This window comes from Gracilibacillus marinus (assembly GCF_042651725.1).
Lineage (GTDB): Bacteria > Bacillota > Bacilli > Bacillales > Amphibacillaceae > Gracilibacillus > Gracilibacillus marinus.
The window spans coordinates 1-57,671 of record NZ_JBHSDV010000005.1 but is presented as its reverse complement, the minus strand read 5'-3'; the positions used below and the strand labels follow the sequence as shown (position 1 = coordinate 57,671).

At 34.1% G+C, this 57,671-nt stretch carries 58 protein-coding genes (1 of these 58 running past the window's edge); 38 read left to right on the top strand and 20 right to left on the bottom strand.

What is annotated here, in order from left to right; all coding sequences use genetic code 11:
* Nucleotides 1–283, bottom strand: the 5' end (the start) of a protein-coding gene (locus tag ACFOZ1_RS13845; protein WP_390200227.1) for a PFL family protein. It extends 1,079 nt beyond the left edge of the window; only the first 283 of its 1,362 coding nucleotides appear in the window; its start codon is at nt 281–283; its stop codon lies beyond the left edge, outside the window.
* 15 nt (nt 284–298) lie between these two features.
* The gene (locus ACFOZ1_RS13840; protein WP_390200225.1) at nt 299–565 is read right to left on the bottom strand and encodes an ACT domain-containing protein; all 267 of its coding nucleotides are present in this window, start codon (nt 563–565) and stop codon (nt 299–301) included.
* A 196-nt stretch (nt 566–761) separates the two neighbouring features.
* On the opposite strand from ACFOZ1_RS13840, the gene ACFOZ1_RS13835 reads away from it, so the two are divergent.
* Nucleotides 762–1,493, top strand: a complete 732-nt coding sequence (locus ACFOZ1_RS13835; RefSeq protein ID WP_390200223.1) for a Cof-type HAD-IIB family hydrolase — start codon at nt 762–764, stop codon at nt 1,491–1,493.
* Nucleotides 1,494–1,669: 176 nt separating this feature from the next.
* The gene (gndA, locus tag ACFOZ1_RS13830) at nt 1,670–3,091 is read left to right on the top strand and encodes an NADP-dependent phosphogluconate dehydrogenase (protein WP_390200221.1); all 1,422 of its coding nucleotides are present in this window, start codon (nt 1,670–1,672) and stop codon (nt 3,089–3,091) included.
* A gap of 147 nt (nt 3,092–3,238) precedes the next feature.
* On the opposite strand, the gene ACFOZ1_RS13825 is transcribed toward gndA, so the two are convergent.
* Both ACFOZ1_RS13825 and zwf read right to left on the bottom strand, forming a co-directional pair.
* Nucleotides 3,239–3,859, bottom strand: a complete 621-nt coding sequence (locus ACFOZ1_RS13825) for a cyclase family protein (protein WP_390200219.1) — start codon at nt 3,857–3,859, stop codon at nt 3,239–3,241.
* A 76-nt stretch (nt 3,860–3,935) separates the two neighbouring features.
* Nucleotides 3,936–5,417, bottom strand: coding sequence for a glucose-6-phosphate dehydrogenase (gene zwf, locus ACFOZ1_RS13820; protein ID WP_390200218.1), 1,482 nt, complete (start codon nt 5,415–5,417; stop codon nt 3,936–3,938).
* A gap of 300 nt (nt 5,418–5,717) precedes the next feature.
* On the opposite strand from zwf, the gene ACFOZ1_RS13815 reads away from it, so the two are divergent.
* Nucleotides 5,718–6,488, top strand: a complete 771-nt coding sequence (locus ACFOZ1_RS13815; RefSeq protein ID WP_390200216.1) for a TIGR01457 family HAD-type hydrolase — start codon at nt 5,718–5,720, stop codon at nt 6,486–6,488.
* Nucleotides 6,489–7,015: 527 nt separating this feature from the next.
* Here ACFOZ1_RS13815 and mreBH read toward each other — a convergent pair.
* Nucleotides 7,016–8,023 carry a rod-share determining protein MreBH gene (gene mreBH, locus ACFOZ1_RS13810; RefSeq protein ID WP_390200214.1) on the bottom strand — a complete coding sequence of 336 codons (1,008 nt, stop codon included), beginning with the start codon at nt 8,021–8,023 and terminating at the stop codon, nt 7,016–7,018.
* A 206-nt stretch (nt 8,024–8,229) separates the two neighbouring features.
* Here mreBH and ACFOZ1_RS13805 point away from each other — a divergent pair, with 206 nt between their 5' ends.
* The 5 genes from ACFOZ1_RS13805 (at nt 8,230) to ACFOZ1_RS13785 (ending at nt 12,423) form a co-directional block, all read left to right on the top strand.
* Nucleotides 8,230–8,877, top strand: coding sequence for an MOSC domain-containing protein (locus ACFOZ1_RS13805; protein ID WP_390200212.1), 648 nt, complete (start codon nt 8,230–8,232; stop codon nt 8,875–8,877).
* Between the two features lie 110 nt (nt 8,878–8,987).
* On the top strand, nt 8,988–10,763 hold the full coding sequence (locus tag ACFOZ1_RS13800; RefSeq protein WP_390200210.1) for a putative bifunctional diguanylate cyclase/phosphodiesterase: 1,776 nt from the start codon (nt 8,988–8,990) through the stop codon (nt 10,761–10,763).
* 52 nt (nt 10,764–10,815) lie between these two features.
* Nucleotides 10,816–11,286, top strand: a complete 471-nt coding sequence (locus tag ACFOZ1_RS13795; protein WP_390200209.1) for a low molecular weight protein-tyrosine-phosphatase — start codon at nt 10,816–10,818, stop codon at nt 11,284–11,286.
* A gap of 20 nt (nt 11,287–11,306) precedes the next feature.
* Nucleotides 11,307–11,600 (top strand): hypothetical protein, encoded by a 294-nt coding sequence (locus ACFOZ1_RS13790; RefSeq protein ID WP_390200208.1) that lies wholly within the window; start codon nt 11,307–11,309, stop codon nt 11,598–11,600.
* Nucleotides 11,578–12,423: a YihY/virulence factor BrkB family protein gene (locus tag ACFOZ1_RS13785; protein ID WP_390200207.1), complete on the top strand. Its 846-nt coding sequence runs from the start codon at nt 11,578–11,580 to the stop codon at nt 12,421–12,423. Before ACFOZ1_RS13790 ends, ACFOZ1_RS13785 begins: the two co-directional genes overlap by 23 nt.
* A gap of 211 nt (nt 12,424–12,634) precedes the next feature.
* Here the strand turns inward: ACFOZ1_RS13785 and ACFOZ1_RS13780 are convergent, their stop codons facing one another.
* Nucleotides 12,635–14,575 carry a heavy metal translocating P-type ATPase gene (locus ACFOZ1_RS13780; RefSeq protein WP_390200205.1) on the bottom strand — a complete coding sequence of 647 codons (1,941 nt, stop codon included), beginning with the start codon at nt 14,573–14,575 and terminating at the stop codon, nt 12,635–12,637.
* Nucleotides 14,576–14,839: 264 nt separating this feature from the next.
* Here ACFOZ1_RS13780 and ACFOZ1_RS13775 point away from each other — a divergent pair, with 264 nt between their 5' ends.
* From ACFOZ1_RS13775 to pdaA, 7 genes are all read left to right on the top strand, one after another.
* Entirely contained in the window at nt 14,840–15,706 is an 867-nt protein-coding gene (locus tag ACFOZ1_RS13775; RefSeq protein WP_390200204.1) for a transporter substrate-binding domain-containing protein, read from the top strand.
* A 13-nt stretch (nt 15,707–15,719) separates the two neighbouring features.
* A complete protein-coding gene (locus ACFOZ1_RS13770; RefSeq protein WP_390200203.1) occupies nt 15,720–16,391 on the top strand; it encodes an amino acid ABC transporter permease in 672 nt (223 codons plus the stop codon).
* 174 nt (nt 16,392–16,565) lie between these two features.
* Nucleotides 16,566–16,958 (top strand): OsmC family protein, encoded by a 393-nt coding sequence (locus tag ACFOZ1_RS13765; protein ID WP_390200201.1) that lies wholly within the window; start codon nt 16,566–16,568, stop codon nt 16,956–16,958.
* 66 nt (nt 16,959–17,024) lie between these two features.
* Nucleotides 17,025–17,792 carry a YfkD family protein gene (locus ACFOZ1_RS13760; RefSeq protein WP_390200199.1) on the top strand — a complete coding sequence of 256 codons (768 nt, stop codon included), beginning with the start codon at nt 17,025–17,027 and terminating at the stop codon, nt 17,790–17,792.
* 169 nt (nt 17,793–17,961) lie between these two features.
* Nucleotides 17,962–18,114 carry an SE1561 family protein gene (locus ACFOZ1_RS13755; protein WP_390200197.1) on the top strand — a complete coding sequence of 51 codons (153 nt, stop codon included), beginning with the start codon at nt 17,962–17,964 and terminating at the stop codon, nt 18,112–18,114.
* A gap of 19 nt (nt 18,115–18,133) precedes the next feature.
* Complete coding sequence (locus ACFOZ1_RS13750; RefSeq protein ID WP_390200196.1) at nt 18,134–19,435, top strand: Na+/H+ antiporter family protein; 1,302 nt, start codon at nt 18,134–18,136, stop codon at nt 19,433–19,435.
* 80 nt (nt 19,436–19,515) lie between these two features.
* Nucleotides 19,516–20,301: a delta-lactam-biosynthetic de-N-acetylase gene (gene pdaA, locus ACFOZ1_RS13745; protein ID WP_390200194.1), complete on the top strand. Its 786-nt coding sequence runs from the start codon at nt 19,516–19,518 to the stop codon at nt 20,299–20,301.
* A gap of 193 nt (nt 20,302–20,494) precedes the next feature.
* Here the strand turns inward: pdaA and ACFOZ1_RS13740 are convergent, their stop codons facing one another.
* Nucleotides 20,495–22,588, bottom strand: coding sequence for an RNA degradosome polyphosphate kinase (locus ACFOZ1_RS13740; RefSeq protein WP_390200192.1), 2,094 nt, complete (start codon nt 22,586–22,588; stop codon nt 20,495–20,497).
* 192 nt (nt 22,589–22,780) lie between these two features.
* Nucleotides 22,781–24,313, bottom strand: a complete 1,533-nt coding sequence (locus ACFOZ1_RS13735; protein WP_390200190.1) for a Ppx/GppA phosphatase family protein — start codon at nt 24,311–24,313, stop codon at nt 22,781–22,783.
* A 130-nt stretch (nt 24,314–24,443) separates the two neighbouring features.
* On the opposite strand from ACFOZ1_RS13735, the gene ACFOZ1_RS13730 reads away from it, so the two are divergent.
* Nucleotides 24,444–25,316 carry a DNA-3-methyladenine glycosylase family protein gene (locus ACFOZ1_RS13730; protein ID WP_390200188.1) on the top strand — a complete coding sequence of 291 codons (873 nt, stop codon included), beginning with the start codon at nt 24,444–24,446 and terminating at the stop codon, nt 25,314–25,316.
* A 3-nt stretch (nt 25,317–25,319) separates the two neighbouring features.
* On the opposite strand, the gene ACFOZ1_RS13725 is transcribed toward ACFOZ1_RS13730, so the two are convergent.
* A complete protein-coding gene (locus tag ACFOZ1_RS13725) occupies nt 25,320–26,684 on the bottom strand; it encodes a hypothetical protein (protein WP_390200186.1) in 1,365 nt (454 codons plus the stop codon).
* A gap of 422 nt (nt 26,685–27,106) precedes the next feature.
* Here ACFOZ1_RS13725 and ACFOZ1_RS13720 point away from each other — a divergent pair, with 422 nt between their 5' ends.
* The 7 genes from ACFOZ1_RS13720 to ald all read left to right on the top strand — a co-directional run bounded on the left by ACFOZ1_RS13720 (nt 27,107) and on the right by ald (nt 34,309).
* Complete coding sequence (locus ACFOZ1_RS13720; RefSeq protein ID WP_390200185.1) at nt 27,107–29,227, top strand: ATP-dependent Clp protease ATP-binding subunit; 2,121 nt, start codon at nt 27,107–27,109, stop codon at nt 29,225–29,227.
* A gap of 362 nt (nt 29,228–29,589) precedes the next feature.
* Nucleotides 29,590–30,417 (top strand): dimethylarginine dimethylaminohydrolase family protein, encoded by an 828-nt coding sequence (locus tag ACFOZ1_RS13715; protein ID WP_390200183.1) that lies wholly within the window; start codon nt 29,590–29,592, stop codon nt 30,415–30,417.
* Between the two features lie 149 nt (nt 30,418–30,566).
* Nucleotides 30,567–31,100: a helix-turn-helix domain-containing protein gene (locus ACFOZ1_RS13710; protein WP_390200181.1), complete on the top strand. Its 534-nt coding sequence runs from the start codon at nt 30,567–30,569 to the stop codon at nt 31,098–31,100.
* A 34-nt stretch (nt 31,101–31,134) separates the two neighbouring features.
* Nucleotides 31,135–31,344 (top strand): PLD nuclease N-terminal domain-containing protein, encoded by a 210-nt coding sequence (locus ACFOZ1_RS13705; RefSeq protein ID WP_390200179.1) that lies wholly within the window; start codon nt 31,135–31,137, stop codon nt 31,342–31,344.
* Nucleotides 31,345–32,250: an ABC transporter ATP-binding protein gene (locus ACFOZ1_RS13700; protein ID WP_390200177.1), complete on the top strand. Its 906-nt coding sequence runs from the start codon at nt 31,345–31,347 to the stop codon at nt 32,248–32,250.
* Complete coding sequence (locus ACFOZ1_RS13695) at nt 32,250–33,026, top strand: ABC transporter permease (RefSeq protein WP_390200175.1); 777 nt, start codon at nt 32,250–32,252, stop codon at nt 33,024–33,026. Before ACFOZ1_RS13700 ends, ACFOZ1_RS13695 begins: the two co-directional genes overlap by 1 nt.
* 167 nt (nt 33,027–33,193) lie before the next feature.
* Complete coding sequence (gene ald / locus ACFOZ1_RS13690) at nt 33,194–34,309, top strand: alanine dehydrogenase (RefSeq protein WP_390200174.1); 1,116 nt, start codon at nt 33,194–33,196, stop codon at nt 34,307–34,309.
* Nucleotides 34,310–34,359: 50 nt separating this feature from the next.
* On the opposite strand, the gene ACFOZ1_RS13685 is transcribed toward ald, so the two are convergent.
* The gene (locus tag ACFOZ1_RS13685; protein ID WP_390200173.1) at nt 34,360–34,608 is read right to left on the bottom strand and encodes a YuzB family protein; all 249 of its coding nucleotides are present in this window, start codon (nt 34,606–34,608) and stop codon (nt 34,360–34,362) included.
* Nucleotides 34,609–34,797: 189 nt separating this feature from the next.
* On the opposite strand from ACFOZ1_RS13685, the gene ACFOZ1_RS13680 reads away from it, so the two are divergent.
* Nucleotides 34,798–35,424: a helix-turn-helix transcriptional regulator gene (locus ACFOZ1_RS13680; RefSeq protein WP_390200171.1), complete on the top strand. Its 627-nt coding sequence runs from the start codon at nt 34,798–34,800 to the stop codon at nt 35,422–35,424.
* Between the two features lie 14 nt (nt 35,425–35,438).
* On the opposite strand, the gene ACFOZ1_RS13675 is transcribed toward ACFOZ1_RS13680, so the two are convergent.
* From ACFOZ1_RS13675 to ACFOZ1_RS13660, 4 genes are all read right to left on the bottom strand, one after another.
* On the bottom strand, nt 35,439–36,128 hold the full coding sequence (locus tag ACFOZ1_RS13675; protein WP_390200169.1) for an LrgB family protein: 690 nt from the start codon (nt 36,126–36,128) through the stop codon (nt 35,439–35,441).
* Nucleotides 36,129–36,132: 4 nt separating this feature from the next.
* Nucleotides 36,133–36,492, bottom strand: coding sequence for a CidA/LrgA family protein (locus tag ACFOZ1_RS13670; RefSeq protein ID WP_390200167.1), 360 nt, complete (start codon nt 36,490–36,492; stop codon nt 36,133–36,135).
* A gap of 116 nt (nt 36,493–36,608) precedes the next feature.
* Nucleotides 36,609–37,157, bottom strand: a complete 549-nt coding sequence (locus tag ACFOZ1_RS13665; RefSeq protein ID WP_390200166.1) for a GNAT family N-acetyltransferase — start codon at nt 37,155–37,157, stop codon at nt 36,609–36,611.
* Between the two features lie 409 nt (nt 37,158–37,566).
* A complete protein-coding gene (locus ACFOZ1_RS13660; protein WP_390200164.1) occupies nt 37,567–38,463 on the bottom strand; it encodes a TIGR01777 family oxidoreductase in 897 nt (298 codons plus the stop codon).
* Between the two features lie 67 nt (nt 38,464–38,530).
* On the opposite strand from ACFOZ1_RS13660, the gene recX reads away from it, so the two are divergent.
* On the top strand, nt 38,531–39,355 hold the full coding sequence (gene recX / locus ACFOZ1_RS13655) for a recombination regulator RecX (protein WP_390200163.1): 825 nt from the start codon (nt 38,531–38,533) through the stop codon (nt 39,353–39,355).
* Between the two features lie 98 nt (nt 39,356–39,453).
* Here recX and ACFOZ1_RS13650 read toward each other — a convergent pair whose 3' ends face one another.
* Nucleotides 39,454–40,245, bottom strand: coding sequence for an HAD family hydrolase (locus ACFOZ1_RS13650; RefSeq protein WP_390200162.1), 792 nt, complete (start codon nt 40,243–40,245; stop codon nt 39,454–39,456).
* A 152-nt stretch (nt 40,246–40,397) separates the two neighbouring features.
* Between ACFOZ1_RS13650 and ACFOZ1_RS13645 the strand changes: the two genes are divergently transcribed.
* Together ACFOZ1_RS13645 and ACFOZ1_RS13640 are read left to right on the top strand one after the other, a co-directional pair.
* Nucleotides 40,398–40,739 (top strand): YfhH family protein, encoded by a 342-nt coding sequence (locus tag ACFOZ1_RS13645; protein ID WP_390200160.1) that lies wholly within the window; start codon nt 40,398–40,400, stop codon nt 40,737–40,739.
* On the top strand, nt 40,740–41,009 hold the full coding sequence (locus tag ACFOZ1_RS13640; protein ID WP_390200158.1) for a YfhJ family protein: 270 nt from the start codon (nt 40,740–40,742) through the stop codon (nt 41,007–41,009).
* 512 nt (nt 41,010–41,521) lie between these two features.
* Here ACFOZ1_RS13640 and ACFOZ1_RS13635 read toward each other — a convergent pair.
* Complete coding sequence (locus tag ACFOZ1_RS13635; RefSeq protein ID WP_390200156.1) at nt 41,522–42,511, bottom strand: metal-dependent hydrolase; 990 nt, start codon at nt 42,509–42,511, stop codon at nt 41,522–41,524.
* A gap of 62 nt (nt 42,512–42,573) precedes the next feature.
* Between ACFOZ1_RS13635 and mutY the strand changes: the two genes are divergently transcribed.
* From mutY to ACFOZ1_RS13615, 4 genes are all read left to right on the top strand, one after another.
* Complete coding sequence (gene mutY, locus ACFOZ1_RS13630) at nt 42,574–43,674, top strand: A/G-specific adenine glycosylase (RefSeq protein WP_390200155.1); 1,101 nt, start codon at nt 42,574–42,576, stop codon at nt 43,672–43,674.
* 71 nt (nt 43,675–43,745) lie between these two features.
* Nucleotides 43,746–43,919 carry a gamma-type small acid-soluble spore protein gene (locus tag ACFOZ1_RS13625; protein ID WP_390200153.1) on the top strand — a complete coding sequence of 58 codons (174 nt, stop codon included), beginning with the start codon at nt 43,746–43,748 and terminating at the stop codon, nt 43,917–43,919.
* Between the two features lie 150 nt (nt 43,920–44,069).
* Nucleotides 44,070–44,600: a nucleoside tri-diphosphate phosphatase gene (gene ntdP / locus ACFOZ1_RS13620; protein WP_390200151.1), complete on the top strand. Its 531-nt coding sequence runs from the start codon at nt 44,070–44,072 to the stop codon at nt 44,598–44,600.
* 51 nt (nt 44,601–44,651) lie between these two features.
* Entirely contained in the window at nt 44,652–46,406 is a 1,755-nt protein-coding gene (locus tag ACFOZ1_RS13615) for an ABC transporter ATP-binding protein (RefSeq protein ID WP_390200150.1), read from the top strand.
* A gap of 223 nt (nt 46,407–46,629) precedes the next feature.
* On the opposite strand, the gene ACFOZ1_RS13610 is transcribed toward ACFOZ1_RS13615, so the two are convergent.
* Entirely contained in the window at nt 46,630–47,676 is a 1,047-nt protein-coding gene (locus ACFOZ1_RS13610; RefSeq protein ID WP_390200148.1) for an FUSC family protein, read from the bottom strand.
* 104 nt (nt 47,677–47,780) lie between these two features.
* Between ACFOZ1_RS13610 and ACFOZ1_RS13605 the strand changes: the two genes are divergently transcribed.
* Nucleotides 47,781–49,784: an ATP-binding protein gene (locus ACFOZ1_RS13605; RefSeq protein ID WP_390200147.1), complete on the top strand. Its 2,004-nt coding sequence runs from the start codon at nt 47,781–47,783 to the stop codon at nt 49,782–49,784.
* Here ACFOZ1_RS13605 and ACFOZ1_RS13600 read toward each other — a convergent pair.
* The gene (locus tag ACFOZ1_RS13600) at nt 49,778–50,443 is read right to left on the bottom strand and encodes a response regulator transcription factor (RefSeq protein ID WP_390200145.1); all 666 of its coding nucleotides are present in this window, start codon (nt 50,441–50,443) and stop codon (nt 49,778–49,780) included. The genes ACFOZ1_RS13605 and ACFOZ1_RS13600 overlap by 7 nt on opposite strands.
* Nucleotides 50,444–50,699: 256 nt before the next feature.
* Between ACFOZ1_RS13600 and ACFOZ1_RS13595 the strand changes: the two genes are divergently transcribed.
* Complete coding sequence (locus tag ACFOZ1_RS13595; RefSeq protein WP_390200144.1) at nt 50,700–51,929, top strand: MFS transporter; 1,230 nt, start codon at nt 50,700–50,702, stop codon at nt 51,927–51,929.
* A 97-nt stretch (nt 51,930–52,026) separates the two neighbouring features.
* Here the strand turns inward: ACFOZ1_RS13595 and ACFOZ1_RS13590 are convergent, their stop codons facing one another.
* Nucleotides 52,027–53,322, bottom strand: coding sequence for a glutamate-1-semialdehyde 2,1-aminomutase (locus ACFOZ1_RS13590; RefSeq protein ID WP_390200142.1), 1,296 nt, complete (start codon nt 53,320–53,322; stop codon nt 52,027–52,029).
* Nucleotides 53,323–53,467: 145 nt separating this feature from the next.
* On the opposite strand from ACFOZ1_RS13590, the gene ACFOZ1_RS13585 reads away from it, so the two are divergent.
* The 4 genes from ACFOZ1_RS13585 (at nt 53,468) to perR (ending at nt 55,655) form a co-directional block, all read left to right on the top strand.
* Nucleotides 53,468–53,884 carry an ion channel gene (locus tag ACFOZ1_RS13585; protein WP_390200140.1) on the top strand — a complete coding sequence of 139 codons (417 nt, stop codon included), beginning with the start codon at nt 53,468–53,470 and terminating at the stop codon, nt 53,882–53,884.
* Nucleotides 53,885–53,949: 65 nt separating this feature from the next.
* Nucleotides 53,950–54,423, top strand: a complete 474-nt coding sequence (gene bcp, locus ACFOZ1_RS13580) for a thioredoxin-dependent thiol peroxidase (RefSeq protein WP_390200139.1) — start codon at nt 53,950–53,952, stop codon at nt 54,421–54,423.
* A gap of 68 nt (nt 54,424–54,491) precedes the next feature.
* Nucleotides 54,492–55,052, top strand: coding sequence for a cob(I)yrinic acid a,c-diamide adenosyltransferase (locus ACFOZ1_RS13575; RefSeq protein WP_390200138.1), 561 nt, complete (start codon nt 54,492–54,494; stop codon nt 55,050–55,052).
* Nucleotides 55,053–55,205: 153 nt separating this feature from the next.
* On the top strand, nt 55,206–55,655 hold the full coding sequence (perR, locus tag ACFOZ1_RS13570) for a peroxide-responsive transcriptional repressor PerR (RefSeq protein WP_390200136.1): 450 nt from the start codon (nt 55,206–55,208) through the stop codon (nt 55,653–55,655).
* Between the two features lie 58 nt (nt 55,656–55,713).
* Here the strand turns inward: perR and ACFOZ1_RS13565 are convergent, their stop codons facing one another.
* A complete protein-coding gene (locus ACFOZ1_RS13565; protein ID WP_390200135.1) occupies nt 55,714–56,082 on the bottom strand; it encodes a YgzB family protein in 369 nt (122 codons plus the stop codon).
* A gap of 206 nt (nt 56,083–56,288) precedes the next feature.
* Here ACFOZ1_RS13565 and ACFOZ1_RS13560 point away from each other — a divergent pair, with 206 nt between their 5' ends.
* Nucleotides 56,289–57,158, top strand: a complete 870-nt coding sequence (locus ACFOZ1_RS13560) for a nucleotidyltransferase-like protein (RefSeq protein WP_390200133.1) — start codon at nt 56,289–56,291, stop codon at nt 57,156–57,158.
* The last annotated feature ends 513 nt before the right edge of the window (nt 57,159–57,671 follow it).

Genomic DNA, 57,671 nt, shown 5'->3' with positions numbered 1-57,671 from the left:
CTGCTTGTTCTACAGTAGCATTGCCTAATAGTTCTGCAACAGGGGAGATTGCCACACGTTTATTAATAATTGGTACACCATATTCTTCTGCAACTTGTTCTGCAACAGTCACTAAATTTTTTGCATATGTTGTAACTTTATGGAATACATTTGTTTTTAACGTATCAAAATCACTGTCGATGCAATCTCTTAAGCTTATCCCCATTGTGACTGTTCGAACATCTAAGTGCTCCATTTGTACCATTCGAATCGTTTCTTGTATTTCTGTATATGCAATTGGCACGATTACTTCACTCCTTTATACACGGTGCATTGCTTGGAAGATTTCTTCGCGTTGAATACTGATCTTAAGTCCAAGTTCTTTTTCGACAGGCTCGAATGCTTGTTTTAGCTGTGCAAGTTTCTTTATATCATCAATGTCAATTAACATCATCATCGTAAAAAAATCTTGCAAAATCGTTTGGCTAATATCCGAAATATTCACATGATTCTCTGAAAGAACTGTTGTTACCTTTGCAATAATTCCGACTTGGTCTTTTCCAATAACACTTACAACTGCTCTCATGTTTCATCACCTCATATCTATTGTGTATCATTTCCCGTAAAAATTAATAGTCTTAGTATCGTATTCTTTCTGTACGTCATACATTGTTTTATTTTAGTGGGATTATTTCTTTACTTTAGTATAACTCATTTCAGTATTTTTGCTAAACAATTGCGAATCACTTACAATATAGTAGAAGAGAAAGGAGCGAATTACTATGAAGGATATTCGCCTAATTGCGCTAGATATGGATGGGACATTACTTTCGTCAGACCATACTGTGTCAGAGCAGAATAAAGAAGCAATTAAGAAAGCAAGAGAAAAAGGTGTCGAAGTTATTATTTCGACAGGAAGGCATTTCCGAACAAGTGCGCATATCGCGAAAGAATTAGATATTCATTATATTATTAACGTGAATGGCAGCGAAATATGGACAATGGAGGAAGAATTAATCGCAAGAGAAATAGTAGATGCCTCTATTATAAAAAAATTGATTGAACTGAAAAATAAACATAAGACTTGGGCATGGTCAGCTTCTACTGATCAAATTTGGCGAGATGAATTCCCGGATAATGTCGAGGATTATACATGGCTGAAATTTGGCTTTGATACAGATAATGACGAAACCAAACAATTACTAATGGCAACACTTGAAGAATGGAAAGAGATTGAGTTAAGCAATTCTAGTTTGACTAATATTGAAGTAAATGCTGTTGGTGTCAATAAAGCGAAGGCTGTGGAAGTTGTTTGTGAACGTCTTGGCATTACAATGGATCAAGTAATGGCATGTGGGGACAGTTTGAATGATATCAAAATGATTGAGCAAGCAGGTATTGGTGTGGCAATGGGGAATGCCCAAGACAAAGTGAAAGAAGCGAGTGATTGGATTACAACATCTAATGACGAAGCAGGAGTTGCGCAGGCAATCAACAAATTTGTGTTAAAATAAGCAGAAATTTCAGAAAATAAGGTACAATTACTTGCAGAGAACGACAGGATATAATAAGTTATTAGATGGAATGTTTTTTTCTAATGATGTTACGCATTATTCTATTTCGTGCTAAAATAGTAGTGTAGAATAATACATATGCACATATTTAGTTTAAAAAAGGAGCGAATGAGAGAATGGCAAAACAGCAATTTGGTGTGGTAGGTTTAGCTGTAATGGGGAAAAACCTTGCGTTAAACGTAGAAAGTAGAGGTTATTCTGTAGCAGTATACAATAGAACTTATCAAAAAACAGAAGATTTCTTAAATGAAGAAGCAAAAGGGAAAAATTTCGTTGGTGCAAAAACAATCGAAGAATTTGTTGATTCATTAGAAAAACCAAGAAAAATCATGTTAATGGTCCAAGCAGGTCCAGCAACAGATGCTACGATTGCTTCATTGAAACCATTACTTGATAAAGGTGACATCTTAATTGATGGTGGTAATACATTCTTTAAAGACACAATGCGTCGTAATGCAGAATTGGATGAATCAGGTATTCACTTCATCGGTACAGGTGTATCTGGTGGGGAAGAAGGAGCGCTTAAAGGACCTTCTATTATGCCTGGTGGTCAACAAGAAGCTTACGAATTAGTTGCACCTATTTTTGAAGCAATTTCTGCAAAAGTAGAAGGAGAACCATGTGTGACATACATTGGACCAAATGGTGCAGGACACTATGTGAAAATGGTACACAATGGTATCGAATATGGTGACATGCAATTAATCTGTGAAGCATACTTCATTATGAAGAATGTGCTTGGACTATCAGCAGAAGAATTACATGAAGTATTCGGTGAATGGAACAAAGGGGAATTAGATAGTTACTTAATCGAAATTACTACAGATATCTTTAAGAAGAAAGATAAAGAAACTGGTAAGCCAATGGTTGATGTGATTCTTGATACTGCAGGCCAAAAAGGTACTGGTAAATGGACAAGCCAAAGCTCACTAGACTTAGGTGTACCACTTCCTGTTATTACAGAATCTGTTTTTGCTCGTTTCATTTCTGCTATGAAAGAGGAACGTGTAGAAGCAAGCAAAGTATTAAGCGGGCCTTCAGTAGCTGATAAGCCATATGAAGGGGATAAAGACGAGTTAATCGAAGCAATTCGTAAAGCATTATACATGAGTAAAATTGTTTCTTATGCTCAAGGATTTGCGCAAATGCGCGCAGCATCTGAAGAGAATGATTGGAACTTACGTTATGGTGATATCGCAATGATCTTCCGTGGTGGTTGTATCATCCGTGCGCAGTTCTTACAAAAAATCAAAGAAGCGTATGACAATGAACCAGCACTTAAAAACCTATTGCTTGATCCATACTTCAAAGGTATCGTAGAAAGCTACCAAGATTCATTACGTAAAGTATTAGCAATTGCGATGGAACGTGGTATTCCAGTACCAGGATTCGCAAGTGCATTAGCATACTTTGATAGCTATCGTACAGCTACATTACCTGCTAACTTATTACAAGCACAACGCGATTACTTCGGTGCGCACACATATCAACGTATCGATAAAGAAGGCGTGTTCCACACAGAGTGGTTAGAAGATTAATATTTAAAGATTGGAACAAAAGAATTCTTTCATTACAAAAATCCAAACGATTCGAAGACTGTTTATCGAATCGCTTGGATTTTTTTTGCGTATTAAAAAACTCTATTTGGTATTGTTGAGATTTTAAATATTATACAAATATTGGTCTTATTCCATATCAAATAAGATTACTCTTGCTGGTGCAGCTTCTGTTCCTATTAACTTCAACGGTGCTGCTACCATAAAATATTCACCAGGGACAATCTCTTTTAATCGTAATCCCTCTACTATGACAATATCAGATTGTAGTAATTTCACATGTGTTGGGTAGCCTTCTTGACTCCGTTCTATTCCTAAAGTATCGATACCTACACCTGCAATTTTCTTGTTTATTAAATACTCAGCACCGTCTTCAGTCAAATAAATAAAATTGAAATCAAAGGAATGACTTTCATAAAAGGAGTTTTTTGTTTTAAATAAAATAAAATCGTTCTTATTGATAGTATGCGCTTTCAAATCATTTGACGAAATGCCATCTGTAACATGCATTAAATCAATCACTTTCACTTGTCTAATTAATTTGTTTAATGGTATGTTCTCGAATGTATCTGCATGATTAATCATGTGCAAAGGAGAATCGATATGGGTACCTGTATGTGCGTTTAATTGCATATTGGTATCTGTTACTGTGTCAAAAGTTCGTGTATCGAAAGCTGGTTTTTTGCTATCCATGTTCTCCCATACTTGCATATTTGGATGAATCTCCATCGAAATATCATAAAATTTCATTGTATTTCCTCCTCTTGTTATAGTATAAAAAAGCAATCAAAATAAATTGATTGCTTTTTTAACATTCAAATACTGATTATTCAGGTTTAATGTCCCACCATTTAAAGCCATCTTTTTCTAGTAATTCATCTGCTGCTTTAGGTCCGTTTGATCCTGATTCGTAGTTAGGGAAATCAGCTTTTTTATTAGACCATGCATTTGCGACAACATCCGTAAACTTCCAAGAAAGAGCAACCTCATCCCAGTGAGTGAAGTTTGTGGAGTCACCACGCATACAGTCGTGTAACAATGTTTCGTAAGCTTCAGGTGTATTCATCTTATCACCAGAATTATTATCGTAACTTAATGTGATTGGTGTAGAAGATGTATTGTAATCACCTTTTTTCGCATTCACATGTAATGTAATACCTTCATCTGGTTGCACATGAATAACGAGAAGATTTGATTTTGTCTCATGTTCCTCACCATAATATAAATTCATTGGTAAATCTTTAAATTCCACAACAATCTCTGTTGATTTCTTCTCCATACGCTTACCTGTACGAAGATAGAATGGTACACCAGCCCAACGGAAATTATCAATTAGTAGTTTAGCTGCGACAAACGTATCTGTATTGGATTCTGGATCAACACCATTACCTTCACGATAGGCAGGTAATTCTTCACCATTTACAATACCACGATCATATTGGCCACGTACGAAGTATTTATCTACATTTTCTTCATTCAATACACGAAGTGCGCGCAATACTTTTACTTTTTCGCTACGGATTTCTTCTGGAGTTAAGCGAATTGGTGGATCCATTGCAATAAGTGCAAGCATTTGTAGCATATGATTTTGCATCATGTCTTTTAAAGCACCAGCACTGTCATAATAGCGGCCACGTTCCTCTACTCCGAGTACTTCACTTGAAGTAATTTGGATATTGGAGATATATTTATTGTTCCATAAAGGTTCGAATAGTGCATTTGCAAATCGAATGACTTCAATATTCTGAACCATTTCTTTACCTAAATAGTGATCAATACGATAAATTTGGTCTTCTGTAAATGCTTCACGAATTTGGTTATTTAATTTTTCAGCTGATTCATAATCATGGCCAAATGGTTTTTCAATAACTAAACGTGTCCATCCTTTTGTTTGTGTTAATCTTTCTGATTTTAAGTTAGCAGCTAACGTACCAAAGAAATTCGGTGCCATTGAGAAGTAGAATAAGCGATTGCCTTCTGTTTCGTGCTTCTCATCAAGTTCATTAATTAATTGCTCTAACTTTGTATAATGTTCTAAGTCTTGGATGTCGAATGGGTTATAATGAAAATGACTTGCAAATTCATCAGGATCAATTGTCGGATCATTCAACCCATTGATGGATTTCTTTACATTCTCACGAAAATCTTCATTTGTAAGTGGTCGTCTTGCTACACCAATTACAGCAAAATTATCTGACAGCTTCCCATTACGATATAGTCTGTAAATGGAAGGATACAATTTCCTATTTGCAAGGTCGCCAGTAGCGCCAAAAATAACAATAACAGCTTTCGGGGTATTCGATGTCATATTACTTTAACTACCTTTCTTCATATAAAATTTGTGAACTAGCGGATTCTTCGTACATGTGTCACGATATACTAGAATCATAAATGAAACACATATATGGATGTGTTTCTTTCGTTTATACTACTTTAATTATTATATAGTATAAATTATTTGGCAAAATAAGAGATGTTTTCTTTAATAATTATACATGATAACATATAAATAGTCACAATGACGAAATTGTCATAAATATATACTATCATTTATTCAAAAAATGACAAATAAAATACATAGAATTTTCAAAAAATTTAGGAGGAAAATATGAAAAAATATCGCGGATTCTTAATTGATCTTGATGGAACAATGTATAAAGGAACAGAAAAAATTGAAGAAGCAATTGATTTTGTAAAAGAATTGGATCAGAAAGGTTTACCTTATTTATTTTTGACAAATAATTCGACAAAACATCCGAAAGACGTAGCAAATAAATTAGTAGAAATGGGAGTACCGTGTACGGAAGACCATGTATTTACTACAAGTATGGCTACAGCGAAGTACATACGTGACTTAAAAGCGAATGCGACTGTGTATGCAATAGGAGAAGATGGTCTACATCTTGCGTTAGAAGAAGCAGGATTCTCGTTTGCAGAAGACAACGCAGATTATGTTGTAATGGGATTAGATCGTGACATTACTTACGAAAAACTAACAAAAGGTGCGTTGAATATAAGAAATGGTGCGACATTTATTGCAACAAATGGGGATGTAGCATTACCGACAGAACGAGGCTTTTTACCTGGAGCGGGGTCTTTAATTTCGGTCTTATCTGTTACAACAGGAGTAAAGCCTATATTTATTGGTAAGCCTGAATCTATTATTGTGGAACAAGCTTTAGAAGTATTAGGTACAAATAAAGAAGAGACTGTCATGATTGGCGATAATTATTATACGGATATTTTGGCAGGGATTCATGCAGGAATTGACTCCATACTTGTCCATACTGGTGTGACAACAAAAGAAGAAGTACAAACACTCGAAACAAAACCAACTTTTGCTATTGATAGTTTAGTGGAATGGACGTTTGGGGAATAATTAAAAAATTTAGAATGTAAATATTGTTCTTTAAATAAAAAGCGAATGATACCAATTATTGTGTGCGGATATCCCGCTGCGGCTTGCACACTCCCCTTTCCATGGACTTTTTCCTTCAGCTAACTTTTTCAAGCAAAAATCGCTTGAAAAAGTGGATTTTCAGGAAAAAGGGTCCCATAGGAGTGGGAGTGTGCGCCTTCGCTTAGTGAAGTTCTACCATGTTTGTGAGTATTGGCATTTTGGTTTGTGACGGATAGAAGCTTATTTTGATATATAATCTAGAGACAAAATAATAATCAATATGGGATTTTTATGATTACATTAATTGTAGAGTTTAAACCCACGGAAAGGGAAACGGACAAGCCGGAGCGGGTGCCAAGCACATATAAATGCTCAACATAACCAAGCAGAGTTTATCTCATTTCCCTTCTAATACGCACAAAATCCAAACGATTCGTTAAATAACTTTCGAATCGTTTGGATTTTTTTAGGTGAAAGAATTCTTTTGTCCTAATCTTTTTTACTATTTATTTCACTGCTTTTTGTAATTTTTGAATCATTTTTAATGAACGGCCTGTTCCAATTGCTACAGATTCTAATGGATTAGGTGCCATGTGTACTGGTACTAGAATTTCTTCAGATAACCACTCTTGCATGTTGTGAAGCAATGATCCACCACCCGAAATGGTAATTCCTTGATCCACAATATCCCCACTTAATTCTGGTGGACAATTTTCCAATGTATCATGAATTGCTTGAAGAATGGTTTCTAAGACTTCCTTAATTGCTTGTTGAATTTCTGTTGATTTAACTGTAATGACTTTCGGTAGTCCTGTAACTAAGTCTCGTCCTCTTACTTCCATTGATTGTTCAGTGTGTGGAACAAGTGCGTGTCCAATTTCCATTTTGATTTTTTCGGCAGTACTTTCTCCAATTAATACATTATATTGTTTCTTAATATATTGGATTATTTCCTCATCCATGTGGTCACCACCAACACGGACAGATCTACTTGTTACGACACCACCAAATGAGATAATGCCGACTTCACTTGTACCACCGCCAATGTCTACAATCATACTTGCTTGTGGTTCTGCAACTGGTAAATCAGCACCAATCGCAGCAGCAATAGGCTCTTCAATTAAATGTACTTCTTTCGCACCAAAACTTTTTATTGCATTATCAATTGCTCTTCTTTCAACAGCGGTACTTCCAGATGGTGTACACACAACCACACTCGGTTTACGCATAGAAATCCCTGATTTTTTGCTTACTTTTTTCAAAAAAGCTGTTAACATTTGTGTTGTTGCATCAAAATCAGCAATCACGCCATTTTTTAATGGGCGAACAGGAACAATATTTTGTGGGGTTTTTCCAATCATACTCTTGGCTTCCTCACCAACTGCAATTACATCACCAGTTCTAGTATCTAATGCAACAACTGCTGGTTCATTTAAAATAATTCCTTTTGACTTTGTATATATCAAGATATTTGCTGTTCCTAAATCAATTCCTATTTCGGTATTTGAAAACATAATGTGAGACCTCCAACGTTGCTATTATTATTCCTTATTTACATAAAATAATCCTACTAATGACAGTATTCATACTATAATTATTCAACATTTTTTATCGAATTATGACGGTTGATTATACATCTTATAAACTTTATATGAATATAATGTTAAAAATTCCTTCATAATTAGGTATAATGAAATAGAAAAGTGAGAGGAGCGTATGAATGAAATATGAAATAGCTTCTTTAAATATGGGCAAACCATCTACATATCTTTTTGGAGATAAAGAAGTGCATACAGGTATTATAAAAACGCCAACAAATGAGCCATGCGTCTTAAAATATGATGGCTTTACATTAGACGGGCAAGCAGATTTAAAGAATCATGGTGGAAAAGAAAAAGCCTTATTACTCTATTCTGCTAACCATTATCCATACTGGGAAAATACGTATCATCGAACATTTACGTACCCATCTTTTGGCGAAAATATAACAATCGATACATTGACAGAAAAAGACGTATACATTGGCGATGTTTTTCAATTAGGAACTGCGATTATTCAAGTATCTCAACCTAGACAACCGTGCTACAAAATAGCGGCATATCAGCAATTAAAAGACTTACCTGCACGAGTAACCTTAACTGGGTTTAGTGGAGTTTATTTCCGGGTGTTACAAGAGGGTGTAGTATCCAATACAGATGTATTAGAAAAGATAGAAGAAGCAAAGCATAAAATAACATCATATGATATATTCAACTGTTTATTTCATGATAAAGCGAATATCGAAAGAATGAAAGTATACATACATATTGATTCATTGTCTGAAAATGTAAAACGAACATTCCAAAAAAGAATCATGAAACAAAGTTGATACACATCTTATGATCATTACACCAAGTAAATCTAACGAGTAATACAATACCAATGGAACAAGACATCTCCGACAATATATAGACAGATGAGAGATTGTAGGAGAAATATATGCGACAGGTGAAGAACATGCAGATAAAAAAAGTAGACACAGGTGTAAATGAATCTATTGTTATGGACCGAATAAAAAAACTAATCGCATCAAGTACAGACAATCATGCCATTTCAGAACTAGAAGAAATAAACAAACTAATTGAAGAACATTTTACGAATTGTCGTACATCTCTTCGGCAAATGACGAATATATTATTTAAAATAAAGCGAATGAATGATGAGATTGTATTTACAATGTTAGAAGGTAAGTTAGTGAATCAATTAGGATTGCAATTAGGTGTCAACAAGATGGATTTTGATCAAGAGATTATTACTGATTTGTGTAACAAATTAGAGCTCGCATTCAAAGGATATGATCAATCGTTTCATCATGAATTAAAAGGTGTGCATTTATATACAATGCTATCACCAATTTATGAAGAAGATACGATTGTAGAAGTAATTGGTTCATCTATTGATGTGACAGCATTTGAATTTACAGAGAAACATGTCGAGCATATTGTTACACACGATACCTTAACACATTTACCAAACCGTCATAAACTAATGAAAGATATGGAAGGATATATACATAACAAATATGAAAAGCGCCCGTATGCGGTACTTTTATGCGATTTAGACCGGCTAAAAGCAATTAATGATTCTTTAGGTCAATTGTCAGGAGATACAGTCATTCAAATCATTACAGAGCGAATTACAAGCCTCTTAGATGACGATATGATTCTTTATCGATTAGGTGGCGATGAATTTATTTTAATATTAAAAGAGGAAAGAGATTTACACACATTTGCTGAAGAGATATTGTTTCATATTAGACAACCAATTATTCTTGCTAATCATGATTTTAGTATTACTGCAACAATTGGTGTCAGTTATTTTGATGAGCCTGCAAATAAAGCGGAAGAATATATTAACAGAGCGAGTATTGCACTCCATTATGGGAAAGTAAATGGTGGAGATAAAATATTAGAATACAATAGTGAATTGCGCGAAACATATGACGAACTTTTGTTATTAGAATCAGATATCCGAAAAGCATTTAAATTAAATGAATTTAAATTAGCATATCAACCAAAAGTAGATGTAGAAACAAATGAAATTATAGGTGTAGAAGCGCTTATCAGATGGGAACATGGCAAAAAAGGAAAAATATCTCCAGCTACATTTATTCCTATTGCTGAAGAAATCGGTTTGATCCATCAAATAGGGGAATGGGTGTTACAAGAAGCTTGTATGCAGTTTGTAAGATGGCGAGAGCAAGGGGCAGAACCTGTCATTATTGCAGTGAATGTATCCGCACTTGAAATCCAACAACAAGGCTTTTTGGAAAAGGTCGAGCGAATTGTTGAAGAGACTGGAATGGATCCAAACTATTTAGAAATAGAAATAACAGAGAATAGCGTCATGCAGAACACGAAAGACTGCATCGAGACAATGAGAGCTTTACGAAGAATGGGAATATCTTTATCAATTGATGATTTCGGTACAGGCTATTCATCAATGGGATATTTGCAGAAATTCCCGATAAACTATTTGAAAATTGACCAGTCCTTCTTGAAAGATCTGTTTATCGAGGCAGGAAGTGCTGAAATAATTAAAGCAATGATCCAACTTGGTCATACATTTGGTTTAAAAGTAGTGGCTGAAGGGGTAGAAGGAGAGAACATGCTACAATTCATTCGTGAGGAAGCATGTGATTACTATCAAGGGTACTTATACAGCAAGCCAGTAGCTGCAGAAGAAATAAGTGAAAAATTAACAAAAGTACATTAATGAGCTAATTTATTCAAAAACAGGATTAAGAGAAAAGGTTAGGTGGTATTATATGATTAAAGTATTATTTATTTGTTTAGGAAATATATGTCGTTCACCAATGGCAGAAGCGGTATTTCGTAAGATGGTAAAGGATAATGGACAGGAAGAATTATTCCAGATTGATTCTGCTGGAATGGGAGATTGGCATATTGGCAAACAACCACACCACGGTACAAGAGCTAAATTAGATGAGATGAGCATTTCTTATGAAGGACAAAAAGCACGACAAATTGCGAAAGAAGATTTAGAAACATTTGATTATATTATTGCAATGGATGAGCAAAATATGAATGACTTAGCTAGCTTAGGCAAAAAAGGTGAAAAAACAGTTGTAAAGAAATTAATGGATTTCGTGGAGCAGCCGAGAGAGCAAAATGTACCGGATCCATATTTCACGAAAAACTTTGATTATACGTATGAGTTAGTAACAGAAGGTTGTGAACATCTCTATGCGTATATCAAAGAACAACATCAGATATAACTAGAGAAAGGTGATGGCAAATGGGAAAAAAATTATTAATAAGAGGAATGGTAATCGGAGCATTAGCAGGAGGCGCACTTAGTCTTTTGGATAAAGATACGAGAAACTACGTGAATATTAAGTGTAAACAAACACAAGTAAATGTAAAATATTATGCAAAACATCCTTCGCAATTTGTTCAAATGATTCAATCAAATTATGAGAAATGCTCAGAGCAATTAACAACAGGTCTAGCTCAAACTACTGAAGTGTTAAAACAGTTGGAGAATGTCACAGGGAAAGTTAAAGGAAATGAAAACAACAAGCGTATCTAATCGCCCTGTTGTAACATTCTTTAAAGATCTATTTAAGCGCATCGGTGATGATGATGTGTCAGGCCTTGCTGCTCAATTATCCTATTTCTTCTTGCTTTCGTTATTTCCTTTTATGATTTTTTTAGTTACGTTGGTCGCTTATTTGCCATTTAGTGATTTAGATATGATTAATTTCATTTCTCGCTATGCACCTGAAGAAATTGTGACAATGATAGATGAGAATATAAGCCAAATAATGGATGGACGGAATGGTGGCTTACTTTCAATTGGTATTATCGGTACATTATGGTCTGCGTCAAACGGAATTAATGCATTGATGCGTGCATTTAACCATGCGTACAATATTGATGAAAAACGTTCTTTCGTTGTTGCAAGAGGAATCTCTATTTTATTAACGATTGCAATGGTATTTGTCATTATTATTGCATTATTACTACCTGTATTCGGAAGAGCAATTGGAGAATATCTTTTCTCATTTATCGGATTGTCAGAAGATTTTATTTCTGTGTGGGGTACATTAAGATGGGTGATTTCATCAGTAATATTCTTTATTGTTCTATCAGCACTATATTTATTAGCGCCAAGTAAGCGGGTATATTTCAAACATGTGTATATCGGTGCGATTTTTGCCACAGTGTTTTGGCAATTAACATCACTTGCGTTCTCTTTTTATGTTTCTTCGTTCAGCAATTATTCTGCTACATATGGTAGTTTAGGTGGGGTTATTATTTTAATGTTATGGTTCTACCTTTCTGCGATGATTATCATAATTGGTGGAGAAATTAATGCACTTGTAGAGAAAAGAAGACGAAAAGTTACCTAAATGCATGCAAATAAAATATAACAAACCCAAAGTTGCCTTTTAGAAACGTGGTGGCTCTGGGTTTGTTTTGTTTGTGGGGAAAAATTTATATAGCTGGAATGGGTGTCGTCTAGCTTTAGTCGTACTTATGATGATGAGTATAATCTCATCATCGGTTCGTACCTCACCGTGATTCCTTTATTTCTGTTGATTCACACCAGCCACTACGTTTCTAAACGGGCGTTTCCGCTTTAGATAATAGTCTTAATCCGTTTAAAATAACGAGTATGGTACTGCCTTCGTGTCCGATAACTCCTAATGGTAAATCGAGCATTTGTACAAAGTTTGCTAAAATTAGCGTGAGTATTACTGCAATCGAGAAGATAATGTTTTGTTTGATGATTCGATTCATTTTTTTCGAAAGATGTATTGTTCGAATAATTTTTGAAAGTTCATTTTTTATTAAGATGACATCAGCGGTTTCGATGGCTACTTCACTACCCGTTCCCATTGCGATGCCGACATTTGCAGTGGCTAGAGCGGGTGCATCATTCATACCATCTCCTGTCATCGCAATGTTCTTGTATTTTTGTTTCAGTTTGTTTATTTCATTTACCTTATCTGTCGGTAAGCAATTTGCTTTATAATGATCTATTCCAAGTTGATTAGCAATCGCTCTAGCTGTATTTTCGTTATCTCCTGTTAACATAATTGGTTCAATACCTAACGCTTTTAATTCATGAATGGCGTTACGTGAATCTTCTCTGATGGTGTCTTGTAATGTAAACATTGCTATAATTTGCTCATCCTTAGCGACAAAGACATGAGAGCAAGCTGCTATATTTTGTAAATGTTGACAGAAATCTTCCGCTTTTTCTTTTCCGACAAAAATAGCATTACCAATTCGCCATTCTTCCCCATCTACCATTGTTTTAACACCTAAACCATCCACATGTGTCACGTTGTTAAGGGAAAGAGTCTCTACATTGTATTCTTGTTCACACCAAGTGATTAATGCTTTTGCTAAAGGATGATTAGAATGCTTTTCCATTGTGTATACCATTTGAATGATTCTTGTTTTATTAACATGCTCAGCAAATAATTGATTCGTTACAATAGGTGTCCCATTTGTTAGTGTACCTGTTTTATCAAAAACAATTGCTTGAATGGATGCAAGATTCTCCAAATGGACCCCGCCTTTAGCTAAGATTCCATTTTTTGCACTATTGCTAATAGCTGATAATGTAGCTGGCATAACGGATGCAACTAGTGCACAAGGAGAAGCGACAACTAATAAAATCATTGCTCGATAAAAAGTATCTTGCCATGACCATCCGAATAGAAAAGGTGGTAACACCATCATCATTCCTACAATAAGAAAAACAATTTTTACATAGCTGCTCTCAAATTTCTCGATAAAAGCTTGTGAAGGAGACTTTGACTGTTGTGCTTCTTGTACTAAATGAACAATTTTTTGAAAAAGTGTCTCTGTTGGTAATTTATCTACTACAACTGTTATACTTCCGTTCAAATTGATTGTACTAGCAAATACCGCGTCATCTTTTCCTTTTGTAACAGGAATGGATTCTCCGGTTAAATAACTTTCATCGATTGCTGTGGATCCGTGAATGATGGTTCCATCTACTGGCACTTTTTCTCCTGCTTTGACAAAGATATGGTCACCAACATTCAATGCAGCTATTTCTACAAGCTGTGTACCTTGTTGTGTCACCAAAAGAGCTGTCTCTGGTTGCAAATTCATTAAGCTTTTCAATTCTTTCTTACTTTTATTCTCTGTATATGTTTCTAATGCTCCACTTAAGGAGAAAATAAAAATTAGTATGGCACCTTCTAACCAGTATCCAATAATGCATGCTCCAATTGCTGCAAAGATCATTAATAACTCGACATTTAATTTCTTGTCAGATACAGTTTCTTGAATACCTTCTTTAGCTTTGTGAAACCCTCCGACAACAAAAGCGGAAATCATGAGTGTATAGAAAAGAAAAGTAGGCAAGTGTTCTTTGGACAAAAAAACAACTAAGATAAGTAGACCACTAATCAATGCTGAGATGAGCTCGCTATGCTTTAGTAAAATGGCAACAAATGTGGAATGATGGCGTTCGTGATTTGATGTTACAGTACTGAAAAACGTTTTTATGTGACTACTCATAAAGCAACACCTCCATTTTGTAATTGAGAATAGGTTCATTTGATAATAATAATCATTCTCTTTTATTTATAATTATTTTAAATTAATAATTAATCTAATTATAAAATAATAATTTTGAATGTCAATAGGCCAATATTTAGATTTGAATATATAACAGTTTTATACAATTAAGAGAACAGAATAATAAAACGTTGAATTATCAGAATTAAACTGTTATATTTTATTAAGGGAAAAATATATAACAATACAAAAGGGGTGGCGATTTTGAAAAAAATAGTTACATTATTCATGTTAAGTTTTGTATTATTCTTAGCTGCATGTGGCACAGGGGATAATAATGCCTCATCTGCTGAAGAACAAAATGAAGCGAAAGCGCTTTGGGAGAAGATTGAAGAGCGAGGTACATTAATTGTAGGTACTTCAGGTACATTAATTGGAGCTTCTACATATGAAGAGGGATCAGATCAATTAACAGGATATGATGTAGAAGTAATGCGTGAAGTAGCAAAAAGATTAGGTTTGGAAGTTAAATTCGAGATAATGGGAATTGATAGTATGTTGCCAGCAATAACAAGCGGTAGAATTGATGTGGCAGCAAATGATATAGAAGCAACAGAGAAACGAAAAAAGAAGTTTGCATTTACAGAACCATATAAATATTCATACACAACAATGGTTGTAAGAAAAGATGACTATTCAGGCATTCATAAACTAGAAGATTTAAAAGGGAAAAAAGCAGGTGGAGGAGCAACAACGATTTACAGTCAAATTGCTGAGCATTTTGGTGCGGAAGTAGTTACTTATGGAAATGCACCAAATGAAGCATATTTACGTGACGTCGACAACGGAAATACGGATGTGATTGTGAATGATTATTATTTATCAAAATTTGGAGTGGGAGCATTTCCAGAATTCGATATTATGTTACATCCAGAATTGAAGTTCCATCCGACAGAACAAGCAGCAGCAATGGATATAAAGTCTACAGTATTACAAGAAAAGATGAATACTGTATTAAAAGAAATGCGAGAAGACGGAACATTGTCTGAATTAGCAATTAAATTTTACAAAGAAGATGCCTCTGTGAAACCAGATGAAGAGATTGAAGTACTTGAAGGAATCGAACTTTAAGGTGTGAGATTAATTGTTAGAAAATTTCTTTGATGTATCATTAGCAATCGAAAATTTACCGTTTATATTGAGTGGGTTACCAATGACGATTGCGGTATCGTTTGTCTCAATGGGAATCGGTCTAATGTTAGGGTTATTTATTTCTTTAGCAAGGAGTTCAGACCGTGTCTTATTAAGGTATCCTGCGAGGGTGTATATTTCATTTATGAGAGGAACACCTATCCTAGTATTTTTATTTATTTTGTATTATGGATTACCAATGGTGGAGATTACACTTTCTGCATATTTTGCTGCAATCATAGGTTTTGGTCTTAATAGTGCTGCATATATCGCTGAGGTCATTCGTTCATCCATTAATAGTGTACCAAAAGGGCAATGGGAATCAGCGAAAGCATTAGGCTTTACGTATTGGCATACATTGACGAAAATAATCTTGCCACAGGCTACTCGTATTGCGATGCCGCCATTAACGAACGTGTTCTTAGATTTAGTAAAAGCAACATCTCTTGCGGCTGTTATAACTGTTCCAGAGCTTTTTCAAAAAGCACAAATTGCAGGTGGTAGAGAATTTGATTCTTTAACGATGTATATATTAGTTGCACTCATTTATTGGCCACTATGTATTATAATTGCATTCATTCAAGAAAGAATGGAATTGCGTTTTAGCAGGTATGTCAAAGAATAATCCTATGAATGATAATTTAAACTCCTTATCTAGCCGAGAATGATGGTTAGATAAGGAGTTTTTTTTATCAATGAATGATGCACTAGTATGAAATATTGTAAGGATTTTTGATTGACTTTTTAGCATAGTAAGGCAAAATAAGGGTAACGTTAAACAACAAAAGGAGGCATTCAAATGGATTTTTATTTAAAAGAAGGCGGCGTTAGAACAAAGTTGGCATATGGAGAACTAGATATTTCAGGTAATGAAGACTATGGGTATCGTCCATTTCAATTAATGGTTGCATCCATCGTAGGTTGTAGTGCTTCAGTTTTTCGAAAAATACTAGAGAAGAAACGAATCAAGATTGATGATTTAAAAATTGAAGTAGAGGTAAATAGAAACCCTGATCAAGCAAACAGAATCGAATCCCTACATTTGAACTATATTGTGAAAGGGTATCAGTTAAATAACGAAAGATTAGAAAAAAGCTTAGAAATTGCCAGAAAGAATTGCTCCATGATTCGAACGATAGAAGATTCAGTGAAGATTACAGAATCTTTAGATATTATTCCATTAAATAAGTAATTACGAATAAAATTGATTACTTTTCTCAAACTATAAACAAAAGACTTTATAGGAAGGTTGAATGTGATGAGAAAAGTAATCAGTTTTGCCGTAATTATTTTTTGTATATGCACATTACCGTTATTAGCAAAAGATGAAAGTAAAATTCCGAACCATGTCGTTTCGATTGAGTTACAGAACACGTCAAAACAATTAAAAGAAGAACAAAGTACGATGGAGCCAAGTGAGCAAACAAAGGAATTAATGGAATCAATAGATATGAAGTTAGATAATGAAGAATTGATTAAGATGTTGAATGAAACCACAATCAAACCATCACCTATTGCACTTGGCTATCGTGGAAATATATTTTTGGGACATTGGCCACTACATTACAAGTCAGTTGAATCAAAAGTAAACTGGGAATTTCAATTAATTAATGTGAATGAAGTGAACAATTATGGTGGAGACAAGCCTGTCAGTGTTCACTATGATCAAAAAGAAGAGAAGCATGTAAAAGGTGGACTTACTGTTAAAGCACAGAAAGTAGACCAGATTATGAAGATGATTATTAGTGAAGCTGAGAAAAAACACTCGTTTCCGCTCACCTTCCATGCAACATATGGTAAAGGAACGAAACTAAGCCAAACATATGATGTAGCAGTAAACAAAGTAGGAGCATTAAAGGCATATGCGCCCGTCTTACAAGAAAAAGGTCATGTAACATTTGGTGAAGTTTATTTAGAACTGAAAGGCTCTAAAAAAAACTTAGTAATTAAAAATGTTACAAAACAAGAAGTAGGAGCATTTATACCAATTGAAAATCATGTAGCATTTTCATACAAATCAAGTTAATAATGAAATGGATATTTTTAAATAGAACCTTCTTTATTTATTCTTTCATGAGAATAGATAGAGAAGGTTTGTTTATTGCATTGCTTTATTATGGTAGAGTAGACAATCGAATAAAAATCCATTACTATTGTCAATGGAATAGTAAATAGCATAAAGGGGCCTTTGCATAATGGAAAACAACAAAATCACCGTATTAAGAGAACAATTAGAACGATTTCTAGAGCAATTAGATCAATTGAAACCGGAAGAAACTTCTGTGGAAGATGTAGATAAGTTAATTGAGCTGATTGAAAAAATCGAAAAAAACTTAGATAAAAACTAAAGAGAGAGGATTACATCAAATGGAATGGGTTGTCGTCGTAGCCGTAATTGTCATGCTCGCATTAAGTTTATTAAAAGTACATGTGATTTTTGCGATTATTATTGCAGGAATTATAGCTGGCTTAATGTCAGGGGAAAGTCTGATTAGGTCAGTAGAGTTATTAATTGAAGGTATGGGTGGTCAAGCAAATACAGCACTAAGTTATATTCTATTAGGTGTTTTTGCCGCAATGATTAGCTATACAGGAATTACATCATTATTAGTGAAAAATTTAATCAACAAATTAACTGGAAAAAGAACGATGTTAGTATTATCCATCGCTGTCATCGCATCGCTTTCGCAAAATTTAATTCCAGTTCATATTGCATTTATTCCTATCCTGATTCCGCCATTATTAAAGATATTTGATCAAATGAAATTAGATCGTCGAGCAGTAGCTTCTGCTTTGACATTTGGATTAAAAGCACCATACGTGATGTTGCCAGTCGGATTTGGTTTAATTTTTCACCAAACCATTCAAGAAGGAATGCAGAATAATGGTATTGGCATCACTATAAGTGAAACAACAAAAGCTTTATTACTTCCTGGTATCGGGATGATTGTTGGCCTTTTGATTGCTGTCTTTATTACATATCGTAAAGACCGTGTGGCACCACAATATTTACCGAACAATTATGTGGAAGATAAAATAGAGAACGTTCAATTTAATCGCAAACATCTATTTACCATTATCGCCATTCTTATCGCATTAACATCACAAATTATTACAGAAAGTCTGGTTGTAGGTGCGTTAGCGGGGATTATTAGTATGGTGGCATTATTCTGTACACCATTATCAGAAGGTGATGCATTTGTTCAAAAAGGTGTAACGATGATGGGAACAATTGCATTCGTCATGTTAGTTGCATCAGGATTTGGCCATATTCTTACAGAGACTGGTTCCATCCAAGCACTAGTGGAATCTTCCTCTGCGTTACTTAAGTCAAATCATTTATTGATTGCATTTATCTTATTACTTGTTGGATTATTAATTACAATTGGAATAGGATCGTCCTTTGGTACAATCCCAATCATTGCGGCACTTTATGTACCAATTTGTCTAGAAGCAGGATTTTCTCCAATAGCGACAGCAACACTAATTGGAACTGCAGCAGCATTAGGAGATGCAGGATCTCCAGCTTCTGATAGTACATTAGGGCCTACATCTGGCTTAAGTGTAGATGGAAAGCATCATCATATATGGGATACATGTGTACCGACATTTTTACATTACAATATTCCATTGTTTATCTTTGGTTTAATTGCCAGTATTATTTTTTAAGGAATCAGCATAATATCTTCTTTTTAAGTGAAAATAGAAATAAGACATGTGCGTCTTAAAATACTTAAAAAGGTGATTGTATGAAAAAGCGGCTATTCTTATTTCTAACACTTCTGCTACTAGTATCAAGTCCAATGGAAATCTCAGGCGTAACTTATGGATGGGGATACAAGAAGGCAGAGAATCATGAACAGCCAGATGTAGGGAAGTACAGAACTATTTTAGAAAAATATAATAGTTTTTACTTAGATCCATCTGGAGATAAACACGTCTATCTAACTTTTGATAATGGCTATGAAGCGGGTTATACGGAGCAGATCTTAGCTACGTTAAAAGAAAAGAATGTTCCTGCAACGTTTTTTTTAACAGGACACTACGTGGATGACCAGCCAGATTTAGTAAAGAAAATGATGCGTGAAGGTCATATTATTGGAAATCACTCTGATGGGCATCGCGATTTCACCAAAATTTCCAAAGAGGCTTTTACAAAAGACGTGGAAGATTTAACAAGCAAAATGGAGAAATTAGCTAATAATGTATCTGTCCAATATATCAGACCGCCAAAAGGGACATTTAATGAGCAATCATTACAATGGGCAAATGAATTAGGTTATACACACATCTTTTGGTCATTGGCTTTTGTTGATTGGAATGAAGGACAAGAACAAGGTTGGAAATATGCATATGACCAAGTAATTAATCAAATTCATCCTGGCGCCATTGTCTTAATGCATACAGTATCTAAAGATAACGCAGATGCGCTAGGTCCAATCATTGATGAATTAAAAAAACAAGGCTATCAATTTAAAAGCCTGGATGATTTAATGTTAAAACAATTACTACCTAAAGGTATTATCGGCTTGTAAGATAGAAGTAAAAAAATGTGGAATAACAAAAGTAGTTCAGTTTTGGCTTACAAGATTGCGATTTGTAAGCTTGACTGAACTACTTTTTATATAGTGCAAATACCTAAAGTAAGAATGTTCCATGAAATTAAATGCGATTATTTGTACGATATTTTTGTTTGAAGTAATCAACAAGAATGTATACTTACCTCACTCATTCCTCATCTTCCAATAAGTGATACGCCATATCAAATAGGACGAGTTGAGAGTCGATTAATGGATATTTTGTTTCATTTTTAATATGTCGATACTTTCCATCTGACTGTTGTATGCGAGTTTTCGCAGTATCTTCTAACATGATTTGTAATATGTCCATAATTCTTGCTTTGATTCGGCCTTCAAAGATAGGAAACATTAACTCTACTCGCTTTACCATATTTCTTGTCATCAAATCAGCAGAAGATAAATAGATTTTCTCTTCACCATTATGATGAAAACAATAGATTCGACTATGTTCTAGAAAACGTCCAACAATGCTTCTTACAGTAATATTTTCACTAATTTTCTCGATTCCAGGCTTTAGACAACAAATGCCACGAATAATTAATTCGATTTGTACACCAGCTTGAGAGGCTTCATAAAGCTTTTGGATAAGTGGTTTGTCTGTTAATGAATTCATTTTGGCAATAATTCGACCATTACCAAATCGTTTATGATAATGAATTTCTGTATCAATATAATGAAGAATATCATTACGTATATCAAATGGAGCCATAGATAAATGATGGAAATCTGGTTTTTCTGTATAGCCACTTAAATAATTAAAGAAATTGGTCGCATCAATTCCGAACTTGCGCTTTGTCGTTACATAGGACATATCTGTGTAAAATTTAGCTGTTTGATCATTATAATTGCCTGTTCCTAAATGAACAACTCGTTCAATTTTGCCATGTGTACGTCTAACGATGAGAGTAATTTTGCTATGTGTTTTTAATGAAATCATGCCATATATTACATGACACCCTGCTTTTTCTAACATCTTAGCCCACTGAACATTATTCTCTTCATCAAATCTCGCTTTTAATTCGACTAACACAGTGACTTGCTTGCCGTTCTCTGCTGCTTTCTTAAGTCCTTCTATTATCGGAGAATCACCACTGACACGATATAATGTTTGCTTGATTGCAAGTACATCAGGGTCATCTGCAGCTTCACTGATTAAATCAACAATTGGTTCAAATGATTCGTATGGATGATGGAGAAAGACATCTCTATTTCTGACTGCATCATATATGGTTTCTCCTTCATAAATATCTTGAGCTGGCTGTGGAATTAATGTTTGGTACACTAAGTGCTCGTAATCTTTACGTAATGTACTATAGAAGTCTGATAAGAAAGTTAAATCAAGTGGACCATCAATCATATATACATCTTTATGGTGGATTTCGAGTTCGTGCAACAAATAATCAATCATTTGCTCATTTTGATGATGGCTTTCTACCTCTAGTCGGACAGCGGATCCCCATTTTCTTTTCTTTAATTCTTTTTCAATCTCTTTAAGTAAATCACGAGCACCTTCTTCATGTATTGTCATGTCAGCATTTCTTGTAATTCGAAATGTAATAATGGATGTTACTTTATAGCCTGTAAAAAATTTAGCTATGAAATAACGAATAACATCTTCTAACAAAATATACTGATGATTACTCACACAAATAAATCGGTCAAGTAATGCAGGAACTTGTACAATAGCTGTTTTTAGTTGGTCGGAATCTAAATCATATAAGTCCTCTAACTGCACAGCTAAATTAATCGATTTATTCAATAGCATTGGAAAAGCACGGTATGCATCAATCGCCATTGGTGTAAGCACTGGAAAAATATGCTCATCAAAATAAGTTTCTAATTCATTTAATTGTTGGTTAGATAATTCTTTTACAGATAATAGCTTAATCTTGTTGTCATGAAGTTCTGCTTGCAAAAAATTATAAATCGTATATTGTTCCTCGACTAATTGATGATTGAATACAGAGATTTGTGATAATTGTTCTTTTGGCGTAAGGCCCGATTTATTATCACGACGATTAAACCCTGCTTTTACTTGGTCTTTTAATCCTGCCACTCTTACCATGAAGAACTCGTCCAGGTTCGATGAGAAAATTGCTAAAAAACGTAACCTTTCCAATAATGGATTGCTTTCATCGTCCGCTTCACCTAGCACTCTTCTATTAAAAGACAACCAACTTAATTCACGGTTATTATAATTAGTGGGACGCCCCAATTCTCTTTCTAATTCAACTGTTGTCATGACAAATCATCCTTTACTTGCAATATATGAAAAAAAATTTACGAAATGAAAAAATAATTACTTTATTACTATTACTATCATAACGCTAGAGAAAGGAGTTATTGTTAAGTGTATGTAAATTTATTGTAAAAATAACTAAACAAATTTACATACACTTGTCTGACATTGGATATAAGAAAAAAAGAAAAGCTACTACTTCTTCATTGATACAAAATGAAGATCGACATCCATTTTTATGATTTTTTCTAAATGATTTTTTTGTTTTTCTGCCTGGTATTCTTCAGGGGTATAATCACCACTACAATATAGTGTAATGACAAGCTTACGCTGCTTTTTTGTTATGTCTAACTCTTTAACAATTTGCCTTTTCGTCGCATCCAAACAATAGGTGAACTTAAGCAATGCACCAAGATGCCTTAATTTTTTTCGTTCTTCTTTTAAAAACCAGTCCTTATATGGTCCGATAAATTGTTTGAAGACTGTTTTATTTTTATAAGAAGCAATAAGTGCAAGCATGAGCCTCTCTTTATGCATTAGACCATCAATGGTTCTATTCGCTAATAAATAGAAGGTGTGTTGTGCACTAGATTCTGCATCAATGTATTCACCTAAATGGCATAAGTAACTAGCACGTTTGACTAATTCCCAGTCTGTTTTCATTAGATTCATTACGCCGTTGTCTTTTAAATAGTTAAAGACAATTCTTGTTAAGTATTGGACATGCAATATTTGCTTAGGATTCAAGTTGTAGTCATTCATTAATTCTTGAATACTATCTTCTAACACATTGGGAAAAAGGGTTGTACCGATGTCTTTTGAAAGTTGCTCAAAAAATACGCCATCTCTTAATCCTTTTCTACTTAAAATGAAGCTGTCTGCTTGGATGACTTGATATAATGTATGGAAAACTTGGATTGCTGGGATAATAATATCTGCTCGATCTTTTGATAATCCTTCGACTTTTGGTAAGTCTTCTGTCTTTAAATCTGTTAAATAATTACTAATTGATTGAATATCTGTGTCATACATTTTGTATTGATGAAGCCCTGCGAGTGGATATCTCTTGATATTTTGATCGATTTGGGCAAGATTTCGTGCACTACCCCCAATAGCGACTAAAGGTACATCTTTATTTATTAGCCATGGTAAAGAGCGGAACTGTTCTGTTAAGAATTGTTTTAATTCTACTAATTCTTGTTCTGTAGGAATAGATTCACTTAAGAATTCCTTTAATGTTAACGCACCGAATGGAAAGCTGTGAGAGGCAATTAATTCACGATTTTCGAAATAGGTTACTTCAGTACTGCCACCACCAATATCCACAGTAATACCTGTAGTAATAGAAGTAGAGTTCACAACAGCAAGATAGCCGTAATACGCTTCTTCCTCTTCAGACAATATCCGAATATCTAAACCTGTTTCTATTTCAATTTTTTCTTTTATTTGTTGGTTATTTTTAGCCTGTCTAATTGTTGCTGTTGCGACACAAATGATAGAATTGACATCATATGCAGCTAACACATCTTGAAAACTTTTCAATGTGGAGATTAATTTTGAAATACCTGCATTGGATAATTTTTGATTATTGTCTAGATATGTCCGCAATCTTGCTACTGCTTTTACATTCTCTACTTCTTTTAATCTGCCGCCTTTTTCTTGCATGTAAATAACTAAACGCATTGTATTTGATCCAATATCGATAATTGCATAGAATTGCTTCTCCATTATTTATCACCTATTTTCTAGAAGGATGTATAGTGCTATTATTTATATATATTATTTTCAAAAAGTGTTTGATAAGTCTCGTTTTATTATACCACAGATATGTGCTAAAAATAGTGAATGGAGGGGTTGTATGTTACTTGAAAAGATAAGAATAAAGGATCATTATGCTATTGATTATGTATTAATGCGAATGTCATTTGACCCATTAAATATGGTGAATTTGGAAGAACGAGTGGTAAAGCTTCCTTATAGAAATGAAAAAATTAATAAAGTAGTCACAGTTCAAATCAGTAAAGAAGATGGAGAGCTCATTTTTACTATTGAAGCAGATGTAGAAGAGGATAAGGAGCAAATTGTAGCATTTGTACAAGATATATTTCAATTACAGGAAGACCTGGAAAAAGTACAACTTCATTTTGCGCAAACGAATTTAACTACATTGTTTAAGCAGTATCCTTTTACACCTGTTGTAAAGGAAGTAGGATTATATCCATGTTTAATTAAAACAATCATACATCAACAATTGAATCTCACTTTTTCTCATATATTAACGGAAAGATTTGTGCATACATACGGAAAACAAATAGATGGTGTTTGGTTCTATCCAACGCCCGAGGATGTTGCTGTTTTATCTTATGAAGATTTACGTGCGCTCCAGTTTAGTTCGAGAAAAGCAGAATATATTATCGATACATCTAGAGCGATTGCCGAGGGGGAGTTAGATTTAAATCAATTAAAAGAAGAAAGCGATGAAGCTATTATAAGAGAATTAATAACTTATCGAGGAATTGGAAAATGGACAGCACAAAATTGGTTGTTGTTTGGTCTTGGTCGAAAGAACTTATTTCCTATGGCAGATATAGGGATACAGAATGCATTAAAAAAGTATTTGCAGCTAGAGAAGAAGCCTACAATAGAACAAATGGTTACATTCTCAAAAGATTGGGAGCCGTATTTAACCTATGCGACAATGACATTATGGCGAAGCATTGAGACAAGTTAATGATTAACGTGTCCCAATGCTTACTAATATATCTTGGTAATTTTTAGCGTTCGTTTGGTCATTTAATGCTAGATAACATTTCTCCAAATATTGAATTGCTGCTATGTTATCTGGATATAGCTCCATTTCCCATTCAAAGCATGGAATAGCTTTGTCGTATTGCTTCAAATTATAGTATTTCTCACCAAGCTGGTATTGTTGATCAGGATTATTTTCCATTGTTTGCATATCTTTTAATTGCTGAACAATCGGCAGTTTTAGCTCAATGGATGATGTCAGATCTAGCAATTCGTCTAATGTACAACTTTTTAATAATTTCCATGTAATATGTTCAGTCCATTTAGTTAACTGCTCTTTGTTATTACCATAATGTTGAATTAAGAAAGGAAATACTTTGTCCTTTTCAACAAGTAACACATTTGTGTCTAGCTTAGGCAATATGGTATCTAATATTGCTTGGTTAGCTAGGGATGGGTGTTCCATATAGGCTAGGAATACATTGGAATAAGCATGATAATCATATAGTTTAGCGATGATTGCCTCATGGAAGATGTTGTTATCTAATAAGGATTGCCAAAATTCAACAGCAATCTGTTTTGTTGTGATGTTTTGTAATAAAACATCAATAAGGTCAAATGTATTTCGATTAATAGGAGAGCTATTCGCCTGGATGAGTTGGTATTGTAAGGCAAGTTCATCAAATAGACGTCCTTCATCATGGAATAACTTTGTCATGTATGTGACGACTTTTTTGTTATCGTTATTCCAGGCTCTGGCCTCGATATAGAGGGGATCATTTAATTCATCAAGATGTTGTTCATAATGTGTATATTTATTTTGATACTTTTGGAAATCTAAATGTTGAATCATATCTGAAGCAAAGGAATGCGATGGATCTGCTTGTAATATACTGATGAGTACCTTGTAGGATTTATATAATTGTCCATTTCTACGATAGTGGTAAAATGTTTTTTTACATAGATCATGAAGTAGTTTAGGTTCATAAAAATTATTAAATAATGTGAGTATAAAGAGAGTTTCTGTTTCGTTGTATTTATCTTTAAGATGTTGGAACATTTGTTTAGATGAAGAGCTACGCAAATTGGTCTGTTGTGAAAGAAAAACTTTTGTAAGAGGATGTGTAGATGAATAACTATTCCCTTCTGTAAGTGCATAGTATAAGAAGGAGTTACGCTTAATATCTGTGACTCTTTTGATATTAATAAAATCATTTTTGTAAAAAAGTGCGATATAATATTGACCTTTACGATCTGTTGCTTCAATTAATTTTGCTTGTTTATAGAGTACCATTTTCTCAATGGTCATTGTTATAGTCTTTTTGTTATGGAGAAAAGAAATAGTTGTCATAAAAAATTCATCTCCCTTTTGTCTTAGTATCTTTATCATATCATAATAAAAATTCGTGTGGAAGAAATTGCCCATGTTAAATATATGTAAAGTTTGTCAGGAAGATGTGTGTGGAAACAAGATCATGTGATACACTGCAATAAAAAACCTTAGGGGGATTTTTTTCATGAGAGAATTATTATGGTCCATTCTTGTTGCTATTATTATCTTGTTCATTCCTTTTAGTGTTGTAATATAAATAAGTGCAGCTTATCTTATCGATTCAAATGAAACCAAGCACAATCTGTTGCTTGGTTTTTTTCATACAAAAAAATTTTGAGCATAAGTATTGAAAGTCAAAAAAGGTCAGAGTATAATAAAAACATAAGGTCAAAGATAGTCAAAGTCAAATTGACCAGTACAAATTGAAGGAGGAATAATATATGAAATGTCAACAATGTGGAACACGTCAAGCAACAATCAATGTTAGCCTTCGATTTAATGAACACCAAAAAACGTTACATGTATGTGATACATGTTTTCAAGACATTAAAAATGAAATGAAACAACCAACAAACTTCTTTGGAGAGCATGAGTCTGATGCGTTTTTTGATTCATTTAATCATTCAAGCAATCAACCACATGCAAAAACATATACAAAAAATCGTAAAGGTAAAAATGGTTTGTTAGACCAATTAGGCAAGAATCTAACAGATGCAGCAAGAGCGGGGTTAATTGATCCTGTAATCGGCCGTGATGTCGAAGTGAAGCGAGTGATTGAGACACTAAACAGACGTAACAAAAACAATCCTGTCCTAATTGGAGAACCAGGTGTAGGTAAAACAGCTATTGCAGAAGGCTTAGCATTAAAAATTACAGAAGGAAATGTTCCGACAAAATTAATGAACAAAGAAATCTATTTATTAGATGTTGCATCATTAGTAGCAAATACAGGTGTTAGAGGGCAATTTGAAGAAAGAATGAAGCAACTTGTTCAAGAATTACAAGAACGTCAAAATGTGATTGTATTTGTTGATGAAATTCATTTACTCGTAGGTGCAGGAACAGCAGAAGGTTCACAAATGGATGCAGGTAATATTCTTAAGCCGGCACTTGCAAGAGGAGAATTACAATTAATTGGTGCAACCACATTAAGAGAATATCGCAAAATAGAAAAAGATGCTGCATTAGAGAGAAGATTCCAACCTATTATGGTAAAAGAACCAACACTAGATGAAGCAATTTTAATACTAAAAGGATTAAAAGAGAGATATGAGAAATATCATCAAGTGACATATCCAGATACTGTAATAGAAGCGTGCGTGAATTTGTCTAAACGTTATATCCAAGATAGATTTTTACCAGACAAAGCAATTGATTTAATGGATGAAGCTGGTGCAAGGTTGAATCTAGAAGTATCGGAAACAGATAGCGATATGCTACAGAAGCGATTAGACGAAATTAATAAAGAGAAAATGGAAGCAGCAGAAAAAGAAGATTATGAGCGAGCGGCAAATTTAAGACACGAAGAAATTAAGCTTGAGAAGAAATTAGCTGAAGCCAAAGAAACACCAAAGGCTGAAGTAACAATAGAAGATATCCAATTAATTATGGAAGAAAAAACAGGCATTCCTGTTCGCAAAATGCAATCAGATGAAAGAGCGAAGATGAAAAATCTAAGCCAAAGCTTAGAGAAAAAAGTGATTGGCCAGCAAGTGGCAGTCGAAAAAGTAGCAAAAGCAGTAAGAAGAAAGAGTGCAGGCTTAAAAGCAAAAAATCGACCAATCGGATCATTTCTTTTTGTAGGTCCAACAGGTGTAGGTAAAACAGAATTAACCAAAGCTCTAGCGGAAGAGTTGTTTGGAACAAGAGAAGCAATGATTCGTCTAGATATGAGTGAATACATGGAAAGACACGCTGTATCCAAAATTATCGGTTCACCACCAGGATATGTAGGCCATGAAGAAGCAGGACAATTAACAGAAAAAGTCCGCCGAAATCCATATAGTATACTATTATTAGATGAAATAGAGAAAGCACACCCAGATGTACAGAATATGTTCCTACAAATTATGGAAGATGGGCATTTAACAGATAGTCATGGAAGAACAGTTAGCTTTAAAGATACTGTTATTATTATGACAAGTAATGCAGGTACAGGTGTGAAACAGATTACAGTTGGATTTACGAACGAGAACAATGAAGCAGTCTCCACATTGGAGAATTTGAGTGGTTACTTTAAACCAGAATTCTTAAATCGATTTGATGCGATTATTCCATTTAATGAGCTAACAAAAGAAAATATAGTACAAATTGTTGATCTAATGCTGATGGAGTTAGAAGATCAGTTGAAAGAAGAAGGATTAACAATTAGTATTACAGAAGATGCAAAAGCATTCCTTGCAGAAAAGGGGTATGATCCACGTTTTGGTGCACGTCCACTTCGTCGTGTGATCCAAGACAAAATAGAAGATGGAATTACAGATCTGATTCTTGAAGAAGATGCTGTTGAGGCAATAAGCATTCGTTTTGAAAATGGGGACATCGTAGTCGCAAAAGGATAAGAGAATATGTGAAAGAAAACCTGATTTCATCTGCAAAAAAGTAGATGAAATCAGGTTTTATCATTAGCGATTCTCGAACTAATTAGGGTATTTCGATGTTTCTTTTTGTGCGTAAAAAGGAATAGTATTATTGAAACATAACTTTGAATGTTAAAATAACAAAACTAAAAAAATTAGGGTTTTTCATTTTTTTATGTTTCATTCCCATCGCCTCCAATAATTATTTACAATGTATTGTTTTAACGTATTTTAAGAATAGCATCGATTCTTTTTATGTAAAATAAACTTGTTAGAATATATAACCAAGTTTTTGAACGATTTGTGTGGAGTAGGGGCAATTTAGTAAAAGGAGGGGGTCACTGATGATTAACCAAGAGACAGAATATGGTGTATTGAAAAAGGTAATAGTCTGTCCACCAACATATATGGAGATAAAGAAAGTGATTAATGAAACACAGAAGCATTACGAAAATGAAAATATTGATGTAGCTGTAGCAGTAACAGAACACGAAAATTTTGTTGCAGTTCTAAAATCACACAATGTAGAGGTTATTGAATTAGAACCGAAACCACAACTAAATGAGCAAGTTTTTACAAGAGACATTGGTTTTGTAATTAATAAGCAGGCATTTCTAGCGAAGATGCAAAGAGAAATAAGAAAACCAGAAGTGGAGGAAGTAGAAAAGTATTTTGAACAAAATGATCTTTCTTATAAGAAGGTTACTGTTCCATCAATCGAAGGTGGAGATGTTATTGTTGCACCAGATCACGTTTTTGTCGGATTATCAGAACGAACTACCAAGCAAGCAGTAAAGAGTCTAGAGTTAGAAGTACCAAATAAACAAATCATTCCGTTAACTTTACGAGATGATATTCTACATTTGGATTGTGCGTTCAATATTATTAGTGAAAAAGAAGCTTTGATTTATCGTGAGGCTTTTACCAAAGAGGATATGGATATACTCAAAAAACATTATGAATTAATCGAAGTGACAGAAGAAGAACAATTTACATTAGGTACAAATGTTTTATCAATCGGCAATAAAACCATTCTCTCTTTGCCAGAAAATAAACAGGTAAATACGGAACTGAGAAAGCGAGACTACACCATTATAGAAGTTCCATTTTCAGAAATTATTAAATCAGGTGGATCATTCCGTTGTTGTACAATGCCTATAGAGCGCTTATAAATTCAATATAAGAATCGGAAGAGCTTTCTTACAAAAAGGAAAGCTCTTTTTTTATTAAAAGTAACTATTTTTAATAAAAAAACTTGATTATTATCAAAAATAATAATAATATAATAATTGAGAATATTAGATAAGGAGTCCACATATCAATGAAAAAATGGAAGCAAATTTTACACCCAGTTCGAATGGAAATTATTCAAATACTCGCTGGTGGTAAAAAATACACGCCAGCACAAATTGCCACATACATTCCGACGATTCCAAAAGCTACTTTATACCGGCATATCAAATTTCTACATGACAACGGCATTATTGTGGTGGATGAAGAGATACAGAAAAGGGGGACGGTAGAGAAAGTGTATAAATTAGAAATGGATGCTAGTAGGCTTTCACAAAAAGAAATTGAGAATTTTACTAAAGAAGAACATCTAGACTTATTTACACATTTCATCTCAGGAGTAGTAAATGATTATGGTAATTATTTGAATAAAGACAACATTGACTTATACAGAGATGGTGTAGGCTATAGTCAAGCAATCCTATATTTATCTGATGAAGAATTTCTAGAAATGAGTACGCAATTAAGAGATTTATTTATGAAATATCAAATAAATGAACCAACATCAGAAAGAAAAAAACGCAAATTCACAACAATTATTATGCCAGATGAGCAGAAAGAGTAATGCAACAAATTAAAAAAAAGAGGAGTGAGTGAAAATGGCATTAGAAATAGCAAAATTAACTGAAATGCTACCAATTATTGCACCAATTCTTATTATCCAATTTATACTGATGATTGTCGCTATTATTTCTTTAGTAAAAACAGAAGCAACAAATGGTCCGAAATGGTTATGGGCGATTATTATTGTAGTCGTAAACATTATCGGTCCTGTACTTTACTTTATTATCGGTAGGAGGCAAGAATAAATGACTGTCGTAACTGTTCAACAATTATCTAAAAAATTTAAGACAACAGAAGTCGTGAAAGATATAACTTTCCAATTAGAAAAAAACAGATGTGTTGCACTTTTAGGTCCAAATGGTGCAGGAAAAACAACGACATTACGTATGTTATCTGGTTTATTAAAACAAACAAAAGGGACCATTCAGTTTGAGAATCAAAATGGAAAAGATATGCGCTATTATATTGGTTATTTGCCACAATATCCTGTTTTTCATTCATGGATGACAGGTAAAGAATTTCTCGTATATGTTGGGAAATTAGCTTATTTAACAAGTCAAGAAGCGGCAAAAAGAGCAGATGAATTACTAAAAAAAGTCGATATTTATGAGGCGAGAAATAAAAAAGTAGCAAGTTATTCTGGTGGTATGAAACAACGATTAGGAATCGCCCAAGCAATGATTCATCAACCTAAACTGTTAATATTGGATGAACCTGTTTCTGCGCTTGATCCTATTGGGCGTCGTGAAGTATTAACATTAATGGAAGAACTAAAAAAACAAACAACCATCCTTTTTTCAACACATATCCTAAATGACGCTGAAGAAGTTAGTGATGATTTATTAGTGATGCATAAGGGTGAATTAGTCGAAGCAGGCTCGATAGAAGCACTCCGAAATAAGCACCAAAATGCAAAATTTGAATTAGAAATTGTCGGAGATATACATGACTATATCGATACAATCAGAGAGAGTGAATTTGTGGATACAATTGAACAAATGAAAAATACGCTCCATATCTATGTGCACAATGTAGAAAATGCAAGACAGGATATTTTGTCAAAAGCAGTAGCAAAAAAATGGCCTGTGACAAAGTTTGAATTAAGTAGAACATCCTTGGAAGATATGTTTATGAAGGTGGTGACAAAGTAATGCAATGGATTACTATATTTCAAAAAGAGTTGTTAGAAGATTGGCGTAATTATAAATGGATTTGGGTACCACTTGTTTTTATCATTTTATGTATTATGGATCCACTTAGCACGTATTACTTACCGCAAATTCTTGATGCTGTGGGAGGATTACCTGAAGGCACATTGTTAGAAATTCCTGAAACATTACCCGAAGATGCAATCATGATGAGTCTTGCCCAACTAAGTATGATAGGAGTAACCATTGTTGCAGCGGTTTCTATGGGAGTGATTGCAGGAGAACGCAAAAGTGGTGTTGCCGAAATGATTCTTGTGAAGCCTGTACATTATTTTTCATATATTACAGCAAAATGGGCTGCTAAAGCATTATTAATTCTTGCGAGTTTTTTGATTGGGATGCTTGCAAGCTGGTATTATGTCAATTTACTATTTGGTGAAATTGATTTCCAACAATTTATACAAACAGTGTTCTTTTATTTTATATGGTTACTATTTGTATTAACGTTGACTACCTTCTTTAATACATTAGTGAAGTCACCAGGACTTGTACTTTCATTTACATTAATCACACTACTTTGTATGTCAATATTTAATCAAATTTTTTCACACACATTCACATGGTTTCCGAATACAATCAGTCGATATATCCTTCAAATGCTTCACGAAGGAGCGATTCCAAGTGAACTGTGGGGTGCAACAATTGTTACATTAGTCCTATCATTAGTGATTTTAATTTCTTCCAATTATATTTTTAAAACAAAAGAAATGGCGGATTAATGAATAAAAAGCAACTATCATAGCGGTAGTTGCTTTTTCTCTTCACTCCAGTCACTACGTTTCTAAACGGGCGTTTCCGCTTTTGTTTTACGTTACGCATTGTGTTAAATGGGGAATAGAATAATACAGTTACAACATCACATACTATCATAGAGAGGGTGAGAAGATTGAAAATTGGGATTCCACAAGAAGTGAAAAATAATGAGAATAGAGTTGCGTTAACTCCATCTGGTGTGCTTTCACTAGTCCAAAAAGGTCATGAAGTGTATGTAGAGACAGGTGCTGGTATTGGGAGTGGCATTACGGATGACATGTATAAGGAAAGTGGTGCGCGGATTGTTTCTACTGCTAGTGAAGCATGGAAACAGGAGTTAATTGTTAAGGTAAAAGAACCGCAAAAAGAAGAATTTGCACTTATGCAAGAAGGGCAATTGTTATTTACGTACCTACATTTGGCTGCAGAAAAAGAAGTAACAGAAGCACTGTTAGAGAAAAAAATCACTGGAATTGCTTACGAAACCATTCAAACAAAAAATGACGAATTGCCATTGTTAACACCAATGAGTGAAATAGCTGGTCGTATGTCTGTACAAATCGGTGTACACTTTCTAGAAAAAATAAATGGTGGAAAAGGTGTATTAGTTGGTGGGGTACCAGGTGTAAATAAAGCGAATGTGATGATTATAGGTGGTGGAATTGTAGGGACAAATGCAGCCAAAATAGCGATTGGTATGGGTGCAAATGTGACGCTACTTGATATAAATATTCAACGACTAAGAGAACTAGAAGTGATGTTTGATGGGAAGATCAAGACACTTGCATCAAATGAATATAATATCAGTCAACAAGTAAGAGACGCTGATTTATTAATAGGAGCAGTTCTTATTCCAGGTGCAAAAGCGCCCCGACTTGTGACAGATGAAATGGTACAATCAATGGAAAAAGGATCTGTTATTATTGACGTTGCTGTGGATCAAGGTGGATCGATTGAAACGATTGATCATATTACCACACATGAACACCCCATTTATGAAAAGCATGGTGTGCTTCATTATGCTGTTGCCAATATACCAGGAGCAGTTCCAAAAACAGCAACATATGCTTTAACGAATATGACACTCCCATATATTGAAAGATTAGCAACATACGGTCTTGAAGCATACGCACAACAAAATGTAGCATTTAGCAAAGGAATCAACACATACAATGGTCACATTATACACGAAGCAGTAGCAAAAGAATTCGACAAGCGATTTATAGATGTAGAAGGTTTGTTTGCATGAAGTACAAAAGCACCGTATCCTGAAGTTATTCATCGGATACGGTGCCTTTCTTATTCATATACAGCTAATTCTTCTTCAATTGCCTGACGAATCTTCGCAAGTGTCTCTTCTGGTGTTTTGCCATGAATTCGTTTATTGTTCACCATTGCATATGGCTTTAACCGACATAACCCACAGAAATTCAAACAATCATTAATTAATACAGCAACCTCAGGGTACTCTGACTCAATTAAATGCTCTATATTTGGAATGGAAAGTAACAGGTTACTATCACATATTTCTACAACAACAATACCCATTTTAATCACCTACTATCTGTTCTTGTATGACATTTTTCACAGTATAAATGTTCATTGTCCTATATATTAAAGATATAATGTAGATTTTGTCTAATTAAAAGGATTATACAATGGAGTTATAATGTGAAATTGAACTACTTTTCAAATTTAGAAGTTAAAAAAATAATACGAGAAAAGGTGGTTATCTAAATGATTAAACAATTGTCAACAAGAGACCGAATTTTAGAATTGCTTAAAAAGAATCATACATTATCTGTGAGTGGAATCAAAGAATACATCGACATTACCGAAATGGCAGTAAGAAAGCACTTAGTAAAACTAGAAGCTGAGAAATTAATCAAATCTAAGAGTATCAGACAACCAATGGGTCGACCAGTTATTTATTATCAACTAACAGACAATGGAGAGAACTTATTTCCACGTAGTTATGATACATTAACAATGGACTTTCTTTCAGATATTGAAGAAACAATGGGGATAGAAGCCATTGATACGTTATTTGAAAATAGAGAAAAACGACTACTGAAAAAATATAAACGTCGGATTTTTGCTGATGATACATTACAAGAGAAAGTGAATGCCCTTGTAAAAGTACAGAGAGAAAATGGCTATATGTCTGAATTCCATGAAGAAGACGACAAAACAATGTCATTCTCTCAATATAATTGTCCAATTGCAGCAATTGCCCATAAGTATGATAAGCCATGTGAATGTGAATTACAATTATTTAAATCCGTGTTAGGAACAGATAAAGTAAAAAGAGTAGAATGCATAGCAAAAGGTGGCAATGCTTGCAAATACATTGTTCAAAAGTGAGCAGGTTATTTCACTTATCCTAATACATGTAAGATAGCTGGTGCTAATATTGATACAATGATTGCAGTAATAGTCATAGATAGTGCACTAACAGCGCCAGCTAATTCGCTTTTTTCTAATACTTTTGCTGTACCAATGGCATGAGAAGCAGTACCAATACCGATTCCTTGCGCGACAGGATGTGTAACTTTCGCTAATTTTAGCAAGATTGGACCGAGCATCGCACCAGCTAAACCAGCAATCATAACAAAGACTGCTGCTAAAGAGATATTTCCATCTACTGTTTTAGTAATGCTGAGAGCGACAGGTGTAGTCACAGATTTAGAAGCCATCGTGTGGATAATTGTCGTATCAAATCGCAATAAAATTGTCAATACAACTCCAGATAGAATCCCAACAATGGAGCCGAAACTAATACCGATTATAATTACTTTAGCGTATTTCTTAATTAATGCACGTTGCCTATACAATGGTAATGCTAATGCAACAACCAATGGACCGAGAAAGAAGTTAATCCATTGTCCACCAATCATGTACGTATCATAGGAGATTGGTGTATAGAACAATAACACTACCAATAGAACAGATACAGTTACGATAGGTAATGTGAATGGATTAGGAAACATACTATATAGTTTTTTGCTTAATATATAAAGAATAATTGTTAGGATTAGGAATACAGCACCAATCATAATATCTCTCATTATTCTACTCCTCTTTTCCCATAATTTTTTGTGTTAACAGCCCTGTAGTATAGATAACAATGATTGTACTAATTAATGCAATGCCAAGCATAAGTAATCCTTTTCCAGCGAACACATGTAGTAAATTCACAATGCCAACTGTAACAGGAATAAAAAACAAAGGCATATCTTTCAGAAGTAAATCAAGTCCGTCCTTTATAAACTTCTCAGGTATGATCCCTGTTAGTAAAAGAATTAAAAATAGTAGCATTCCAATAATGCTACCAGGGATGATGAGTGACAGACTTGATTGAATCCATTCGCCAATATAGAAAAAAAGGAAAAGTACACTTATTTGCAATACTATTTTGATGACTTTCTTCATTACTAGTTCCCCCAAAAAAGTTTGTAAAACTATCAAATGTATTACTGAAATAAAAAAACACCTAAGGAAGTAGGCATACTATTAATAGTAGCACTACATCCTATAGGTGACAAATATTACATCGCTTCTTCGCCTTCTTTTGCCGTTTCTTGATGAGTGAAGTAGCTTTCTTTTGTAATGACGTAAATATCATAGATTGGATCATCTGATGATTCATTTACTTTATCAAATATTTCTGGATAGCTTTCATTTGCATACATCACATATGGAACTTTCAAAATGGCTTTAGATGAACGAATATTCGTCCGGCGTATTTTAATAAAAATGGCATCTAATCCATAATCATAAAAAAGTTCACTGAAGAACGCATCTTTTGCAAGTTTGTTATACCCTTTTCCAAAGTATGGTTTGCCAATCCATGTAGCAAGAAATCCTGCATTATTCTCGATGTCAAATAGATTAATAGTACCAATAGGATTACAATATTCATCAAGAATTGTACGCGAAATTAATTCCCCGTTCTCTTCTGCTTCGATTGTCTTCTTTGTTAAGAAGTAAAACTCATCACTTGAATATGCTTTATGTCTAACATACGGAAACACTTCCGGATGCGTCATTAATTCATATAGTAAAGGGGCGTCATGTAATTCTCTTTTTTTAAGCATAAAAAATCCCTCCTAAAATGGGGAGGGTGTTCTGGAAAAAAGGCAAACAAATGCCAGTGTAGTGTCCATCCACCCTCGAATTTTTATCAAAAAGCCACAAAAATTCGGGGTGGGAATCGAACCCACTAGAACCAACAAGTGTACATGCTGGTGGCGCACCATTTGCCTTCCCTATATCTTAACAACGTCACTTGTTGTAACAATTAACACAATGTAACAAGGATTACTGAAAAATCCTATCCTTATATTACACAATACTATATATGTTGTAAATAGATTTTTGTTAAAAAAATCGAAAAAAATCGTCGTATTAATTAGTAATATTAAGAAAAATTTAAATATATTACATTTAGTTAATAATTCATCAGTTTTTGAACGAATTTGACCGAATATAGCGAAAAAATCGAAATTATCTGAAAATTGATCGGAGTGCGTCATGAACATTTGTATAGTTAAATGAATAGTGGTGTTGCATTGCTTTTTCTGGTAATACTTTCTGTCCTTCAGTAATTAATATACTCATCTCCCCGAGTAGTGTTTTAATGGCAAAAGAAGGAACGGGAAGATAATTTGGTCGATGTAAAACATTTGCTAATTGTTCAGATAATTGTCTGTTCGTGACAGGATGTGGTGCAGTCACATTGAGCGGCCCTTTAATTTGTTCTGTTAAAGCAAATTGTATTAAACCGACGACATCATCAATATGCACCCAAGATACCCATTGCTCTCCATTTCCAATTCTTCCTCCAATGTAATATTGAAATGGTTTAGCCATTAATGGGAGTGCTCCATCTTCGCCAAATATGACACCGAAACGTGCAAGTACTGTTCGTATATCCATAGATGTAGCTTCAAGTGCTGTTTTCTCCCATGCTTCTGTTACTTCAGCAAGAAAATCATTCCCTTTGTCAGGACTTCTCTCAGTGAATTCTAGCGATTGTGATGTACCGTAATAGCCAATAGCAGATGCATTAATAAATACGTTCGGCTTTACTGGCATCTGACGCATTAATTCTATCAGCTCATATGTTGCATTGATTCTGCTCTGGTAGATACGGTCTTTTTTACTTTTTGTCCAATAACCGAATAATGTATCACCAGCTAAATTAATGACAGCATCTATTGTGGGAAGATGTGCTAATGGTTGATCCTCGTCATGTAACCATCTAATATAGCGTACCTGATTTGTTTCTTCATATTTATCTGGATTCCTTGTTAAAATATAAATTTGATTATCATTATTCTGTAATCTTGCTATTAAATGTGTACCAACAAATCCAGTACCACCAGCAATTAATATATTCATCTTGTGCCCTCCTAATTTTGTAGAACGAATGTTTGTATGGTAAACTATTGACTAGAGGTGAAGAAAAATGCCAATTATAACTAAGATATCTGTTCAGAAAAAATTAAAGCATCGATATAATATTTTTTTGAAAGAAAATGAAAATGATAAAGAATATTATGGCTTCAGCATAGATGAAGATTTACTTATCTCTTATCATTTGCATAAAGGTCAACAATTAAATCAAGATCAATTGACTCAAATACAAGAAAAAGATACCTCTTATAAAGTATATACCCAATCTTTGAAGTATTTAAGTTATAGAATGCGTTCAAAGCAAGAATTAATCAAATATTTACAAAGTAAAGAGATGGAAATGTCTTATATTGATGAAGTAATAACCAGATTAGAGCGAGAAGGGTTACTTGATGATTTAGCATTTAGCGAAGCATTAGTACGTACTAGAATGGAAACATCGTCTAAAGGTCCACTTCTAATTAAGAAGGAATTAATGGATAAAGGCATTGCACCGAATTATATAGAACAAGCGCTGAGTCACTTTACATATGAGAAACAATTAGATAAATTGCATAAATTATATGAAAAGAAAATGAACCGTACATCTAAGAAATCTTATAAACAACAATTAGATACGGCAGTACAATCTCTTATTCAAAAAGGATACACGATGGAAGTCATTAAAGAAATGCTTTCACAAATCAACACAGATAAAGATATGGATGAGGAAAAAACAGCATTATACCATCAAGGCGAAAAGTTTCTTCATAAATACAAACGAAAAAAGACAGGATTTGAATTGGAACAAGCAATCAAAGCAGCATTATATCGAAAAGGATTCGATCAAGAACTTATTCAACAATTTATAGAAGAATATGTGAAGAATGATGGGTAAGGAAATGTCTTTATACAAAATACCGCTCCACTCCTTATTCCGTTTACACGTATAAGAAGTGGAGCGGTGCAAATAATCCATAGAAATAATGATTTGTATTATTGATGGATAAGTGATGTGATTTGATGAATGGCATCTTTCACATCGTGTACAACATAATTTGCTTTTTGTCTTACTTCAGTTGGTGCATCCTTCATTGCAAAGCTATAATCCGTTAAACCGAACATTGGAACATCATTGAAGGAATCTCCAATTACAGCAATTTCATTTGGCTCGATCTCTAGTTGTTTTGCTAGACGTAACAAACCATCAGCTTTGCTAACCCCTTTAGGAACAATATCAAGGCATGTGGGATCAGAAATATATGTTTCGATATATTGTGAAAATTGTGCCTCTATCTCTATTTGAACAGAGACAAGTTGAGTTGTTTCACCAATAATCATGAATTTACTTACATGAATGTCCTCACCATAACGGTCAGCAAAATCGATTCCTTCCACTAAAGGATAATACAAGAAATTTTCTAAAGATTTGATTTGCTCATTTTTCTTAGAAATATAAAATTCATCAGCTGTTGTTACACAAACAAGGTTAGGTAGTGATGTAATCTGTTCATGAATGAGTTTACTAATCGACCCGTCAAATGTATGTGCATGTAAAGAGGAGTTATTTACATCCACAACGAATGCACCATTTTGACTGACACGGTACGCTTTTTGATTCATTTCTTTACAAATTTCAACAATATCACGGTCCATTCTACCCGTAGCGATTGCAAAGTCTATATCTAATTTCTCTAATGATTTAATTGCATGTATGTCATCATCTTTTATTAAATTTTGTTTCTTTAATAATGTCCCATCTAAATCTGTTGCAAATAATTTTATCATTTCTATGTCCCCCTCTAACAGATATTATACAATACATGTAAATAGAGTCGATAGTTTTTGTTCCATTTCTAATTATGCTAAAATAAAGTCAGATTAAATCAAGTATATAAATTGTAGTGATGAATCGTATAAAATAAGCGGTGGTGAAGCAAATGGAGCGTAGATATAGTACCTACACAGTAGAAGAACTTCGTAAGGAAATTGCTACATTAAAAGAAAAAGTTCAAAAAGCAGAACAATTAGGTAATGTAAGCGAATTTGAAATACTTCAACGAAAAATGCAGATGGCTGCAGCCTATTTAGTGAACCCTAAAGATTTCGAAAAAGGAAAACGATATGAAATGGTAGGCGATCCAGGACAACAATTTGAAATCACATATATTAATGGTGTGTTCGCATGGGGACATCGTGTGAATTTATTAGGTGAGAAATTTGAAGAAGAAGAAGCGGTACCATTATCGATTCTAGGTGAGAAAGTGGAGAAGGTGAAGTAAATGCATGAAGCTATCGAAATGTTAGCAGAAGAATTAAAAGCAAGAAATCCTCAATTATCGACAATTGAAGCAAGAAGTTGGGTGGAATTGCTTTGGGAAGATTTTGAATCAACAAGGGCGAAAGCAGGTAGAAAATACGAAGGTGTGGAAATGACAAAGCGAATCGTTCAATATTGGATTAAACAATATGGATCAAACTTAGAAGAATTTGCTGAGCGTCATCCGAAATATAGTAAAATGATCTATGGCAATCGTGATCAATTGCATTAATAAATGTTTTTAAATAAAAAAGAATAACCATTGTTCTTTATACAAAACACGAATGAGGCCATAACTATTGGTTGGCAATGAAACGATGATACGACATAAATCTAATTAGTAATATTGAAATGAATTGTGTGCGTATAACCCGCTCCGGCTTGTCCGTTTCCCTTTCCGTGGGTTTTTACCCTAAGCTAACTTTTTTAGCAAAGGGCGCTAAAAAAGTGGATCTTAGGGTAAAAACATCCCACAGGAGTGGAAACGGACGCCTATGCTTTTTTAGACTCTACAATTAAAGTACTCATAAAAATTCCATATCGGCAATGATTTGGTCTTTATATTCCGTTATCATTAGGAACAAAATACTCTACTATTTGTAACAAGTCGAAATGCCAGCACATATCGAATTTCAAAATTATATCTCACTTCTAACACACAAAAAATCCAAACGATCGATTCGGTATATAACTTTCGAGTCGTTTGGACTTTTTCAATCAAAGAATTCTTTTGTACTCATCTTTCTAAGACATAATCTGCTTCATTGTATTCAATTTACTCTGTAATTTCTCCTCTGAAAATACCCAACCTGTATAGGAATTCATTATTCGCATATTGTCATCAATTTGCACAACTGCTACAAATGGATAATGTCCATCATTTCGGTAACGTAAATCAATAAATCGAACTTCACTAAAATCATCATATACATTCCATTCATAACGATAAATTGGCGAGAAGGATAAGAATGCTGCAATATTTTTGTCTTTCATTGCATGTTCGAATAATTCATTATTTGGAATTGGAATTTTGTCAAATTGATCGTCGACTTCAATATGACCATCCTCGACTCTTCCAACAAAGAAATAATCCTTAGTCGTAATGGCAACACGCCAAATATTTTGTTTCGTTGTTGGAGAAGTAGCAATTTGCTCAATATGATCAAAATGTTCATGAAGTAATGTCACAATCTCCCGCTTGTCGAGGTATCTTTTAATATAATACAATAGAATAATCGCATATATAATCAACCAAGTATATCCGGGATTTGCTCCGATAATCCATGCGATAATCCCGATAATATGAATACCAAAAATATACGGATCAAATGTACTGATAAATCCATGAGCAATCCACCGCTTAGTAAAAGGTCGATATGCTTGTGTACCATATGCATTGAATATATCTACAAAAACATGTAGGATAACGGCTAGGAATGTCCATAACCATAAATGTAGAAAGTTCACACTAGGAACAAATAAATAAATAACAGAAGAGATTAATATGCCCCAAAAGATAATAGCAGGAACAGAATGTGTAATCCCGCGATGATGTCTTAAATAGGTAGCATTATTTCTCAGTTTTAAAACAGTATCGAAATCGGGAGCGTGTGAACCAACAATTGTTCCAACCATCACAGCAGTAAAAAGGGTAGAATTATCTGCAACAGTAGGATCAAGTGTTGCCAATCCACCTAATGCGATACCCATCGTGATATGTGTAGCTGTATCCATTTTTGCTGCCCCCTTTATCATAATTAAATCATATCAACATTGTACCATGAAGGATGATAGAATTGAAAAAAGATCAATCAACAGATGTGCTAGTCACTATTAATATACCCCAATTTCAACAAGACTTAATCACATGGTTTGAAAAAGAACAAAGAATCTTACCATGGAGGGAAAATACCGATCCATATCGTATTTGGGTATCTGAAATTATGCTACAGCAAACGAAAGTAGACACAGTCATTCCGTATTTTAACCGTTTTATTGAAAAATTCCCTACATTAGAAGATTTAGCGTATGCAAGTGAACAAGAAGTGTTAAAGGCATGGGAAGGGTTAGGATACTATTCTAGAGTTCGTAATTTGCAAGCAGCAGTTAGAGAAGTTGTAGAGAAATATGACGCCAAAGTTCCTACTGATGTCGATGCATTAGCATCATTAAAAGGTGTTGGTCCATATACGAAAGGTGCAATTATGAGTATTGCCTTTAGTAAGCCAGAACCAGCTGTAGACGGAAATGTGATGCGTGTCCTTTCAAGAATTGCAGATATTGAAGAAGATATTGCCAAAGCAAGTACGAGAAAGATATTTGAGAATGTAGTGAGACAAGTCATTAGTCAAACAAACCCAAGTGCATTTAATCAAGGCTTAATGGAACTTGGAGCATTAATCTGTACGCCAAAAAATCCAAGTTGTTTATTATGTCCAGTCCAACAGCATTGCATTGCATTTCAAAAAGGAAAACAAACCGAATTACCGATAAAAAGTAGAAAATTAAAGAAAAAAACGATACATTATTATACATTTGTTATTGAAAATGTATCACAAGAAGTTGTTTTGGAAAAAAGGCCTGATGAAGGTTTACTTGCACAAATGTGGCAATTTCCAATGGTTGAAAAAGATAAGGTAAGTGAGCAATTCATCGAAACATATCTGACTAAAAAATATCAGATATCATCAATAGAATTAATTAAAATGGAACCAATCAAACATGTCTTTTCACATCTCACATGGTTTGTTGATGTCATCTATGTAAAAGTGAAGGACGAAGACATACAAATAGAAAGAAATGAAGAAGTTGTAACAATCGAACAATTCAATCAATACCCATTACCTGTTCCGCATCAAAAGGTATATGATCAATGGCTGAGCGTTTTAGCTGATTAAAAGATATCCACGAATTTTTTTGCATAAAAAAATGATCAAAGGGCAAATTATATTTCGTGGAGGTGATTATAATGGCTAAAAAACAAAACCAAGCGAATGCAAGTAAAACAAACGCTCAAGAAGTAAAGCGTCAAAACCAAGCAGCAGCACAAGGTCAAGGGAAGTATGGCACTGAGTTTGCTAGCGAAACAAATGCTCAAGAAGTAAGAGCACAAAACCAAAAAGCTGAAAACAACAAAAAATAATAAAAAATAAAAAAAACGCGTGAGCATTTTCGTTATGGAAGATGCTTGCGTGTTTTTTTGTCCTTTAATAATAAGTGTGTGTATTCGCTTTTTCCATGTAATATCGTTATAATAGTTACTACTAAAATAATTCAAAAAGGGGAGATACGTATGGATGGCCTAGAACCTGGCAAAACAATTCAAATCCAAAGCTACAAGCATAATGGTCAGCTCCATCGTGTCTGGGATACAACCACTGTTTTAAAAGGATCGAATAATCGAGTGATTGGGGCAAATGATAAGACACTTGTGACAGAAAGTGATGGCAGAACGTGGATTACAAGAGAGCCTGCGATTTGTTTCTTTCATGTTAAGTATTGGTTTAATGTGATAGGTATGCTTCGTGATGATGGAATTTATTATTATTGCAATATAAGTTCCCCATTTGTATTTGAAGATGGTGCTGTGAAGTATATAGATTATGACTTAGACGTGAAGGTATTTCCAGATATGACATTTACGTTATTAGATGAAGATGAATATGAGCTTCACAAGGAACAAATGAATTATCCAAAAGTGCTTGATAAAATATTACGGAATAATTTAGAACATTTAATACATTGGATCAGACAGAGGAAAGGACCTTTTTCGCCTGAATTTGTTGACCAATGGTATGAATATTTCCTAACGTACAGGTCATAAGAGAAGGATTGCGACTAGTAATGCAACATAGAAATGGAGTGAAGGATACTCTTGGATAGTATTAAACGTTATTTGAAATTTGTTTATCCATATAAATGGAAGATATTAATCACTATTTTAATAGGTGTAGTAAAATTCGGAATCCCGTTATTAATTCCATTAATCGTCAAGTATGTAATTGATAATATTATTGGATCAGATACGATGACGAATGCAGAGAAGTTAGAACAATTGTTTTGGTTAATGGGGCTTGCAGGAGTCGTATTTATCGTATTACGACCACCAATTGAATATTACCGCCAATATTTAGCACAATGGACAGGTAATAAAATCTTATATGATATTCGTGAAAAATTATTTGATCATATTCAGAGATTGAGCTTAAAGTTCTATTCCAGAACAAAAACAGGAGAGATTATCTCTCGTGTAATTCACGATGTTGAACAAACAAAGAATTTTGTTATGACAGGATTAATGAATATTTGGCTTGATATGATTACAATATTGATTGCGATTGGTATTATGCTATCAATGGATGTATGGCTTACAATTGTAGCAATTGCTTTATTTCCACTGTATGGTATTTCGGTCAAAATATTTTATGGGAAGCTTCGTGCACTGACTAGACAGAGGTCACAAGCACTTGCGCAAGTACAGGGGCACTTACACGAACGTGTACAAGGTATTCCAGTGACAAGAAGTTTTGCTTTAGAGGACTATGAACAAGAACAATTTGATAGACAGAATAAGAATTTTTTAGATCGAGCAATTGACCACACAGAATGGAATGCTAGAACATTTGCAATTATGAATACTATTACAGATGTGGCACCATTATTAGTAATTGGTTTTGCGGGATATTTTGCCATTACACAAGGCTTATCTGTCGGTACGATTGCCGCATTTATTGGGTATATGGATCTTGTTTATAATCCATTACGTCGTCTAATTAGCTCTTCAACCGTTTTAGTACAGTCCATTGCATCAATGGATCGTGTTTTTGAATTTATTGATGAAAATTATGATATTAAAGATAAAGCAAATGCGATGCCATTAGATCATGTGAAGGGTGACGTCGTACTTGAGAATGTCCAATTCAAATATGAGGATGAGGAAGAACTTGTTCTAAAAAATATTTCATTAAATGTGAATAAAGGTGAAACCATTGCGCTTGTTGGAATGAGTGGTGGTGGTAAATCAACCATTATTAGCTTGATCCCACGTTTTTATGATGTGACACAAGGTCGGATTTTAATTGATGGAAAAGATATTCGTGATGTACAAGTTCGGTCATTACGTGATCAAATTGGAATGGTTTTACAAGATAACATCTTATTTAGTGAATCGATTGCAGCAAATATTCGTATGGGTAATCCAAATGCGACAGATGCAGAAGTAATCGAAGCGGCTAAAGCGGCGAATGCGCATCATTTTATTTCGGAATTATCTAATGGTTATGACACACTTGTCGGTGAACGTGGTGTGAAATTATCAGGTGGCCAAAAGCAAAGAGTAGCAATTGCGAGAGTATTCTTAAAGAATCCGCCATTATTAATTTTAGATGAAGCAACATCTGCGCTAGACTTAGAAAGTGAGAGCTTAATTCAAGAAGCATTGGAAAAATTAGCTTCAGACAGAACAACTTTCATCGTTGCCCACAGGTTATCCACTATTACACATGCGGATAGAATTGTGTTAATCGAGAATGGTCATATCGTAGAAGAAGGTACACATCAACAATTAATGGACAAACACGGAAGTTATTACAAGCTATATCAAATTCAAGAATTAGAAAAAGGAGAGTAATCGTTTAGATTACCCTCCTTTTTTTCGTCCAGCTCCAGTCACTAAGTTTCTACCCGTACGCTTTCGCTTTTGTATCATCTAGTTCAAGCGCCCAGAAACTAGGCGACTTCGCAAATCAACTATCAATAAGTCATCATCGATTCGCAAGCTCATCGTGATTCCTTTATTTCGGTTGATGTGCTCCAGTCGCTACGTTTCTATCCGTGCGCTTTCGCTTTTGTAATTAAAATGTTTTGTCATGGAATTTTTGATAGCTGTACAATAATTTTTGTAAATGGATAATATCGTGGTGATATTCCATTAATCTGGAAGCTAGTGGCAATAAGCTTAAATGGTATTTTTCGTCTCGTTCATACACATGAATTAATGTATCTACAAGATGTGGTATATCTGGTGTTGTTATATCTTGAACAGGTTTTGTTCGGTTCTTTTTTATTCTCCCCATTGCACTTAATAGTAATCGTTCGTGTGAATAAATAATCTTATCTAATTCATTAACTAATACTTGTTGGAACTCATGTGGGATTGTATCGATTCTCTCATTATAATGATGAAATGTTTTTAATGTTTCTAATGACTTTTTGGATGTCGCAATCATTTGTTTAAAAATAATAATTTTGCGCATTTTTGGTATTCTCTTTTTTTTACGATAAATACGTTCTTCGCTATATAAAGAATAGGTAATATCAATATGTGCGATTTCTGCATCTAATCGATCAAGCTCACCCTTTAATGATGGATTATCTGAAAGATGCCTTGTAGAAATTCTTAGCCATTGTAAGATGTCTGAAGTGATATGATCAATATGATTAAATAATCTGAATTCATATCGAGGTGGGAAGAATAACATGTTTACAATAAATGCAGAGATTACACCTAGTGATAATGATGAGAAGCGAAGGCCGGCTAATTCTAATAAACCAGTATCTGATTGTTCCATTACTGCAAGTACTGCGATAATCGCAAGTGAAATGGTATTTTCATTCATTTTTAAATATAGACATAATCCGATAACCATAATTGTTGTAGTACCAATGACAATCGGATCATTACCTAATGTATACACAACGGCTACTGCAATCGCAATACCAAAAATATTTGCATAAATTTGTTCAAAAACGGTTTGGAAAGAACGATAAATATTTGGTTGAATTGCAAATGCGGCGGCAATCCCTGCATATGTTGCAGAAGGTAAGCCGATTAAATTTGCTACATATAATGCTACTGTAACAGCAATTCCTGTCTTAAGCATTCTTGCACCTAACTTCATAAATATGTCACCTACTATATGTAAATTATGATAAGTATACCATGTTATTGGTATAACCGTTATAATAAGAACTAAACTAACAAAAGACATAAGGATGTTACAACATGAAACGCAAATATGCACTTTTATTTCTTCTCATTGTGATGACAATATTATCTGTCCTTTTTCAAGATAAGCATACAATTAAGCAAGCAGAAGTAATGGATGGTACTGTGTCTATTCCAAAATTTGATGAAACGACAACGGTTTATCAATTGAATGGGGATTGGCATTTTTATTGGAAGGAATTACTTAATCCGAATAGTCAATCAGATCAATATCAAACCATACCTGTACCAAGTTCGTGGACAGTGAACGAACAAAATGAACCTAAAGGTTACGGTACCTATCGTATGCAATTTGATATTGCGAATGAAGATATTCACAAAGAACATGCCATCTATTTACGCTATATTAGCTCAGCATACAAGGTATATGTGAATGGTGAACTGCTTGCAACGAATGGAAAGATAGGCATAACGGAAGATACAGAAGTTCCCTATTTACGTCATCATTTCCTATCATTCAAACCAAAAAAAGAAAATGAATTACTTATTCAAGTGTCCAACCATTCTTTCAGAGAATCTGGAGTATTTGAGCATATTATATATGGAGAGTATGATAATGTTTTATCATACATGTTAAAAATACTAGTAGAGAAGCTATTGCTAATGGGTGGATTTCTTTTTACAGGTATTTATTATTTCCTCATGTATATGATTAATCGATATGATCGCACGTTTCTTTATATTAGTTTGATTAGTATTTTAATGATGATTCGCACATTCTTACTTACGGAGAATGTATTTCATCTTTTATTTCCGACAGTAGAGTGGCAGACAATGGTCAAAGTTACATATATCGTGGAAATAGTATGTGCACTGTTATTTATTCAATTAATGTATAACTTGTATCAGAAGCATGTAAAGAAATTTGTGTATTGGCTCGCGATGACCTTATTACTATGTTTACTCTGCTTTGTTCTGCTTACAAAGCCATTCACTTTCACATCTTATTTCTGGTTAATTGTCATTGTTGTGACGGTTGTGATTCTGTACTTTTCTACTATTGTAAGTATTCGAGCAATATTGAATAAGATGGAAGGAAGTTATATGAATGCAACAGGGATTTTGATTGTAGTCATTGCTTCAATAGTAGATAAAGTATTAGATGTAGCTTATATCCCAGCCCTTCTTCCATATAGCGGGTTACTTTTTATCATTTTACAAGGTGTGATTGTTTCGAAAAGATATAACTTATTAGCAGAGCAAAATCAAGAATTAGCATATTCCCTCACACAATTAAACAATACATTAGAGCAAAAGGTATCCGAGCGCACAGAAGAACTGCAAAAAAAGAACAAGCTGCTGATGGATTTACAAAAAAGCCGTGCAGATATGTTAGAGAATATCGCACATGATATTGGGTCACCTATTAATGCATTTGAGAAACAATTCGTGTTGATGAAACAAGGATATATTGAACCATCTACCTCATTGTATGACACGTTAATCCAAAAAACGAATCAAATTAAGCGATTAGCGAATGATTTGTTTGAATTATCTAATTTACAGTCTAAGAAATGGTCCATTCAAAAAGAAATAGTCCAAGTTTCTCATTTTATTGAAGAAGTAGCTACACTATTTCGTTTGGAATTAAATCAATATGGAATGATACTCAGACTTGATTATCATGATATAGATCACATGTTTATACATGTGGATAAAGTAAGGATTATTCAAGTGTTACGTAATTTTGTGGATAATGCAGTAAAACACGGGAAAGAAACAAAGACTATTGAAATAAATGCAGTTCGTACAGAAGCAGATTGTTTACGAATTGAAGTGAGAGATTACGGTATAGGGATAGAAAAAGAAGAGTTAGAGCATATTTTCGAACGGTTTTATCGTATTTCAACAAAAATGAAATCAGGTTCTGGATTAGGGCTCGCCATTGCAAAAGAAATTATTGAACAACATGATGGTGAGATTGGGGTAAGAAGCGAACTTGGTGAAGGCTCGACATTCTATTTCATTTTACCAATTATAAAAGCACACGGCCATTACTGAAGTGGATGATGGTCGTGTGCTTTGTTCAATAATTCAATTGCTTCCATACGTTTTTTTACACCGAGTTTTTGATAAATGAGTGTCAAATAATTCTTAATCGTTCCTTCAGATAAACATAATTCCCCAGCCATTTCTTTTGTTGATAATCGGTTTTTTAGGCAAATTAAAATTTCGCGTTCACGTTCCGTAATGTCCCTGTCGATCCAATCAGGTAGTTCAGATTGGATACGTTTGGATTGACTTTCTAACAGATAGGAAGACAATTGTTTTGCGATAACAGAGGGCAATGTGGTTTGGCCGTCTATCGTATGGCGAAGTGCCTTCATAATTTCTTCTAAATCGTTGTCTTTCAAAAGATATCCATTTGCGCCGTGGGCAAGACCTTCAACGATATAGTTCTGTTCGTTAAATGTAGTAAGTATAAGTGCTTTCAGATTTGGGTGTATTTGTTTTGCACGTCGTATCAATTCAATCCCATTCAATCTAGGCATTTGAATATCTGTAATTACAACATCAAATGTGTGAAGATTCATTTTCTTTAATGCATCAAGCCCGTCATTCGCAGTTGCAACAACCCTCATATCTGGTTGATGGTTAATATAAGTTGTTAAAGCATTAGCAAATAACTCCTCATCTTCAACAATGAGTATTTTGTACATTTTAATTCCTCTCCTGTTGTATATTTTACCAGTCACTTATAGTATAACAAAAAATGTTAATAAATGTTTAGTAATATTGGTAATAATTTTGTCATTTATTTATCAAACTAATGATTACTATACCTAATGTATTGTAAACAAAAAGAAAAAACAATGTCCAAATTGTGAAGATTGAAATCTGATGTCTGACAGTAACTTCGATGTGACAGTACTTAACCATGATTTTAAAAAGTGAAAATAAAAGGAGAAGCGACTAATGGATGGAAGAAAAATGGCTTTATTTGCTCTTGCATCAATTCCGTTAGTGATGACACTCGGAAATTCTATGCTAATACCAATATTACCTTTAATGGAAAAAGAAATTGAGATTACCGCAGTTCAATCGAGTCTCATCATTACGATATACTCGATTGTTGCCATCATTCTTATCCCATTTGCCGGCTATTTATCAGATCGAATCGGTAGAAAAAAAGTAATTATTCCAAGTCTTATTATTACAGCAATTGGTGGAGGAATATGTGCTTTCGCTGCATGGAAGATGGAACAGCCGTATGTGCTTATTTTAGTTGGGAGATTTCTTCAAGGAATAGGTGCTGCTGGGGCATTTCCTGTTGTCTTACCAACAGTTGGTGATATGTTTGAAGATGAACAGGATGTGAGTGCAGGGTTAGGTATTATTGAGACATCTAATACATTTGGTAAAGTATTGAGTCCAATTATTGGTGCATTACTTGCTATTTCTATTTGGTTCTTACCATTTGTATTTATTCCAATCTTCTCGAGTATTGCAATAATATTAATGGTGTTTTTTGTTAAGCCAAAGCCGCATAAGAAAGAAGGACAAACAACCACATCATTTAAGCAATTTTTGAATCAAATCAAAGAGATTTTTCATCATAATGGAAAATGGTTACTCTCTACATTTGCGATTGGCTGTCTGAATATGTTTATCTTGTTTGGCTTTTTATTTCATTTTTCTTCATTATTAGAAGAAACTTATCGGTTAAATGGTGTATGGAAAGGTGTTGTACTTGCAATTCCTTTACTTTTTTTATGTATTGCATCATTTGTCGCTGGAAAGAAAATAGGTAAAAATAAAATTGTGATGAAATGGGTTATTTTTGTTGGTAATTTGACAGCGGCTATTAGTTTATTCTTTGTGAAAACAGATAGTGTGTTATGGTTCTATACATTATTATTATCGATTGCGGGTATCGGAATTGGACTTTCATTACCAGCCCTTGATGCGTTAATTACAGAAGGTGTAGAGAAACAAGTAAGAGGAACCATTACTTCATTGTATAGTAGTATGCGGTTCTTAGGGGTTGCAGCTGGTCCATTACTAATTGCACTAATAATGGATATAGAAGCTTCTTATATCTATTACTTATTGGCAGGAACGAGTGTAGTTGCGTGTATTCTGACATTTGTACTGATTCGTCCAACGAAAGAAGATAATAATACAGCAGTACCGAAGCCGACTTAATAAACAAAAAGGAATTCGAACATATCTAAGGTACATGAGCGACTAAGTTATGCAAGTCATCCCTGTTCCACATAGAATGTCCGAATTCCAATAGTATTTAAATAGATTTTAATTGACTAAAGGCATAGTCCACAGCTTCAATTGTCTGGATAATGTCTTTTTCTGTATGTGCAATGGTTAAAAACCATGCTTCATATTTGGATGGTGCTAAATTAATGCCTTGCTGTAACATTAGTTTAAAGAATTTACCGAATAGTTCTCCATTTGTTGCTTCTGCTTGAGCATAATTCTCTATTCTTTCATTACCAAAGTATACAGTGAGAGCACCTTTTAGTCTATTGACACTAATGGCAATATCGTATTTTTTAGCTGCATCTATTATGCCATCTTCTAGCATCTTCCCTAGCTGATCAAGCCGTTCATATATGCCATCTTCACTAAGTACTTCTAAACAAGCAATACCTGCAGACATCGACAGAGGGTTCCCAGCCATTGTTCCTGCTTGATATGCTGGACCAAGTGGGGCAACTTGTTCCATAATTTCTTTCTTACCACCATATGCACCAATTGGTAATCCACCACCGATTATTTTCCCAAGTGCAGTCATATCTGGTTCGACACCAACCATTTCTTGAGCAGAACCATAATGGAAACGGAATGCTGTAATGACTTCATCAAAAATGAGTAATGCACCATGTTCATGTGTTAATTGTTTTACTTCTTGTAAGAATCCTTCCTTAGGTTCCACAATTCCAAAATTCCCTACAATTGGTTCAACTAATACACATGCGATTTGATCACCCCAATGTTGTAATGCTTCTTTAAATGATTCAATATCATTAAATGGTACAGTGATGACTTCTTTCGCTGTCGCTTCTGTTACACCGGCAGAATCTGGGTTACCTAATGTAGATGGACCAGAGCCAGCTTGGACAAGCACGGCATCGAAATGACCATGGTAACATCCAGCAAATTTGATAATCTTCTCACGCTTCGTGTATGCACGTGCGACTCTTACTGTAGTCATCACCGCTTCTGTCCCTGAATTTACAAAACGGACCTTGTCCATAGATGGAATTGCTTGTTTTAACTTTTGTGCAAATATATTCTCTAATCTTGTAGGTGTCCCGTATAACACACCATTGCTTGCTTTTTTGTTAATTGCTTCTGTAATGTGTGGATGGGCATGTCCTGTAATGATTGGACCATATGCAGCTAAATAATCGATATACTTATTTCCATCGACATCGTAAAAGTACGCGCCTTCTCCTTTTTCCATATAGACAGGTGAGCCGCCTCCGACTCCTTCATATGCTCGAGATGGTGAATTGACACCACCAACGATATGTTCTTGTGCTTCTGTATGTAATTGTTCCGAATTAGTAAATTTCACTTAAAAAACCTCCATTGTTCTAATAATAAGTCGTTGCATTGACTAATAAGTAATTATAGCACTTTCTATACATAATCCTAACTAATAGGCATTTGATCTGTATTTTTTTCGTACACTAGGAATAAAGGGACAAGGGTGTGATGATGTGATAGCAACGATTTCAATTCTAGTCATTACTTTTTTACTTGCAGGTAGTTTGTATGCATTTATTTTTGGCAAAGTTCATAAAAAAAGCTATTTTTCTTATGAAATCTTCTATACATTACTTGTTGTGTATTTTACTGTGCTTACCTCATTTGCTTGTTTATATTTTGTGTTGTCATTTCAAGGTGTATTGTTACTGGATGATGGGAAGCTGCAGCAACTGTCGCCATTTGAAACATTGGCGCATTCTTTTTATTTTAGTGGGGTAACATTAATGACAGTAGGATATGGAGACATAACCCCAGTTGGGTGGGGAAGACTACTTGCTTTAATTGAATCATTGATTGGTTATATCCTTCCACCAGCTTTTTTCTTAAAAGTTTGGCAAGGAAAAGATGGGTCGCGAATGATACGCTAAATAGTTGAGACTTTTTGATATTTCAAGTAACCTTAAAGCAATGAAGAAAAAAAGGAGGGATCAATATGGCAGTAGAAGTAGGAAAAAAAGTGGATGATTTTACATTAGTGAATAATCATGGCGAAAAAGTAAGTCTATCTGATTTTGTTGGGAAGAATGTGGTACTTTATTTCTATCCTAAAGACAATACACCAGGCTGTACGACAGAAGCTTGTGATTTCCGTGATCATCATGAGAGCTTCCAAGATGTAAATGCAGTGATCCTTGGTGTTAGTCCAGATTCAGAAGAGAGCCACAAGAAGTTTATCGCAAAACACGATTTGCCATTTGAACTGCTTGTTGATGAAGAGAAGGAAGTAGCAGAGCAATTCGGTGTTTGGCAATTAAAGAACAAATTCGGGAAAGAATATATGGGAATTGTTCGTTCTACATTTATCATTGATCAAGAAGGCGTATTACGTAAAGAATTTCGTAATGTGCAAGTGAAAGGTCATGTGGAAGAATCGTTGCAATACATTCGTGAAGAATTGAATGGTTAAGAAGAGTCTTGTGTGTGGGTATAGATGCTCACACACCTTTTCTATATATGGAGAAAGTAGGGGTTCGTGTGAGAATATATACGAGAACAGGTGATAGAGGAGAGACATCCTTAATTTACGGAAAGCGTGTAGCGAAGAATGATATGCGAGTAGAAGCATATGGCACGTGTGATGAATTAAATGCGATTATCGGCATGGCGATAAGCCACCTCGAACAGGTAGAGCAAAAAGAGGACATAGACAAAATAATCGTGGAATTCTACCAGATTCAAACCATTTTATTTCATGTTGGTGCAGAGCTAGCGACTCCGAGTGGAAAGGAAGTAACGTGGCAATTAAAAGAATCTCATGTGAAACAAGTGGAAGAACAAATTGACAACTGGCAAGCGACATTGCCAAGCTTAACTAATTTTATCCTTCCTAGTGGGCATATTGCAGCAACGACCGTTCATCACGCAAGAACTGTTGCGAGGAGAGCGGAAAGAATCATTGTTGGAATGAAGGAAGATTTGGATAATGTTCATGTGTTCCAATATATGAATCGCTTGTCTGATTATCTCTTTGTTGCAGCAAGAACAATCAATCATAGACTACGTATAGAGGAAAGACATTTACATATTGAAGCATAAAAATGACGATCCATCGTATACTTTTATTGACAGGACAAGTCTAATGGGAGTACACTAATTATAAGAATTACAATGTAATAATTGTATTAATACTGTTTATATTGTAAACTAGTAGTAAGGGATTATACTATTATGTAGGAGAAAGTGAGGTGCATGGCGGTGTCTGAACATATGTTGCAAGAAGCTGTTGAAAGGCTTAAATCATCTGGCGTTCGTATTACACCACAACGTCATGCGGTGTTGGAATTCTTATTAAATGCAGAGACTCACCCTACTGCAGATGATATCTATAAAGCACTAGAAGGAAAATTTCCTAATATGAGTGTTGCAACCGTATATAATAACTTGCGTGTATTCCGAGAAATTGGGTTGGTACGCGAATTAACTTATGGTGATTCTTCTAGTCGTTTTGACTGTAATACATCTAAACACTATCACATTATTTGTGAAAGTTGCGGCAAGATAGTTGATTTTCACTATCCAAGCCTTGATGAAGTAGAATCATTGGCAGAGCAAATTACTGGATTTGATGTGAGCCATCACCGAATGGAAGTATATGGAGTTTGCCAAGAGTGTAAAAAAGACAAAAAACAAATCGTGTAAAGGTTCATGTGGTCATATCACTAGTTTTTACACTTATTAATCTAAAAAGAAGAAAAGCCTATTTCGGGCTTTTCTTCTTTTTGGAATTATAACTTTCATCAAATTCTTTACCTTCTAGATTTTTATCTAATGTAAGTGGTTGTTTACAATGCATACACGCATCCACTCTTCCCAACATTTTTGTTGGCTTCTCGCATGTAGGACATATGATTGGAATGGCACGCGTAGATAACAAGCCGATCCAAAAATAGACAACCGTACTAAAAATGATTGCTAATGTACCAAAAATCATGAAGAGAATCATTAGCCACTCTGTCGATTTGAATAATAAACCGATATACATAATACCGAATCCGATAAAAACAAGAGATAAAGCAAAGGACCGAATTCGATTAATTTTACTTTTGTAAGTAATATCTGCCATCATTATTCCCCCACCTAGCTTTACATTATCATATCGTAGTATAGCATAAGATATCGTTATTTGTATGGAAATTAGGATAATGCATGCAAAAAAGTATTGTTTCTATCGAAAGAATGAAGTAAGAAATATTTTATTCGATTTGTAAGAAGGGAATTGTTATCTTTTTATCGAATTTAAGTATATAGTATGGAATGTGAGGAGGGCTATTGATGGAAGATTTACTAAGACCTATTTATCAAGAACGTGCAAGTAATAAAAACACGCTAGGAATCTTACTGATGGAGAAGAAGGAAGAAGTCAGCCCAGAAACAGATAATTTTGATAGTATTTTACTTGTAGTAGTAAAAGATAGTGAAGAGCAGTGGACAGTGAAACATTACGAATATGGAAATAAATCGGCGGCATTACATATTATTCATAAAGAATTGTTAGAGGAATGGATTGACACAAGTAAATACAGATTAGTCATGGAATGGATTATGAATGGACGAATTCTATATGATCACAATCAGTATTTATCAAACCTACAAGATACGTTACGTGTCTTCCCAAAAGACAAACGTATGTTGAAATTAATTATTGAGTTTTCTAAGTTGACAAGGAATTATAGTGAAGGAAAGAATTTGTATAATTCAGAAGACTATTTAGATGCATATAGTCGAATGCTTCGTTCCTTGCATTATTTTGGTAGGATTTCAGTGATTGAAAAAGGGTATCATCCAGAACTAATGGTATGGAAGCAAGTAAAGCGTATTGATTTAGAAATCTATAAATTATATGAAGAATTGATTAGAAGTAAAGAAAATATTAAGAAAAGAATCGAACTAATGTTAATAGCGATTGAATTAACATTAAAGAAAAAGATCCCAAGTTGTTCGGAACATTTAATGCGAATTATGTCAGAGAAATCTGAGCCATGGGGATATGGAGAGTTAAAAACACATCCAGCAATTGAACCGTATATGTATGATTTAGTTACTGTTCTTGATTATTTAGTTCATGCAAACAAAGTAGAAGTAGTATTAGAAGAAACAAAAGGGAAACAAATTGCACATCGAAAGTATAGATGGAAAGAATAGACTGTCTTTTTAATAGAATAGAGGAGAAGAAACACGTTAGACTTCAGGAAAGTTTTAATGTGTTTTTTATTTGTATTATTATGAAGGCTTGTGTGTGATAAGAAGATGCATTTGTTTATGGATTTTATAAAAGAGTAAAGTATTTAGAGAGAACGCGAAAAGAAAATAAATAAATGAATGATGCACATTATCTGTGTGCCCACATACAATAGCTTTGTGGATAGCGGGCTTCAGCATAGATTTATGAAAGAGAATATTTATTTTTAAAAAAAGCATTGACTTCTATTTTGTTTTCGTGATATATTATTAGACGTCGCTTAAGACAACAACAATTCATAACAAAACAATTTAAAAAAGTTGTTGACATGAAGGATATGAATTGATATAATTTAAAAGCTGTCGCAAAAAAAACAGCGCTTGATCATTGAAAACTGAACAAAACAACCAGTATGATATATAGTAAGAAATGCTAGCTTTTAGAAGCGAGCTTAAAGTCAACTTTATTTGAGAGTT

Excerpts from the sequence above, each read along its gene's own strand:
- ACFOZ1_RS13755 (WP_390200197.1), top strand. The coding sequence starts at position 17,962 with ATGGAAAACAACAAAATCACCGTATTAAGAGAACAATTAGAACGATTT.
- ACFOZ1_RS13740 (WP_390200192.1), bottom strand. The coding sequence starts at position 22,588 with ATGACAACAGTTGAATTAGAAAGAGAATTGGGGCGTCCCACTAATTAT.
- ACFOZ1_RS13750 (WP_390200196.1), top strand. The coding sequence starts at position 18,134 with ATGGAATGGGTTGTCGTCGTAGCCGTAATTGTCATGCTCGCATTAAGT.
- pdaA (WP_390200194.1), top strand. The coding sequence starts at position 19,516 with ATGAAAAAGCGGCTATTCTTATTTCTAACACTTCTGCTACTAGTATCA.
- ACFOZ1_RS13720 (WP_390200185.1), top strand. The coding sequence starts at position 27,107 with ATGAAATGTCAACAATGTGGAACACGTCAAGCAACAATCAATGTTAGC.
- ACFOZ1_RS13560 (WP_390200133.1), top strand. The coding sequence starts at position 56,289 with ATGGAAGATTTACTAAGACCTATTTATCAAGAACGTGCAAGTAATAAA.
- ACFOZ1_RS13730 (WP_390200188.1), top strand. The coding sequence starts at position 24,444 with ATGTTACTTGAAAAGATAAGAATAAAGGATCATTATGCTATTGATTAT.
- ACFOZ1_RS13785 (WP_390200207.1), top strand. The coding sequence starts at position 11,578 with ATGAAAACAACAAGCGTATCTAATCGCCCTGTTGTAACATTCTTTAAA.
- ACFOZ1_RS13605 (WP_390200147.1), top strand. The coding sequence starts at position 47,781 with ATGAAACGCAAATATGCACTTTTATTTCTTCTCATTGTGATGACAATA.
- mreBH (WP_390200214.1), bottom strand. The coding sequence starts at position 8,023 with ATGTTTTCAAATACCGAAATAGGAATTGATTTAGGAACAGCAAATATC.
- ACFOZ1_RS13665 (WP_390200166.1), bottom strand. The coding sequence starts at position 37,157 with ATGCTTAAAAAAAGAGAATTACATGACGCCCCTTTACTATATGAATTA.
- ACFOZ1_RS13765 (WP_390200201.1), top strand. The coding sequence starts at position 16,566 with ATGGATTTTTATTTAAAAGAAGGCGGCGTTAGAACAAAGTTGGCATAT.
- ACFOZ1_RS13650 (WP_390200162.1), bottom strand. The coding sequence starts at position 40,245 with ATGATAAAATTATTTGCAACAGATTTAGATGGGACATTATTAAAGAAA.
- ACFOZ1_RS13600 (WP_390200145.1), bottom strand. The coding sequence starts at position 50,443 with ATGTACAAAATACTCATTGTTGAAGATGAGGAGTTATTTGCTAATGCT.
- ACFOZ1_RS13825 (WP_390200219.1), bottom strand. The coding sequence starts at position 3,859 with ATGAAATTTTATGATATTTCGATGGAGATTCATCCAAATATGCAAGTA.
- ACFOZ1_RS13760 (WP_390200199.1), top strand. The coding sequence starts at position 17,025 with ATGAGAAAAGTAATCAGTTTTGCCGTAATTATTTTTTGTATATGCACA.
- recX (WP_390200163.1), top strand. The coding sequence starts at position 38,531 with ATGCCAATTATAACTAAGATATCTGTTCAGAAAAAATTAAAGCATCGA.
- ACFOZ1_RS13705 (WP_390200179.1), top strand. The coding sequence starts at position 31,135 with ATGGCATTAGAAATAGCAAAATTAACTGAAATGCTACCAATTATTGCA.
- ACFOZ1_RS13795 (WP_390200209.1), top strand. The coding sequence starts at position 10,816 with ATGATTAAAGTATTATTTATTTGTTTAGGAAATATATGTCGTTCACCA.
- ACFOZ1_RS13780 (WP_390200205.1), bottom strand. The coding sequence starts at position 14,575 with ATGAGTAGTCACATAAAAACGTTTTTCAGTACTGTAACATCAAATCAC.
- bcp (WP_390200139.1), top strand. The coding sequence starts at position 53,950 with ATGGCAGTAGAAGTAGGAAAAAAAGTGGATGATTTTACATTAGTGAAT.
- ACFOZ1_RS13640 (WP_390200158.1), top strand. The coding sequence starts at position 40,740 with ATGCATGAAGCTATCGAAATGTTAGCAGAAGAATTAAAAGCAAGAAAT.
- ACFOZ1_RS13815 (WP_390200216.1), top strand. The coding sequence starts at position 5,718 with ATGAAAAAATATCGCGGATTCTTAATTGATCTTGATGGAACAATGTAT.
- ACFOZ1_RS13635 (WP_390200156.1), bottom strand. The coding sequence starts at position 42,511 with ATGGATACAGCTACACATATCACGATGGGTATCGCATTAGGTGGATTG.
- ACFOZ1_RS13685 (WP_390200173.1), bottom strand. The coding sequence starts at position 34,608 with ATGGGTATTGTTGTTGTAGAAATATGTGATAGTAACCTGTTACTTTCC.
- ACFOZ1_RS13680 (WP_390200171.1), top strand. The coding sequence starts at position 34,798 with ATGATTAAACAATTGTCAACAAGAGACCGAATTTTAGAATTGCTTAAA.
- ACFOZ1_RS13645 (WP_390200160.1), top strand. The coding sequence starts at position 40,398 with ATGGAGCGTAGATATAGTACCTACACAGTAGAAGAACTTCGTAAGGAA.
- ACFOZ1_RS13565 (WP_390200135.1), bottom strand. The coding sequence starts at position 56,082 with ATGATGGCAGATATTACTTACAAAAGTAAAATTAATCGAATTCGGTCC.
- ACFOZ1_RS13670 (WP_390200167.1), bottom strand. The coding sequence starts at position 36,492 with ATGAAGAAAGTCATCAAAATAGTATTGCAAATAAGTGTACTTTTCCTT.
- ntdP (WP_390200151.1), top strand. The coding sequence starts at position 44,070 with ATGGATGGCCTAGAACCTGGCAAAACAATTCAAATCCAAAGCTACAAG.
- gndA (WP_390200221.1), top strand. The coding sequence starts at position 1,670 with ATGGCAAAACAGCAATTTGGTGTGGTAGGTTTAGCTGTAATGGGGAAA.
- ACFOZ1_RS13715 (WP_390200183.1), top strand. The coding sequence starts at position 29,590 with ATGATTAACCAAGAGACAGAATATGGTGTATTGAAAAAGGTAATAGTC.
- ACFOZ1_RS13675 (WP_390200169.1), bottom strand. The coding sequence starts at position 36,128 with ATGAGAGATATTATGATTGGTGCTGTATTCCTAATCCTAACAATTATT.
- ACFOZ1_RS13800 (WP_390200210.1), top strand. The coding sequence starts at position 8,988 with ATGCGACAGGTGAAGAACATGCAGATAAAAAAAGTAGACACAGGTGTA.
- ACFOZ1_RS13835 (WP_390200223.1), top strand. The coding sequence starts at position 762 with ATGAAGGATATTCGCCTAATTGCGCTAGATATGGATGGGACATTACTT.
- ACFOZ1_RS13840 (WP_390200225.1), bottom strand. The coding sequence starts at position 565 with ATGAGAGCAGTTGTAAGTGTTATTGGAAAAGACCAAGTCGGAATTATT.
- ACFOZ1_RS13625 (WP_390200153.1), top strand. The coding sequence starts at position 43,746 with ATGGCTAAAAAACAAAACCAAGCGAATGCAAGTAAAACAAACGCTCAA.
- ACFOZ1_RS13660 (WP_390200164.1), bottom strand. The coding sequence starts at position 38,463 with ATGAATATATTAATTGCTGGTGGTACTGGATTTGTTGGTACACATTTA.
- ACFOZ1_RS13735 (WP_390200190.1), bottom strand. The coding sequence starts at position 24,313 with ATGGAGAAGCAATTCTATGCAATTATCGATATTGGATCAAATACAATG.
- ACFOZ1_RS13700 (WP_390200177.1), top strand. The coding sequence starts at position 31,345 with ATGACTGTCGTAACTGTTCAACAATTATCTAAAAAATTTAAGACAACA.
- ACFOZ1_RS13595 (WP_390200144.1), top strand. The coding sequence starts at position 50,700 with ATGGATGGAAGAAAAATGGCTTTATTTGCTCTTGCATCAATTCCGTTA.
- perR (WP_390200136.1), top strand. The coding sequence starts at position 55,206 with ATGGCGGTGTCTGAACATATGTTGCAAGAAGCTGTTGAAAGGCTTAAA.
- ACFOZ1_RS13790 (WP_390200208.1), top strand. The coding sequence starts at position 11,307 with ATGGGAAAAAAATTATTAATAAGAGGAATGGTAATCGGAGCATTAGCA.
- ACFOZ1_RS13710 (WP_390200181.1), top strand. The coding sequence starts at position 30,567 with ATGAAAAAATGGAAGCAAATTTTACACCCAGTTCGAATGGAAATTATT.
- ACFOZ1_RS13805 (WP_390200212.1), top strand. The coding sequence starts at position 8,230 with ATGAAATATGAAATAGCTTCTTTAAATATGGGCAAACCATCTACATAT.
- ACFOZ1_RS13725 (WP_390200186.1), bottom strand. The coding sequence starts at position 26,684 with ATGACAACTATTTCTTTTCTCCATAACAAAAAGACTATAACAATGACC.
- ACFOZ1_RS13695 (WP_390200175.1), top strand. The coding sequence starts at position 32,250 with ATGCAATGGATTACTATATTTCAAAAAGAGTTGTTAGAAGATTGGCGT.
- ACFOZ1_RS13610 (WP_390200148.1), bottom strand. The coding sequence starts at position 47,676 with ATGAAGTTAGGTGCAAGAATGCTTAAGACAGGAATTGCTGTTACAGTA.
- zwf (WP_390200218.1), bottom strand. The coding sequence starts at position 5,417 with ATGACATCGAATACCCCGAAAGCTGTTATTGTTATTTTTGGCGCTACT.